Consider the following 54,134-nt stretch of genomic DNA (forward strand, 5'->3'; position numbering starts at 1 on the left):
CCGCGGCACAGGTGGCGCTGGCGCTGCGCACGCTCTGCGGGCTGGGCACCGAGGAGGTGGCCCGCGCGCTGCTGGTCGGCGAGGCGACGATGAGCAAGCGGATCACCCGGGCCAAGCAGAAGATCGCCCGCGCCGCGATCCCGTACCGGGTGCCCGACGCCCACGAGCTGCCCGACCGCCTGCTCGGCGTGGCCGCGACGGTGTACTTCCTGTTCAACGAGGGCTACTCGGCCACCTCCGGCGACGCCCCGCTGCGTGGCGAGCTCGCCGAGGAGGCGGTCCGGCTGGCCCGACTCGTCCACGACCTCCTGCCCGACGAGCCGACCGCGATGGGGCTCCTCGCCCTGCTGCTGCTCCAGCACTCCCGCCGCGACGCCCGCGTCGACGCCGGGGGACGGCCGGTGCTGCTCGCCGACCAGGACCGGACGCGCTGGGACCGTGCGCAGATCGTCGAGGCCGTCGCCCTGGTCGGCCGGGGACTGCGGCGCTGCCCCGACCGGCCCGACCCCTACCTGACGCAGGCGGCGATCGCGGCGTGCCACGCGCTCGCCCCGAACGCCGGCGCGACCGACTGGGACGCGATCGTGTCCTGGTACGACGTCCTGCTGACCGTCCGCGACGGGCCCGTCGAGCGGCTCAACCGGGCGGTCGCGATCGGCGAGCGCGACGGGCCCGGGGCCGGTCTCGAGGCCGTCGACGCCGTCGAGGGGCTGGACCACTACGCGCCCTGGCTCGCCTCGCGCGCCGTCCTGCTCGCCCGGCTCGGACGGGCCGACGACGCCGACGACGCCTTCGACCGGGCGATCAGCGCCGAGGCCAACGCGGCCCGCCGCGAGGACCTGCGCCGACGTCGCCGGCGGGCCAGGGACGTCGGCGACGTGGCCCCGACGTGAGCGGGTTCAGCGGATCCCCTGCTCGAGGCGGACGTACTCGAGGTGCCGCTCGTACTGGTCGAGGACGTCGTCGATGATCTGGCCGTGGGTGTAGCCCATGACGTCGTAGTCCTGGCCGCCGTCGAGCAGGTGCACCTCGAGGCGGGAGTAGGTGTCGGTGCCCTCCGGCACGGCCCGCCCGTAGACCGGGACCGGGACCTGCCGCGGCCGGACCTCGTAGGCGAACGGGTGCTCCTCGTCGGCGCCCACGGTCAACGCCACCAGGGTGGTGCCGTGCTCGTCGCGCTCCTGCCGCGCCTGCGCGTCCACGCCGCGTTCGCGGAGGTCGGCGGCCACCTCCTCGACCGCGGGCAGGGCCACCTCGTCGAGGAACTCGCGGGCCCGTTCGGGACCGGGGAAGGACAGGGCGCGGTCCAGCCGCTGACGCCAGCCGGGGAGGCCGTGGGGGTGTGCCCCGCCGGTGCCCCGGCCCGAGATCGACGAGCGCAGCGCGTACCGCTGGCTGTCCGCGAGCAGGGCCTCCGTCCGGAGCGCCTTCCAGAGCCCGTACATGACCAGGAGGATCACGAACGCGAAGGGCAGCCCCATGATGATGGTTGCGTTCTGGAGCGCGGGCACGCCGCCGACGGCGAGCATGCCCACCGTGAGCAGACCGGTCGCGACGGCCCAGAAGATGCGCAGCGATCGAGCCCCGTCCGACTGCGGCGTCGGCAGGTGGGAGGTCAGGTTGGCCATCACGAGGGCGGCCGAGTCGGCCGACGTGACGTAGAAGAGCAGGCCGACGAAGGTGGCGATCCCGGCGATCAGCGGAACGGCCGGGTACTGCGCGAGCAGCTGGTAGAAGCCCTGGGCGTTGTTCTCCATCGTGTTCGCGCCGAACGCCGCGTCACCGTTGCGGATGACCTCGATGGCGCTGTTCCCGAAGATCGAGATCCACATGACGATGTAGGTGAACGGGATGATCAGCGTGCCGGCCACGAACTGGCGGATGGTGCGGCCTCGGGAGATGCGGGCCAGGAACAGCCCGACGAACGACGCCCAGGCGATCCACCACGCCCAGAAGAACAGCGTCCACGCGCTGAGCCAGTCGACGGGCTGGTCGAACGCGAACGTCTCGAGCGTGAGGCCGGGGAAGGAGCTGACGAAGTCGCCGACGTTCTGCACGAGCGCGTTGAGCAGGAAGACCGTGTTGCCCGCGACGAGCAGGTAGAGGGCGAGCCCGATCGCGAGGAGGACGTTGAGCTGGCTCAGCAGCTTGATGCCCCGATCGACACCGCTGACCGCGGACACGGTGGCCATGACGACGGCGAGCGCCACCAGCCCGATCTGCGCCCCGGTGCCCTCCGGGATGCCGAAGAGGAAGGTGAGCCCGTAGTTGAGCAGCACCACGCCGATGCCGAGCGATGCGGCGACCCCGAAGATGGTGCCGAGGACGGCGGCCAGGTCGACCGCGGTGCCGATGCCGCCGTGGATCCGCTTGCCGAAGATCGGGTAGAGCGCGGAGCGGATGGCGAGCGGGAGGTTGCGGCGGTAGGCGAAGTACGCCAGCGCCATGCCCATCAGCGCGTAGAGGCCCCACCCGCTGATCCCGTAGTGGAACAGCGTCCACACCGTGGCGTCCTCGGCGGCCTGCAGGGTGCCGCCCTCGCCGCGCGGCGGGGTGAGGTACTGGGTGACCGGCTCGACGACCGCGAAGAACATCAGGTCGGTGCCGATCCCGGCGGCGAAGAGCATCGACGCCCAGGCGAACGTGCTGAACTCCGGCCGCGAGTGCTCGGGCCCGAGGCGGGTGCGTCCGAGGCGCGAGGCACCGACGACGATGACGAAGACCAGGACCAGCGTCGTCAGCAGGATGTAGAACCACCCGAACCACTGCGACGTCCAGGTCACCACCGCGCCGATGGTGTCGGCTGCGGACGTCGGGGCGAAGATCGCCCACAACGCGATCGCCAGGGTGATCGCCGCCGACCCGATGAACACGACCGGTTTGATGCGCGTGCCGGGCGCCGGCTCCGGCTCGGGCTCGGTCGGCGGTGCGTCGCTCCGGACCTCGGTCATCGTGTCCCCTCTCGTCGCGGCGTCGTGACGCCTGGAGCCAGACAGGAGGAGCTTGGCACGTCCCCGCGGCGACGCGAAGGGACGAACCGGACGCGGACCGGGCGCCGACGGTGCGACGGCCGGGCCGCGGCCCGCTTCCCCGTCCGGCCCGCGTTCGTTACGTTCGTCCCCGGTGTGCCGGGAAGTCTGGTCGGCGTGACTCTGTCCCCCGCGACGGAAGGCGCCCCATGCCGGCCACACCCTCGACGCCGGGCCCGCAGCCCGACGACTCCCGGCCGCTCTCCGAGCGCGAGGAGCGCGTGCTCTCGGAGCTCGAGGCCACCACCGTGGACGAGGACCCGGCCCTGGCGGCACGGATGCGGCGCGCGCAGACCGGGCGGGGCGACGGGATCCCGTCCCGCACCTACAACGCGCTGATCCAGATCGGCATCGTGTTCCTCCTCGCCGTCCTGGTCCTGCCGCACCCGTGGGGCGCCGGGCTGGTGGTCTTCGCGAGCATGGCGATCCCGTCGGCCATCGTCCTGGTCGCGCTCCGGCGCGGGGCGCGCTGAGGACGCTGGGCGCGCTGAGGACGCTGGGCGCGCTGCGGGAGGCCGGCGGGAGCACCTCGACGAGCAAGGGGGCGGCGCCGACCTCGGCCTGTCCGCGAGGACACGAGGGTCCTGCGGACGAGTGTCAGCGGATCGTCAGCCTGCGCATCTCCGCATCCGGCCACGGACGGGCAATCGTTGAGTACGCCGCACGGGAGCAGCGTCACCGACCTGCCGCGGCGCCCTCGACACCGTGGAGATGGAGGAGGGGACTCGATGACATCGCACACCGATGAGTCAGCCCGCGGCGGGAGGCTCCGAACGGCCGACAACCGGGGAGCGCTGGTGGGCGCCGCCATCACGGTCCTGGGACTGTGGTCGCTCCTCGTGCCGCTGGTCGGACCGTACTTCGGCTACGCCCTGAGCCCGGCCGGTCCGTGGACGAGGCCGTGGGCAGCGCTCTGGCTCCAGATCGTCCCCGGCGTGGTGATCCTGCTCGCCGGCATCGCGCTGGTCGTGACCCGGCGCCGCCTGGTCGGACTCGTCTCCGCGGCGCTCGCCGGCGCGGCGGGGCTCTGGCTGACGGCCGGGGTCGCCCTGTGGCCCTGGACCCCGAGCGGGGTCCTCGTCGGCGGGGTGACCGGCGACGGCATCAGCGCCGCCGAGCGGCTCGGCATGGCCAGCGGACTGGGCGCGGTCACGACGCTGCTGGCCGGGCTGGCGTTCGGCCGGTTCTCCGTGCGCAGCACCCGTGACGTCGGGGCGCAGCAGACCCCGACTCCGGGAACACGTGCGGCGGCCGGGCCCGAGCCGGCGACCCACACCGGTTCCGACCGGAGCGGGTGGGGCGGCCGTGCCGCGGTCCCGCGGCCGCGGCGCCCCGACGACCATCCGGCCCGCAAGCCCACCGAGGCCTGAGCCCGGGGACGGGCCCGCGCTGTCGCCCCGACCAGATCGCCGTGTCCGCCGCCCTTCGAGAGGAGCCGGATGTCCGAGCACCGGGACGCCGCGCGCTGTGGCGCCGTGGCGTTCGACGTCCTCGAGACGCTGCTCGACCTCGACCCGCTGGCCGACCGTCTCGAGGCGGTCGGGCAGCCCCGCGGGGTGCTGGGTCCCTGGTTCATGCGTTTCCAGCGTGACGCGATGGCTCTCACGCTCGCTGGGGATGTCGCGCCGTTCGACGCGGTGGCCCGCGATGCTCTGCGTGTCGAGAGCGGCCGGACGATGAACCGGACCGAGATCGACCACGTGCTGGACGGGTTCGCGGAGTTGCCGACGTTCCCGGACGCCGAACCGGCACTCCGCCGGCTGGCGGAGGCGGAGGTCCGGATCGGCTGCCTGACCGTGGGGGATCCGGAGAACACCCGACGCTTCCTGGAGGGCGCGGGGCTCGCCGTCTACGTCGACGAGGTCATCACGGCCGAGATGGCCGGGGTGTGGAAGCCGGCTCCGGGGATCTACCGCACTGCCGCGGAGAAGCTCGCGTCGCCGCTCGACCGGATGGCGTTGGTCGCCGTGCACGCCTGGGACTGCCACGGCGCCAAGCGCGCCGGCGCCCTGGCGGGCTGGTGTGCTCGCCTCGAGGGCGAGCACGCCGGTGACTTCCTCCCTGCGGACGTCCACGGTGCCGACCTGGTCGAGGTCGTCGACGGTCTCCTCGCGCTCTCCTGATCACGTCGTCCTCGGCCGATCCGGAGGTCAGCAGTCGAGGTCATCGAGCGCCTCGCGACGGCGCGAGGTGGCGCGGAGGTCGGCGACCAGCACCGGTACCGCGCAGGTCCGGCTTCCGGCACCCCGAGGTGGTGCACCCTCTCCAGAACCGAAGCAGGAGGACCGTCCGGGTATGCCCGGCGTTCGCCTCGGCCGCGGTGGCGGCCGCGAGCACGACCGATCCGCGGTAGGGAGGTCGCCGATCAGATCGTGCAGGTTGCCCAGCAGGCTCATGCCGCACCTCTCGTCTCGGGTTCGCGTCGTCACGAGCTGGTCGCGCCCGGACGCTCCAGGCCACCACGGACGGCCCCTGTGCTGGCTTGCGGCGGCCTGACGATCCCGCCGCTCGTCACTCCGTCCGGCGCGACCCGCCTTCGCAGGTTCCGTCCCCGGGAGGGCGTGCCCCGGTCATCGACCAGCACGAGCCGCCAGCGGGACACGTAGGCCGGCGCGGGCGTCAGGTTGACGCCGAGCAGGACCGCCACGACGAGCAGGCCCCACAGGGTCGAGAAGGCCCGCCGGCGCGGGGTGGGCGACACGATCAGGCACGCGCCGGGGCGGGGGGGGGGCGCCCCCCCCCCCCCCGCCCCCCCCCCCTCGACGGCCGCACACCGCCCCACCGCGATCAACGAGCCCGGGCACCGCCGTGTGAGCCGATGACGCCTTGCGATCACCTGACGTCCGGCGGTGTCGGTGGCGCGCCAGGGTCCGGCGACGGTGGACTCGAGCCGGGACACCGAGGAGGGGAACCGCATGCGCACCGCCGATCCGGCACGACGTCGGCTCTCGCGTGCCCTCGTCCGCGCGCCGATCCTGGTCTACCGGTGCGGCTTCGGCTGGATATTCGGGCGCCGCCTGGTGTTGCTGACCCACGTCGGGCGTCGGACGGGCCGGCCCCGCCACGTCGTGCTCGAGGTCGTCGGGCAGGGTCCGGTGACCGGCTCCTACGTCGTCGCGTCGGGCTACGGCAGCCGCGCCCAGTGGTTCCGCAACGTCGTCGCCCATCCCGAGGTCAGCTACCAGGTCGGCGCTCGACGCCGCGACGGCTGGGCGTACCCGCTGCCGTCGGCGGAGTCCGGCCGGCGCCTGGCCGACTACGCGCGGCGGCGGCCCCGGACGGCGGCCGCCCTGATGCGGATGCTCGACCGCGACGTCGACGGCTCGCCACCGGATCCCGAGGCCTACGAGCGCCTCGGCGCCGACCACGAGCACGGCGTGCCCCTCGTCCTCCTCGCCCCGACGCCCCCGTCGGAGCGCGAGCCCCGACCGCCCCGAGGAAGGACCCCCTCGTGATCCGCTATCTCCGGGAGCACACCAGCCCTCCGGTGTTCGTGTCATCGGCCGTGCTCGCGCTCGCGCTGGTGCTGTGGGGCGTGTTCTCGCCGGCGTCGCTGTCGACGGCGGCGAGCGTGGTGAACTCGTTCATCGTCACGAACTTCGGCTGGCTCTACATCTTCAGCGCCAGCGGCTTCCTGATCTTCGTCGTCATCCTGATGGCGTCGCGGTACGGACGCATCCGCCTCGGGCCGGCCGACTCGGCGCCCGAGTACGGCACGACGTCGTGGTTCGCGATGCTGTTCACCGCGGGCATGGGCATCGGGCTCGTCTACTACGCGGTGAGCGAGCCCGTCAGCTCCTTCCAGGAGCCGCCGGTCGGGCCGGGGGGTACGCCCGGGGCGGCGACGAACGCGATGTTCCTGACCTTCTTCCACTGGGGCCTGCACCCGTGGGCGATCTACATCGTGCTCGGGCTGGCGCTGGGCTACTTCGCCTTCCGCAAGGGGCTGCCGCTGCGCCCGGCCTCGGCGCTCTACCCGCTGCTCGGGGACCGCATCAACCGGTGGCCCGGCTTCCTCGTCGACGTCCTCGCGGTGTTCGGCACCCTGTTCGGCCTGGCCACCTCGCTCGGCCTCGGCGCCCAGCAGGTGGGGGCGGGCCTGGAGACGCTGTTCGGCATCAGCAACACCACGCCGCTGCAGATCGTGCTGATCCTCGGCATCACCGCCATCGCGGTGGTGTCGGTGATGCTCGGCATCGACAAGGGCATCCGGAACCTGTCGCTGATCAACTTGTGGCTGGCGTTCGCGCTCATGGTGTTCGTGTTCGCGTTCGGGCCGACGCGCGACCTGCTCAACACCACGGTCAGCAACGTCGGGAACTACCTGCAGAACCTGCCCGCGCAGAGCTTCCAGACCTACCCGGGGAACCCGGCGGCGCAGGAGTGGCAGGCCAGCTGGACGCTCTTCTACTGGGGCTGGTGGATCTCCTGGTCGCCGTTCGTCGGCATGTTCCTCGCGCGGATCTCCTACGGGCGCACGATCCGCTCGTTCGTCGCCGGCGCGCTGTTCGCCCCGGTGGGCGCGTCCATGGTGTGGCTGACCGTCTTCGGTGAATCGGCGCTGAACGCGCTGCAGCAGGACCCGGCCAACCCGCTGGCCACCGCGTCCACCGACACCGGCATGTTCGTGCTGCTCCAGCAGCTGCCGGTCGGGACGATCGCCGCCGTCCTCGCCTCCGTGGCCGCCATCGTCGTCGTGGTGCTCTTCTTCGCGACCTCGTCGGACTCCGGCTCCCTCGTGGTCGACATCCTCACCAACGGCGGCGACCCGAACCCGCGTTGGCAGCAGCGTCTGTTCTGGGCGTCGATGGAGGGCGTCATCGCGGCGGTGCTGCTCGGCGCCGGTGCGGTCAGCGGCGCCGACGCCCTCAGCGCCCTGCAGACCGCCTCCATCCTCGCCGGCCTGCCGTTCTGCCTCGTGCTCATCGCCATGACCGTGGGGCTGGTCAAGGCGCTGTCGACCGAGCGGTTCGTCGTGCGGTTCCCGCCCGAGGTGTCCCCGATGCCAGGGCTGCGGGAGGCCGCGCGTCTCCTCCCCGCGGGAGACGCGACCAGCGGCAACGGCACCGGCCGTCACGCCGCGGACGACGACTACTCGGACTTCGGCGAGCCCGCCGACGGCTCGGGTCTCGACGAGGACGAGGTCGACCCGTCGCTGGGGGAGACCACCGTCGCCGAGATGTCCCACGCCCCGGCGGGTCCGCCGTCGCGGCAGGGATGACAGCTGACGCCGACGCTCGAGGAGGAGCCATGGACGGTAGAGAACCGGTGCGCTGCCCAGCGCGCCCACGATGATGTCGAGCTGCGGCGACGGTCACCGACGCCGGCCGGACCTGCGTCGCGACAGGGCGTCCTGTCAGTACCGCCGCCCGCTGTCCCTGCTGCGGCGCCACCTTCCCAGGTGGCGCACGAGCGGTATCCCATCCCTTCCCCGACCAGGAGGTGAACCATGACCGAACCCGAGGCCCCCCGCGCCGCTCAGCGCGCCCACGAGAACGCCGAGACGCCCGAGGAGGAGTACGACGAGGAGCGCGCGCCGGCCGCAAAGCAGGCCCACGACAACCGTGAGAAGGCCGATCGGTCCTCGACGCCGCCCGATCAGTGATGGCCTGCTGATCGACGAGTAGCTGGTGCTCGGCGGCCCGGGTTGCGCCCGGGTGCGCCCCTCGGCGCGTGCCCGGGCGCGACCCCGAGGACCAGGAGGACCCTCACGAGCCACCTCACATGACCTTCTCGATGCCGTGACGGAGGAGCGGGCCGTCGGCCGGCCAGGCCATGGCGAAGCTGATGACCGTGCCGATCTGCATGAGGAACCAGGGAGACGGCGGTGTCGGGGTGCAGGGTCTGCGGCGACGAGACCGCAACCGGCCGTGCCGGTTGCTCGTGGCACTGCTCACGTGAGCGCGCGGGAGGCGGTCGCAAGGCCGACGCAAGATTGTGGGCACGGCGGCCCGGGGCAGCCGACGAGGGACCGGTTGATGGATCAGCCGACACCACCGAGACCCGTCTCGTGGAGGTACTCCCACATGACCACCTTTGATCAGCGTTCCGGCGGGACGGCGGCGCCGTCGCAGGACCGGACCGCCGTCGCCGAGCAGCCGACGCCCCGCTTCGAGGAGCGGACGACCCGCTGGGGGCCGGTGTGGGTCGGCGCCGTGGTCGCGCTGCCCGTCTACGTCGTGCTGCAGATGCTGTTCATCGCCCTCGGCTGGATCGCGTTCGGCGTCGACGGTGCCGGCGCGGGCGTGGCGGCCAGCATCGCCAGCGCCCTCCTCGCGATCATCGCCCTGTTCGTGGGCGGTCTCGCGGGCGGCACCGCGTCGTCGTGGCGAGGCGGCTCGCCCAGCGCTGCGCTCCAGGGGGCGATGACCTGGGCCCTCAGCGCCGTGGGCCTGCTCCTGCTCGGCCTGCTCGGCGGCGGTGCGCTCGCCGGCAGCCTCGGCGGGCTCGCGCAGCTCGTCGTCGCCACCGGCCCGCAGCAGTTCGCCGGGAACCCGGCGGTCGTCGCCCAGGCGATCCAGGCCGTCCAGAACGCGGCCGGCTGGTCCGCGCTCTGGCTCGGACTCGCGTTCGCCGCGGCCGTGATCGGCACCGGGACCGGGGCATCCCTCACCAAGGGCCCGCGGCCGGCCTCCGGCGGTCACGGCCACTGACGCCGGAGCGCCCGACGGGCACCCGGAACCGTCGGTAGAGCAGGGCCATCGGTCTCCCGGTCGCGTCGGTCACCACCGTGACCGCGTCCGGCGCACGGTCGAGGACGCCGGCAGTCGTGGCCCCGACCCCTGTGGCCGCCCGGGCGAGCAGCGTCCCCGCGCCGATGGCGACCGGCGCCAGCAGCGCGGCCGTGAGCAGGCCCGCGAGCGCGATCGCCACGGCGCCCCGCAACAGCAGGAGGAGGCGGTCGGGCCGGTCGTGGGGATCGGGGTCCTCGGCGGCGGGGCTGCCCATCTCTCCACGGGAGCACGTCGCCGGCCGCGGCACGGGCGCGACCGGCTGACGATCGCCTGACGAAGCCGATGACGGCGATGACGGCACCCGAGCACGCGGGCACGCTCAGGTGTGCGCCGCTACCTGATGCCCCTGGTCCTGCTGCTCGGACTCCTCTCCGGTTGCGCCTACGGCGTGGAGGCCGCACCCCCGCAGCCCCGGCCGTTCGGCCCGGAGAACCCGTCCGGCAACCCGACGCCCGAGACGTGGCTCGCGCAGGTGTGCACCGCCCTGACTCCGGCGGTGCGGTCACCGGGGCCGCCCGAGGTCCGCCTGGATGACCTCCTGGCATCCCGGCAGGAGATGCTCGCGTACCTCGACGAGCGCATCCGGGCGTTCGACACCGCCGCGGACGGGATCAACCGCGCCGGACCGCCGCCGATCGAGGCCGGTCAGATGGTGACCGAGCCCGTCGTCGGGCTGCTGCGCGACCGGATGGAGCAGCTGGCGATGCTGCGCGAGGACCTCGAGAAGGTCCCGCAGGTCGCCGACGGCACGCTGTTCGACACGCTGCAGAAGGTCCGGGGCCGGCTCGTCCTCGCGGGCCCGGCCGTGTCCCTGCCCGACCTCGCGCTGCCGCCGTCGCTCACCGCCCAGGCCGCGACCGTCCCGTCCTGCCGTGCGCTCGGGGTCGGCGCGTCGGGCTGAGCTCGCTCAGGACCCTGTGGCACCCGGTACCGGGAGCACCGGCGACGGACTCGGAGGCGGGCTCGGTGTGGCCGGGACCGGCTCCTGCGTGACCGACGGCGGGAGCACCACCGGGGTCGTCGGGGGCAGGGGCTCGGGGTCCCGCTCGGGGCTCACCCCGCACGCGGTGGTCGCGCCGAGGACGATCGCTCCGGCGGCCAGCAGCCGCCGCGCACGCCGGATCACGACGACACCTCCTCGAGTGCTACGACGAAGCGCGCCCCACCGCCCGGGCGGTCCTCGACCCACACGCGCCCGCCCAGGCCGTGGACGTGCTGGGCGACCAGCGCCAGCCCGAGACCGGTGCCCCCGCTGTAGGCCCCGTTGCGGCCGGACCGTGCGCCGCGCGTGAAGCGTTCGAAGACGCGGTCGCGGAGGTCCGCCGGCACGCCCGGACCGGCGTCGTCGACCTCGATCGCCGCCTGGCCGTCGCGGCGGACGACGCCGAGCCGGACTGCGCCGCCGCCGTGGTGCCGCGCGTTGTCGCACAGGTTCGCCACGACCTGGTCGAGGCGGCGGCGATCGGCCGTCACCAACGGCGCCGGCTCCGGGACGTCGATGACCGCGCCGGAGACCAGCGACGCGGGCACGTTCCGGACCACGACGCCGAGGTCCACCGGGGCGAGGTCGTGCCCGTGCGGGACCTGGATGCCGCGGGAGATCTCCAGCAGATCCTCGACCATGCGGTGGAACCGCTGCACGTCGGCGCCGAGCAGGTCCACCGCGCGCCCGGCGGTCTCGGGCAGGTCGGCGCGCCGTCGGCGGAGCACCTCGACCGCATTGATCATCGTGGTGAGCGGGGTGCGGAGCTCGTGGCTCACGTCGCCGGCGAAGCGGGCGTCGCGCTGCACGCGCTCCTCCAGCGCCTCGGCGGTAGCGTTGAACCGCGACGCGAGCGGGGCGAGGTCGGCCTCGCGGCGGACCGGGAGGCGGGCGGACAGGTCGCCCTCGGCCATGCGTCCCGCGGCGTCGGTGAGCTCGGTCAGTGGCGCGAGGGCTCGCCGCGCGGTCCACCAGCCGAGCAGCACCCCCAACAGCCCGGCCAGGACCGTGCCGGCGACCAGGACGATCGACAGGAACCGCAGCGTGCGGTCGAGCTCGGTCAGGGGGACGAGCCGGACGAACAGGTCGCCGTCGGCGGTCACGGGCAGCGCCACCGCGAGGACCGGCGACTCGTCGAGGACCAGACGCTGCCGGGCCGGTGTCCCCGAGGCCGCCAGGGCCAGCAGGAGCGTGGGGACGTTGCCCACGTCGACCTGCCGCCCCGCCGTGGTCCAGCGCCCGTCGGACAACAGCAGCGCGGCGGTCTCGGGCTCGCCGGTGAGCCCGACCAGCAGTGTCGGGAGATCGTCCGATCCTCGTCGGAGGCTGTCGGCGACGAGGCGCGCGTCGACCACGGCCTGGTTGGTCGCGCCGCGCTCCCGCTGGTCGAGCATGTAGCTCGAGGCGAGCTGCCAGGTGGTGATCGACAGGAGACCGGCGACGGCCGCCGTCACGAGACCGAAGGCGACCGCCACCCGCCAGCGCAGGGACACTGACTTCCAGCGGCCGCGCAGGCCGTTCATGGCCCGACGCGATACCCGGAGCCGCGCACGGTGAGTACGAGGGTCGGGTCGTCGGGGTCGGGTTCGATCTTGCGGCGGAGTCGACGGACGTGGACGTCGAGCAGCCGGGTGTCACCGAAGTAGTCGTAGCCCCAGACCCGCTGCAGCAGCTGCTCGCGGGTGACGACGTCGCCGCGGGCCGAGGCCAGCTCGACCAGCAACCGGAACTCGGTGTGGGTGAGGTGCAGCGGCTGCCCGGCTCGCTCGACCGCCTCGCGACCCGGGCTGATGAGCAGGTCGCCCAGCCGCAGCTCCGGCGAGCTCGGTGAATCCTCGGCCCCCGCGGGACGCCGCCGGCGCAGGAGCGCCTTGATCCGGGCGGCCAGCTCGCCGGCGACGAGCGGCTTGGTGACGTAGTCGTCGGCGCCGGCCTCGAGCCCGGCGATGACGTCGGCGGTGTCGGAGCGCGCGGTCGCGATGATGATCGGCAGGTCGCCCCGCGAGCGCAGCGTCGAGCACACCTCGATGCCGTCGATCCCGGGCAGCATGAGGTCGAGCAGGACGACGTCGAGGTCGGGGTCGACGACCTCGAGCGCCTCCTCGCCGGTGGCGGTCTCGACGACGTCGTAGCCCTCGTCGGCCAGGGCCAGCCCGAGGGCCTGGCGGATGCGCTCGTCGTCCTCGACGAGCAGGACACGCGTCCCCATCAGGTGACCCTCCCGCGGCGTCGGTGTGAGAACGCTACCCGTCTCCGGCGACCCGGAGAGAGCCCGCGGAGCAGCGCGGGCACCTCGTCAGGTGATCGTCAGGTGGGCGTGGTCGCGCGGCGCTCGGCGGGCGCCATCTCGAGCACCTCGCCCGAGCGGCGGGCCGCCCGGAAGGCGGCGACCTCCTCCTTGACCACGGGCGCGAGCAGGTACAGCCCGATGATGTTGAACAGCGCGAGCAGGAACAGGACCGCGTCGGCGAAGTCGAGGACGGCGCCGAGGGTGAGCACGGAGCCGATGACGACGAACAGGCAGAACACCGCCTGGTAGACCCGCTCCGAGAGCGTGCTGCGACCGAAGAGGTACGTCCAGGCCTTCTGGCCGTAATAGCCCCACGTGATCATGGTCGAGATCGCGAAGAGGGCGACGGCGAACGTGAGCACGTAGGGGAACCAGGGGAGCACGGTCTCGAACGCCGAGGAGGTGACGGTGACCCCGGCCGGGTCCTGCCCGGCGACGGCCGCGGCCTGGGCGTCGCGCCAGAAGGGGGTGTCGGCGACGACGATGGTCAGGGCGGTCATCGTGCAGATCACGACCGTGTCCACGAACGGCTCGAGCAGCGCCACGTAACCCTCGGTGACAGGGTGCCGGGTCTTGACCGCGGAGTGCGCGATGGGCGCCGACCCCAGCCCGGCCTCGTTGGAGAACGCGGCGCGCTGGAAGCCGACGATGAGGGCGCCGATGACCCCGCCCGCGACGCCGGCCCCGGTGAACGCCCCGGTGATGATCGCGCCGATGGCAGCGGGGACGAGCGGCAGGTTGACCAGGAGCACGGTCAGGCACGCGACGACGTAGACGAGTGCCATCGCCGGGACCAGCCGGCTGGTCACTCGGCCGACGGAACGGATACCGCCGAAGATCACCAGGCCCACCACGAGGGCCAGGACGACGCCGAAGACCAGGGCCGCGCCGTCGCCGCCGAGGACGCCGGCCTCGCCGCCGGTCACCTCGGTGAGCTGGGCGAACGTCTGGTTGGCCTGGAACATGTTCCCGCCTGCCACACCGAAGAACAGGATGAACACCGCGGCGAGGCCGGCGAGGAGCTTGCCCAGGTTGCGGCCGAACGCCGAGGGGAAGCGTTCGGCGATCCCGCGGCGCAGGTAGTGCATCGGCCCGCCCGAGACCGTGCCGTCGGGATGGTGCTCGCGGTAGCGGACACCGAGCGTGCACTCGACGAACTTGGTGCACATCCCCAGCAGCCCCGCCACGATCATCCAGAACGTCGCGCCGGCACCGCCGATCGTGACCGCGACGCCGACGCCGGCGATGTTGCCGAGGCCGACCGTGCCCGAGACCGCGGAGGTCAACGCGTGGAAGTGCGGGATCTCGCCGGGCTCGTCGTGACCGGTGTAGCGGCCTCGCGCGATGCGCACCGCGAGGCCGAAGTTGCGGAACTGCGGGGCCCGGAAGTACACCGTGAAGATCAGGGCCGCCAGGATCAGCCACCCGACGATCCAGGGGAACGACACCCCGAACAGCGGTATCTCGGCGAAGACGACGGCCGACAGCCCTTCGGCGACCGGCGTGAACACGGCGTCGATGGCGTCCTCGATGCCGGCGAGCGTTCCGCTGGAGGCGCCCCCCGCGGCGAGGACGTCGAGCTCGGCGGGCACGTCGGCTGAGGCGGCTGCGGCGGTCATGAGCCCCAGCTCAGGTGATGGCGGTCACGGCGCCAAGGCAGGTCGGGGGTTCGTCAGGAAATCGTCAGCGACCGCGGGCGGCGTCCGCTCCGCCGTCCGCCCCGCCCACCGAACGCCGAGCGACAGACGCTGTGCGGGGCCCGATCGGCCGTGGGCGGCGACGCCGGTGGACACGGGCGGGCGGCTCGGTGGTCTCACCCCGCGGACGACGCGTCCCGTCGCCACCGGGTGAGTCGTCAGGGAGTCGCAAGGTCGGACGGGGACCTGCGGCGCGTTTCCGCTGCGAGAGTGCGGCGGCGCCGGCACCGGCTGCCGAGCGCCGCGTCGGGCCGGACGAGGCGACCCCCTGCCCCGTCCGGTCCGGCGACGTCCGCGCGAGGAGACCCGCGCGACGCGACACCCGGTCCCGACCAGCTCCGGTCCGACATCGAGAGGTTCGGCGTGGATCAGCCGCGAGACCCGCAGGGACAGCCGGGCCCGCACGGGTCGGCGTCCCCGGGTCCTGGTCCGCCCCGGTCCCGACGGACGCAGCCTCCGGCGCGGCGCTCCGATCCTGCGATCCCGGGCCCGCCCGGCGCGGACGAGCAGACCATGCCGCTGCGGCCCGTCCTCGTCCCCGACCGGTCGCCCGTCCCGCCCGTCCCGCGCGACGTGCGGCTCGTGTCCCCGTCCCGCTCCCGGCGGCCGGCGCTGCGGTCGCGGTGGCGCGGGGTGGTGCTCGCCCTCGCGATCGGCGCCGTGCTCGTCATCGCGCTCGTCGCCGCGATCCGCTCGGCGACGTCCACCCCGACCGGTCGCACGGCGCCGCCGCTCCGGTCGGGGGTGGTCTACGAGGCCACCGGGGACGCCCTCCGAGCCCTCGTGACCTAAGGACGCAACGGGGCCGCGTCGCGGGAGAACGGCGTGGCCCTCCCGTGGAGCACGAGGACGGTGTCCGGCGACGGTCACGACACCTACACCCTCACCGTGCAGTCATCGAGCGCCGTCGCCGGGCTGATCACCTGCCGGATCCTGGTGGACGGCGAGGTGATCGCCGCCCGGACGTCGTCGGCCCGGTACTCGGCCGTGTCCTGCGTGGGGAGCCCGGACCGGCGGACGACCGAACCGTGAGGCGGGACCTTCGGCTCTGTCCGTCCCTGCTCGTCACCCGCTTCCCTCGCCGGGGGCCCGAGGGCTCGCCGTCCGAGTGCTCGGGAGACACGATGCGGCCAACCGGTAGGACCTGCGGGCCCGGGGCGGGACGATGACCACGGGCGGCCCGCCCGTCGTCGTGCTCGCCTGCTCCGCCGGCGGGCTCGACGCCCTGCACCGCGTCCTCGGCCCGCTACCGGCCGACTTCGGCGCCGCCGTCGTGGTCCTGCAGCACCAACGGCCGATCCGGCACAGTCGCCTGGCGCCCGTCCTGGCGCGGTGGACCCGGCTCCCGGTGCGCGATGCCGTCAGCGGCGACGCGCTGAAGCCCGGCGTCGTGCTCGTCGTCCCGCCCGGACAGCACGCGCTCGCCACCCCGGAGGGCACGCTCGCCCTCGTGACCACCGACGCCACGCCGCCGTACCGACCGTCGGCCGACCTCCTGCTCGCGACCCTCGCGATCACCGCGGGTCCGCGGGTGGTCGCGGTCATCCTCTCCGGTCTCGGGCACGACGGCGCCACCGGCGCGAACGTGGTCCACGACTTCGGGGGGACCGTCCTCGCCTCCGACCGCGCCACGTCGGCGCACTTCGCGATGCCCGAGGCCGCCATCAGCCGCGACGACGCGGTGAACCGGGTCCTCCCGGTCGACGACATCCCGGCGGCGCTGGTCGAGATCGTCGACGACCGGCCGGACCCGGTGACCGACGCGCCGCCCGAGGCCGTCCCCGAGGCCCCGTGACACCGGACTGGCGTCGACACGGGACCTCGGTCCCTACCGCGCGGTCCCGGGATCGGGTTGCCTCTCGGACCCGCGCGGCAGGAGGGACGAGCCATGGGCCACGACGACGTCACCATCACCCGCGAGACCGGCCGCCGCCTGGCCGCCGTTCACTACGAGGCCCGGACCGAGGACATCGGGGCCAAGGCCGGCGAGGCGTTCCGCAGGGTCGCCGGCCACCTCGCCCGTACCGGGGTGCCCATCACCGGACCGGCCGTCTCCGTCTTCGTGGCGGACGAGGACGCCTTCTCCGTCACCTCCGGCTTCGTCGTCGACAGCGACGTCGAGCCCGGCGAGGGGATCGAGCCGTTCCGGCTCCCGGAGGTGGAGGTCGCCACCACCACGCACCTCGGGCCGTACGACGAGCTGGACAAGGCCTACGACGCGCTCGGGCGGGGGGCCGCGGCCCACGGTCGCCGGGTCGACGACACGGGACCGATGTGGGAGGAGTACTGGAGCGGTCCGGACACGCCGCCGACCCAGACGCGCACCGTCGTCTCCCGACCCTTGGTCACGCCACGGTGAGCGGACCCGACGGCGGCGTCAGGGGTCGCCGGGATCGGGCTCGGTGGTCACCAGCAGGAACTCGGGCACGCCGGCGAGCATCCGTCGCCAGGACGGGGTGAAGCTGTCCCGCACCTGCTCGGCGGGCACGATGCGCGGCGAGGTGACGGTCCGGCGGACCCCGTCGGCGGTGACGACCCCGCCCCCGGCGGCGAGCAGGTTGCGGCACCAGTCGGTGTCGCGCCCGTAGGGCAGGGGGAGCGCGAAACCGTCGGGCACGGGACGTGCCGCGACCGGGGTGACGTGGGTCCGCCCGGACCGGCGCCCGACGTGCTCGATCCTCGCCGCGTACCAGTGCCGTCGCCCGGCCAGGTGCAGCATCAGCGGGTTGAGGACGTGCCTGTTGAACGTCCTGACGGCCTGGTTGGAGCGCGAGTGCCCGCCGCGCGCCGCCGTCGGCGTGCACCGGTACTCCTCGACCAGCGACCACGGGCCGCCGTCGACGCTCGCCTCGTTGCGCCAGAGCACCGCCCCGGGCCGGCGCTCCCACGTGAGACGGATGCGGACCGCCGGGTCACCGGTGGACTCGAAGACGAGCCGGTCGCCGTCGATGTGACCGGCCATCACCTCGGCGTGGCCGTAGCAGTCGGCCAGCACGGCGCGGTACTCGCGGCGGAACGGGTCCCATCCCGCGACCCAGTGGAGCTGCCAGCTCAGCACGTGGGTGCCGTCGAGCAGGTACTGCTCCTGGCGGTAGTCGCCGACGACCCACCGACCGTCCTGGATCGCGTGGTGGGTCCCGCTGCCGGTGGCCGTCATGGCCGGGGACCCGGGCCCCATGCCGCCCTCGGCGATCGTGCCTGTCCACGTGGTGTCGCGGTGGAAGCGGCGCAGCGCCTCCATCTCATCCCCGGCCGCGACGGGCTTCGGGACGCGGTCCAGCACGGTCGTCACGGCGATCTCCTCGGTCGGCGGCCCCGCCAGCCTGTGCGCCTCCCGGACGCGCGGGCAGCCGCCGAAGGTCCTGCTCCGTGGCACCGGCAGTCCCGACGGCGTGGTCGCGGGCGTAGGCCGCGAGCACGTCCCGCGTGGTGGCCCCGGCCGGGAGCCGGGAGCGGCAGGCGATGCCGGCGGCGAAGTCGTCGATCGCGCGCAGGAGCAGCCCGCCGTGGAAGTGGGCCTCGGCGGAGGTGGTCTGCCGGCGGGCCCGGTCGGCGACGTCCAGCAGGTGCTCCATGACGGCCGGCAGGGCGAAGCGGGCGTCGTCGTCGTGGAAGTAGTAGGTGATGGGGAAGGTGACCAGGTCGCGCTCGCAGGCCACCAGCCGCGAGGTCAGGTCGGCGTAGACGCTCGCGGGCAGCGGCGACGGCGGGCCGGGGTCGGCGGAGTCGGTCTCGACCTCCTCCAGGAGCCGGATCTCGTAGGCGAGGGCCCGCCGCCGGGACAGCACGGGGAAGATCGAGAGCAGCCAGGACACGCTCGCGGTCAGCAGGCCGAGCCCGAGCAGGGACTCCAGCGGAGCGGCCAGCCGGAGCAGCCCGTGGGCGGGGGAGACGTCGCCGTAGCCGAGCGTGCTGAGCGTGACCAGCGAGAAGTAGAGGGCGTCGAGCAGGTCCGTGCCGGCACCGCCGAGCTCCGCGGCGTGCAGGAACCCCTCAGGCATCCACGGCCAGTACACCAGCGCCCACCCGCACCCGAGGAACGCCGCCCAGCTCGCGACGACGACGAGGAACGAGAGGGGTCCGGCGAGGGTCAGCGCCCGGGCCCCCGGGAGGTGGTGGCACGCCGACCACGTCGCCCTGATCACGGTCCGGCTCGGCGAGTGGCGCCGCGGGTGCGAGAACAGGGTGGCGGCCACGTCGAACAGCGCGATCGCGATCAACGCCACGCCGACGGCCGAGCTGAGCACGGCCACCGCGGTGCTCACCGCACACCCGGCGCGAGGTGCGGAAGGGTCACGCCGATCATCGTCCGGCGCCGCGGGCCCCGCGGACACGGACCAACGGCCCCGGAACCACGGGTCGCCCGGTCCGCCCCGTGGTGGCGACTCCCGGCCTCGTGCGCACGGCCCCGCGGCGGGCCCCCACGGACGGGCCGGCCGGGTCCTCCGGCCCTCCCGGCCGTCGGCGCCCCGTCCCACCCTCGGCCCGCCGGGCGCCGCGTGCGGCCGGGTCGACGCCGCCCTGGGTGGAGAGGGGAGCAAGGGGATGGAGCAGCGGACGCGACGGCGGGCGCCGCACGCCGCCGTCGAGGGCGACGTCGCCCCGGGCTTCGAGCGCGTGCGCGACGCGTTCGTCGCGAACTTCACCGAGCGCGAGGAGCTCGGCGGCGCCGTGTGCGTGGTCGTCGACGGGGAGGTCGTCGTCGACCTGTGGGGCGGCGTGCGGGACCGGGCGAGCGGCGCGCCGTGGCGGGCCGACACGATGACGTTGGTCCACTCGACCACCAAGGGCCTGGCGGCCGCGGTGCTCGCGCTGCTGCACTCCCGGGGCCTGCTCGACCACGACGAGCGCGTCGCCACCTACTGGCCGGGGTTCGCGGGGGCGGGCAAGCAGGACATCACCGTCCGCACGCTCCTGGCCCACCAGGCCGGGCTCTTCGCCTTCGACGAGCCGGTCGACCGGGACGTCGTGGCCGACCTGGACCGTCTCGCGGGGGTGATGGAGCGCCAGCGGCCCGCCTGGCCGCCCGGGGAGCGTCAGGCGTACCACGCGATCACGCTCGGCTTCTACGAGAACGAGCTGGTGCGCCGCCTCGACCCCGCCCACCGCACGATCGGCCGGGTGCTCGCGGAGGACGTCGCCGGCCCCCTCGGGGTGGGGGACGAGGTCTACGTGGGGACGCCGTCGTCGGTGCCCGACGAGCGGCTCGCCGCCCTGGTCCCGCCACCGGCGTGGCGGCGGCTGACGGGCATGCCGGTGCGCCTGACGATCGACGCGCTGCGGCGGCGCTCGGTGCTGCACCGCTCGCTGGTGGCCAACCCGGGCACCGGCTTCTACGTCGACCCCGAGCACGTCGTGGTCCGCGAGCTCGAGGTGCCCTCCGGGGGCGCGGTCGCGACCGCCCGGGCCCTCGCCACGACCTACGGCGCCCTCGCGGTGCCGGGCGGTCCGCTCGGCCTGCGGGCCGAGACACTGGCGGCGCTCGCGGCCCCGCCCACCCCCGCGCGGCGGGGCTGGTACGACGAGTGCCTCCACGCGCCGGCGGGGTTCTCGCTGGGCTTCATGAAACCCGGCGGCACGTTCGACTTCGGGTCCGACGCCGCGTTCGGGGCGCCGGGCGCAGGCGGCTCGATGGGGTTCGCGGACCCCGCGCGGCGGCTGGGCTACGGCTACGTGACCGACCGGATGGGCACGCGGTTGCAGGGCGATCCCCGGGACCTGGCCCTGCGTGCCGCGCTGGGCACGGTGCTCGCCCGCGGGTAGCGACGATCCGCGGGGACCGGTGGTCCCGGCCGTGCCCCGTGGAGCGGGCCCACCGTCGGGGCCTTCGCCCCTCCCGCGGGGGAACCGCGGAGCGCCAGGGTCGGTGCCGCCGCACCCGTCGACCCACCCGGAGAGGCACGTCATGGACGATCCCCGCCCGCCCGCCGTCGATCACGCCCTCGCCGACGGCGTCGCGGCCGGTGTCGCGCTGCTGGCGACGCCCCGCGGCGATCGCCCCGAGGCGTCCGGGTGACCGGCCACACCGCGCCGGGGCCGTCGGGGAGCGCCTTCGGAGCCCGCCTCGAGCACCTCGTCGACCGGCACTCGGTCCGCCCGGGGGCGTGGCTGCTGCGCCGCACCCGCGGGCGGATCGTCCGCCTCTGGCGCCGGCGCGCGCTCGTCCTGACCACGCGGGGACGCCGCACCGGGCGGCCGCGCACCGTGGTGGTCCAGTACTTCCCCGACGGCACCGACATGGTCGTCGTGGCGGCGAACAGCGGGCTGCCCACCCACCCGGCCTGGTACGTCAACCTGCTCGCCGACCCCCGCGCCGTCGTCGAGGTCGAGGGCCGCACGGTGCCGGTCCGCGCCGTGCCCATGACCCGCGACGAGGCCACCGCGTGGTGGCCGCGCGTGCTGGCCGCGGCCCCGGACTACGCCCGCTACCCGCGGCGCACCGACCGCCCGATCCCGCTCGTCCGGTTGGTGCCGGCGGACGACGAGACCCGCGGCCCGGCCCCGACGAGCTGACGGAGGAGACCGTGGACCGCGAGGACAGGGTGCTGCTGGGGCGGTGGATCCCGGTGGTCGCGCTCGCCGAGCTGGTCGGCTTCGCGGTGCCGGCGGTGGTCGGGGTCGCCACCGTCGACGCCCCGGTGGCGGTCTCGTTCCCGGCGCTGCTCGTCGCGGGAGCCGTGGAGGGCGCCGTGCTCGGTGCGGGCCAGGCCCTCGTCCTGCGGCGTCGCCTGCCCGCCCTCGCGGTCCGGCGCTGGGTCGCCCTCACCGCCGCCGGTGCGACGGTGGCCTACGTGCTCGGGCTCCTGCCGTCGGCGACCGCGCCCGTCACCGCCACGTGGCCCGTCGTGCTGCTCGGTCTGCTGGGCGGGGTGGTGGCCGTCCTGCTCCTCGTGACCATCGGCGGGGCCCAGTGGCTGGAGCTCCGGCGTCACGTCGACCGCGCAGGTCGTTGGGTCGGCGTCACCGCGCTGGCCTGGCTGCTCGGGCTCGCGACCTTCCTCGCGGTGGCCACCCCGCTCTGGCGGCCGGGGCAGGCGGTGCCGGTCGCGGTCGTGGTGGGCGTCGGCGCCGGCGCGCTCATGGCCCTGGTGATGGCGACGGTCACCGGGTTCGGGCTGGTCCGGCTCCTGCGCGGCGGGACGATCGCCCCGCCCCCTCCGGGACCAGGGGCCCCTACCGCCCACGGCCGCGCGGGATGACCCTCACCCCACCTCGAGGTGGAAGGAGCACGATCATGGCGACCGTCATGGAACGACGCAGGACCGGCTGGGACGTGGTGCTCGGGCTCCTGCTGCTGCTGGCCGGGCTGGTCGTGCTCGCCAACGCGGTGGTCGCGACCTTCCTGTCCGTCCTGATCCTCGGGTGGATCGCGATCGGGTCGGGCGTGGTCGCCGTCGTCACCGCGTTCTTCCGCCGGGAGTCGGGCGTCTCGTGGTCGGCCGCGCTGGGCGGCGCCGTGCTCATCGTCCTCGGCGTGATCATGGTGCGGGACCCGCTGGCGGGCGCCGCGGGCATCACGCTGCTGGCCGGCGCGCTCTTCCTCGCCGTCGGGCTCACGCGGCTGTTCGCCGCGACGCAGGTGCCCGCGGCCCGCGTGGTGCTCGTCGTCAGCGGGATCCTGTCGATCGTCCTGGGGCTGATCGTGCTGTTCAACTTCTCGATCGCGGTGCCGTCGCTGCTGGGTCTCCTGCTCGGCGTCCAGGTCCTCATCGAGGGCGCGACGATCCTCGTCGCCGGCCGGGTGCGGCCCGCCGCCTTCACGGCCCGCTGAGGGCACGCACCGACCCCGGGGCAGGCCGTCGCCCAGGAAGGATGACCATGTCCGTGATGGACGGGACGGGGTGTCCGAGCCTCGTGGTCGGCCTCGCCGACGACGACGCGTCCTGGTCCGCCCTGCGCTGGGCGACGGCGAGCGCGGCCCGCGCCGGCGGGGCCGTGCACGTGGTCCGGGCGATCCGGGACGAGGTCGAGGGGAGCGTGGCCGGCTGCTCCGCCGGGACCGACCGCGCGCTGGCGGAGACCGAGCTGGCCGCGGTGCGCCGGCTCGCCGCCCGGGCGGCGGAGGCCGTCGGGGCTCCGGCACCGCCACCGGTGTCCCTGTCCCGGTCTCCCGGTCGGGCCTCCGACGTGCTGCTCGCCGCGGCGCGCGGGGGCGCCGCCCTCGTCGTGGGACGGCCCGCCCGTCGCGGGCGCACGGTCGCGACGCTGCTCGCGGGTGCGCCGGGGCCGGTCACGGTGGTGGCCCCGTCCGTGGGGGCCGCTGGCGCCCGGCACGTCGTCGTCGGCGTCGACCCGACGGCGGGCTCGACGGCCGCCTCGCTCCCGGAGATCGTGGCGACCACGGTGGGGCACGTGCTGCAGCGCAGCCGGGACGGGGACCGCGTGACGGTGGTCGCGGGCTTCCACCCGGTGCCCGTCCCCGGGGACTGGCCCCACGGTTACCGGCCCTCGCCCACGATCGGCGAGCAGGTGCGGGCCGTCCAGGAGTCGACCCTGGCCGTGGTGACGCCCACCGTGCAGCGCCTCCGCCGCGACGACGCCTGCCGGGGGGTCGCCGTCGAGGTCCTCGGGTGGCCCCAGGAGTCGCCGCGTGCGGTCCTCGAGGCCGTCCGCGACCTCGGCGCCGACGAGCTGGTCGTGCCGCAGGTCGGCGTCTGGTCGCCGTCGTCGCTGCTGCGCCTGGCCCGGGTCGCCCCCTGTCCCGTCACCGCGCTGCCCGGTCCGGTCACGCTCCGGACGACGATCCCCGGGCCGCGGGCGGCTCCTGCTCGCGGGGACCTCGCCGTCCCCGGCTGAGCGGGCGCCACCCGCGACCGCCGGCGATCGCTGGTCAGCGCCGGTGCCGCACGGGGATCTCGACGCGGCGGGACGAGGGCGACGGCTCGGGCAGGGGGACGCGGACGGTGAGCACCCCGTCGGCGTAGGTCGCGGTGATCGTCGTCGGGTCGGTGCCCGGCGGCAGCACGAGATCGCGGGCGAACGTGCCCGTCCGTCGTTCGCGGCGCTGCAGCCGGCCGGTCCCCGGCTCGATCTCGCGCTGCGCCCGCAGGAACAGCTCCCCGCCTTCCGCCGCGACGGTGATGGCGTCGGGGGCGAAGCCGGGCAGCTCCGCCTCGACGACGAGGGCGCCCTCCTCGACACGCTCGTCGGTCGTGATCCCGGTCGAGCGCGGGTGTCGGCCGAGCAGGCTGTCGGCGACCGGCGCGCCCAACGTCTCGACGACGGCGCGGGCACCGCGAGAGAGCACGCCGGTCACGCCGCTCGCCGGCCGCGAGGTGGCCTCGGCGTCCGTCGTGACGGTCGCCGGGGTCGGTTCCGAGCCCGCGGGCTCCTCGGGCTCGTTCCGTCGGGCTCGGGTGGTCGTCGCCATGGTGCTCCTCCCTGCGCGGCCCGGGGATCGGGGCCGGGGCTCCACCCCGCCACCGTCCGCGTCGGCGGGGCAGGGCCGGTGGGCCCGGCGGACGGCGCCCGACGGGACCGCGGTCGCCGACGGTGTCCCCGCCGGCGCCGGGCCCTTCGACCCTGACGCCCCCGTCCCGGTCCGGCCCACGGTGCGCGCGGGCCGCGGGGCCTCGATGCGCGCCGGGGCGGCCACGAGGAGGAGCTGATGGGACCGGGAGGCGACTGGCGCAACGAGCTCGGGGCGACGATGACCTTGGTCGCCGCGCCCGACGGGCTGCTCACCGGGGTCTACGAGTCGCACGTCGGACGGGCCGAGGGACGCTACCCGCTGGCCGGGCGCTTCGACCCGGCACCGCCCGCCGACGCCCACGCGGCGGTGGGGTGGACGGTGGTGTGGAACAACGAGCTCGGCAACGCCCACTCGGTCACGACGTGGTGCGGCCGCTACGACCCCGACGCCGACCTGCTCCACGCCACCTGGCTGCTGACCGCCGAGGGCGCGGAGCACACGGGATGGTGCTCGACGCGCGTGGGGCAGGACCTGTTCGTCCGCCTGGACGTCGCGGCGCGGCCGCGGGGGAGTGCTCAGGCCGACGCCGCGACGTCGCGGTGACGTGCCGCCGCGTCCGGGCAGGTCCGCCCCGCTCCGGAGGGACCAACGGCCCTCCTGCGCCGGGCGGCGGCGCCCGAGCATGGCCGACATGACCACAGCAGAGGAGTCCACGACCGCACCCGGGGCCGCCCCGTCCGAGATCACCCCGCCCGGGGACGTCCCGTCCGAGGACGCCCCGCTGGACGGGACCGATGTCCGCCCGGAGGCCCCGGCCGCCGAGGGCGCCGACCTCGGCGACGTCCTCGAGCGGGAGCTGCGTCGCGGCGCGGCGATGGTCGACCAGGTCCGCGACCGTCTGCCGGCCCCTGTCCCGGTCTACCTCGGCGTCGCCGCGCTCGCGGTCACCGGTCTCGTGAGCTGGCCCGTGGCCGTGGCGGTGGGCTGCGGCTACGCCGCCTTCCGGCACTGGGAACCCCGACCCAGCGGGGTGCCTGCGCCGATGCCCTCGGCGGGCCGGCGGTGAGCGGCGACGTCGTCTGCGGCGTCAACGGCTCGACGAGCTCGCGGCGCGCCCTCCTCGAGGCCGTGCGCCGGGCCTCCGCGACCGGGGACCGCGTGACCGTCGTGACCGCCTACGACGCCGTCGGCTACTTCTGGGGCGCGCTCGCCTCGCTGCCCGGAGGGAACCTGCTTCCCGTACCGCACCGGAGCGAGGTCCAGGCCGCGGAGGAGGCGACGCTGCGGGCGTTCGTCGGGGAGGTCCTCGGCGACCGGCCCCCTCCGGTCCCGGTCGCGGTCCGTGCGGTGGCCGGCCGTCCCGTCGACGTGCTCGTCCGCGAGTCCGCCGGTGCCGCGCAGCTGATCGTGGGACACGGCACGGACCGCGGGCGTCTGACCTCGGTCGCCGCCGGGTGCGCCCGCCGCGTCCGGTGCCCGGTGGTCGTCGTGGGCACCAGCCCGTCGGCACCGGAGCCCGTGCGGTGACCACCCTGCTCTGGGTCCCGGTGGCCCTGCCACCGGCCCTGATGGTCGTGCTGCTCCTGCTCGACGCCCTCGACCGGCGGCTCCCGCCCGGACACGGTGCCGCCGGCAGGTCCGCCCCACCACCGAGCGGTGATGTCCCCGTCCGGAGCACGGCACGGATCGAGCGGTTCGAGGACGCGCCGGCGACGTGACGGAGCGCTCGCGGTCGCGGTGACCCGGCGCCGGCATGTCCGGATCGGGACGTTCGGCCCTGCCCCGCGGGACCGGGAGCGCGCCACGGTCGACCGGACCGGTCCACGGGCGCCGGGGCGAGCCCGACCACGGACCCGACCACCGACCCCGCCCCCCGAACCGACCCCGCCCACCGACCCCGACACGAACAGGACCCGATGTCTGCTCGACCGCTGCTCCCCGCGTCCCTGCCCGGTGATGATGCCGGACCGACCGACACCCACGACGAGGACGACGCCGTCCCGCACACCATCACGCGGCTGGCCGCCGAGTTCTCCGGCCGGCCCGTCGCGGTGGTGTCGGCCACGGTGCTCCGGTGCCGCCGGGAGCTCGACGCGGTGCCGCCCGGTGCCCTGCCCGAACTCCTCGAGCGGCTCGCCCGCCAGCGGCTGCGGTCGTCGGCCTGAGCGTCGACACCGGGTCCCGCGCGACCGAGAGGACCGGGACCTGTGGGGCCGGGACCGGGGGACGTTCGGTCCTGTCCCGGCGCCGCCGGTGGGCGCAGGTTCTGTCCGGGCCCGCCGTGGAGCCACGGCCGGCGTGGAGGAGAAACGCCGGTCCCCTCGGCGGCGGGCCCACCCGGAGCCCGGGTACCCACGCGGAGCTCACGACCGCGGGAGGTCGGCCGCCGTGGGGTCTGCGGGCCCGTGCCGGCCGGCGGTGCGTGGCGCCGAGACCGCTCGACGGTGTCCTGCACGCCTGGTCGCCCGTGGCTCCGGGTTCGCCGGGCGTCGACCCCCGAGTCCCCCCGCGTGGGACGTGCGGGGGTCGGCGCCCGGTCCGTCGGGACGCCCCCGGGCCGCCGTCGGGGGACCTTCGGCCCCGGGAGCCCGGTCCGGCGGCCCCGTGTCCCCGAGGGTGCCCCGGACCAGGGTCGGACCCATGACGACCAGCACCTGGACGGTCACGGTGACCTTCGACGACGACGGCGCCGCGACCTTCGCGCGCGCCGCCCTCGACAGCGCTCCCGACGACGTGCTCGGCCCGGGCGACGTGCTCGCCTGCGAGGGCCGGGCGGTCCGGTGGCCCGACCACCCGTCGGTGGCGGTCATCGGCCGGCAGGTGGCCGCGGCGCGTGCCCTGGTCGAGCTCGGCCACCGGCTCGGTGACCACGCGATCGACGACGCCTTCGCCAACGCCTACGGCCGCCCGGCCCTCACCTCGCCGGCACCGCGCACCCCCGCGCCGTGACCTCGTCGCTGTTCGCCGCCGTCGTCGCGGTCCTCTGGGTGGCGAGCGGGGTGCTGGCCGCGCTGGTCCTGCTGGGCCGCCAGGGGTACCGCGACCTGCGCTGGTACCTCATCGGGGCCGTGCTCGGCCCCCTCTTCGTCCCGATCGCCGCGGAGCGCGCGGACCGGTCCGTGAGGGTGGTCGACCTCGCCCACGAGCACCCCCGCGCGGTGGGGGCGCCGGTCGTCGTCGGCGTCGACGGCTCGCCCGGGTCCGACCGGGCCGTCCGCCTGGCCGCCCGCCTGTTCGACCCGGCGCGGGTCCCGGTGGTGCTGGTGACGGTGCTGGACCCGGACGCCGCCGGCGACGCGGACGACGGGCGACGGCGGGAGGCCCGCGCGCTGCTGGCCGACCGGGCCGGCTGGTTCGGCGCCGGCGCGGAGCAGGTCGTGACCGAGGTGGTCTGCGGGCAGCCCGCCCGGGGCGTCGAGACGGTGGCCACGGCCCGGGGAGCCGCCCTCATCGTGCTGGGACGACACGGGGCCGGTGGCACTCCGCACCTGCTCGGGGACGTCGCGCACCGGGTGAGCCGGCACGCCGCGATCCCCGTGCTGCTCGCCGAGCGGCCGGACCGCCGGCCCGACGCCGGGAGCGGCGAGGTGGTGGGGGCGACCGACACGGCCGAGGGCGCGGCGACCTCCGGGGGAGGCCGGCGATGAGGGTCCTGGTCGGGTACGCCACGGCGCACGGCTCGACCCGCGAGATCGCCGAGCACGTCGGCGCCCGGTTGGAGCGGTACGGCCTCGAGGTCGACGTCCGGGAGCTCGCCCGCGTCGCCGCGCCGGCGGCCTTCGACGCCTTCGTCCTCGCCAGCGCCGTGCACGGTCAGCGCTGGCTGCCCGAGGCCCGGGCGTTCGTCGCCGAGCACGCCCCCGAGCTGGCCGCCAAGCCGGTCTGGCTCCTGAGCGTCGGGATGCCGGACGCGCTGCGCTGCCCGTGGCGCCTGCTCGCGAGCCTGCAGCCGCCGCTGCTCGTGGAGGAGCTGGCCGACCGGGTGTCCTTCCGCGACCACCTCGTCGTCAGCGGGGTGATCCGCGACGACCACCTGCCGCTCTTCGGGTGGCTGGCGTTGCTCGCCCTCACCCGAGGGGCCGGCGACTACCGCGACTGGGACCGCATCGACGCCTGGGCCGACGGGGTGGGCCGGGTGCTGACCACCCTGCCCGCCCCGACCGGGCGCCGGCGCCGGGCCTCGTCCGGGGCCCGCGCGTGACGGCGGCCCGACCCGTCGCCTTCGCCTCCGACGGGCTCACCTGCCGTGGCCGCCTCCACCGTCCCGCCGGCGGCGCGCCCGCGCCCTGCGTGGTGATGGCGCACGGGTTCTCCGGGACGATGGACGCGCTCCTCCCGTCCTACGCGGAGCGCTTCGTGGCCGGCGGTCTCGCCGTGCTCCTCTTCGACTACCGCCACTTCGGGGAGAGCGACGGCTCGCCGCGACAGCTCGTCGACAGCGCACGCCAACGGGCCGACCTCCGCCGCGCCGTCGAGTTCGCCCGCGGGATGCCCGAGGTCGACGGGGACGCCGTCGCGCTCTGGGGGTCGTCCCTGGGCGGCAGCCACGTCGTCGAGCTCGCCGCCGGTGACCCGTCGATCGCCGCCGTGGTCGCGAACGTCCCCGCTCTGGACGTGTGGCGGGGCCGGGGCGACCTTCGACAGGAGATGGCCCAGCGCGGGCTGGGGCGGCGGGAGGTCGCCCGCGCCACCGCGCGGCTGGTCGGCGCGGCAGTGGTCGACGAGGTGCGGGGGCTCCTGCACCGGCCGCCGCACTACATCGCCGTCTTCGGACCGATGGACCGGGCGGTGTTCAGCGATCCCGGGCTCGCCGGGTGGTTCCGCGATCTCGAGGCGTCCAGCGGCACGTGGGAGAACCGCGTGACCCCGCGCTTCCTCCTCCACGCCCCCCGGTACCGCGCGGGCACCATGGAGCGCATCCGCGCGCCGCTGCTGGTGACCCTCGCCCGCGACGACACGGAGATCTCGTGGCGGTTCGTCGCGGACAGGGCCGCCCGGGCGCCGCGGGGCGAGGTGACGATCCGCCCCGTCGGGCACTTCGACGTCTACCACGGGCGGACGTTCGACGAGGTCGCGTCCGAGCACCTCGCGTTCCTGCGGCGGCACCTCATCGAGGATCGGCGTGCCCCGGGGCGGCCCGTGGCCTCGTCCCGGTGACCCGCAGCCCCGCGACGAGCATGATCGCGGCGGCGACGACGAGGACCACCGGCTGGAGCACGAAGTACCGCTGCATGACCAGCAGCTGGACCGCGATCCACCCCACCTGCAGCACGCCGGCGAGGACGGACGCGGTCGGCGCGAGGTGGTGGCGGCGCAGCTCGAGGACGGCCGCGGCGAGCATCGGCGCCGCCACCACGAGGAGCAGGGCGATGCCGGGCACCAGCCAGCTGGTGAAGGGCGTGCCGGCGAGCCACGCGTCGCTCATGCCGAGCGTGCCCGTCAGCAGGCCGATGCCGCCGTACACCGCGCTCGCCCCGAGCAGGGCCTCGAGCAGCACGAGGACGCGGCGGGCCGCGTCCGCCTCGAGGCGGGGAACGGTGGTCATGGTCGGTCCTCTCCGATCACCCTCGGCCGCGCGAGCAGGCGCGCGACGAGGCCGGCGACGACGGCGCCCCCGACCGCGGCCGCGAAGCCGAGGGGGGTGGGCGTGGTGGCCCGCAGCAGGGCCATGAGGGGGGCGACGGTCACCGCCGCGACCTGGGCGAGCGCCGCGCCGCCGACCGCGATGAGCAGCCAGTCCGGGCCCGCCGGGGTGGTGCCACGGGGGCGCCGCGCCCGGAGCCCGACGGCCACGCCGAGCTGGGCCAGGCCGAGCGCGACGAACGCGGCGCTGCGCGGCTCCGGGTCGCCGACGAGGACGAGGGTGGCGACGGTCAGCGCGGCCACCACCGCGCCCACCACCAGCACCCCGATCCACAGACCGCCGGCGAGCACGGAGGCGCCCGGGCGACGCGGCCCCGTGGCCATCGCCCCCGGCTCCGAGGGCTCGGCGCCGAACGCGACCCCGGGCAGGCCGTGGGTCAGCAGGTTGATCCACAGGATCTGGCCGGGCAGCAGCGGCAGGGCCACCCCGATGAGCGGGCCGGTGAGCATGACGAGGACCTCGGCCAGGCCGCCGGCGAGGGCGTAGGCGAGGAAGCGGCGGACGTTGGTGTGGATGCGCCGTCCCTCGTCCACGGCGGCCACCACCGTGTTCAGGTCGTCGTCGGCGAGCACGAGGTCGGCGGCCTGGCGGGCGACCTCGGTGCCGCGCCGGCCCATCGCGACCCCGATGTCGGCCCGGCGCAGCGCCGGCCCGTCGTTCACGCCGTCGCCGGTCATGGCGACCACCTCGCCGCGCGACTGCCACCCCGCGACGACGTCGAGCTTGCGCTCCGGGCGGCAGCGCGCGACGACGTCGGCGTCGAGCAGCTCGCCGTCGTGGCCCGCGCCGTCGGGGACGGCCACCCGCGCGGGACGTCCCCCCGGCCCGGTGAGCCCCACCTGCGCGGCGACCGTGGCCGCGGTGCCGGGGTGGTCGCCGGTGAGGACCACCGTGCGGATGCCCGCGCGGTGGCAGCCGGCGAGGGCGTCGCGCGCGGCCTCCCGCGGCTGGTCCCGCAGGGCGAGGACGCCCAGGACGTCGAGGTCGTGCGGGACGTCCGCGTCGGCGTCCACCGGCACGGCGCTCCGGCGCCCGGTGGCGACGACGATGACCCGCAGCCCGCGGGTCGCGGCGTCCTCGGCCCACCGCCGCGCGCGGTCGGCGACCCCGGACAGCCCGGGAGGCGGCAGCACGGTCTCGGGAGCGCCCTTCTCGACGACGAGCACGCCGCCCGTCGTCGCGTCGGCCCCGCGGTCCGTCCCGCTGTCGGGCCCGTCGTCGGGCTCGCTGTCGTGCCACGTGGTCATGCGGCGGTGGACCGCGTCGAACGGCACCGCCGCCCGTCGCGGGTGGCGGCCCCGCACCGCGGCGACGTCGATCCCGCGGGAGCGCGCCCAGTCGACGAGCGCGGCCTCGAGGGGGTCGGTGCCCGGCCCGGCGTCGGCGTCGGGGGCGGCCGGGGCGTCGTTGCAGAGGACCGCCGCCCGGGCCAGCTCGTCGAGGTCCTGCTCGGTCCAGGTCTCGGCGACGCGGAGCCGACCCTCGGTGAGGGTGCCGGTCTTGTCGGTGGCGAGCAGGGTGACCGCGCCGAGGGTCTCGACGGCGGGCAGGCTCCGCGCGACGGCGTGCCGGTCGGCCATCCGCCGGGCACCGAGGGCGAGCCCGAGGGTCACCACGACGGGCAGCGACTCGGGCACCGCCGCCACCGCGAGGCTCAGTGCGGTGACCAGCATGAGCACCGGGGGTTCGCCGCGCAGGAGACCGAGCGCGAACACGACCGCGCAGGCGACGACGGCCGTGAGCGCGAGCCACCGCCCGAGGGCCGCGAGCTGCTGCTGCAGCGGGGTGCGCCGCGATCGGGTCCGCACGAGCCCCTCGGCGATGCGCCCCATGGCCGAGGACGGCCCGGTCGCCCCGACGAGGACCTCGCCCCGGCCCCGGGTGACGACGCTGCCCGAGAGGACCTCCGTGCCCGGTCGGTGGGCCTCGACGGGCAGCGACTCGCCGGTGATGGCCGCCTCGTCGAGCTGCAGGGACTCGCCCCACAGGACGGTGCCGTCGGCCGCGAGCACGTCACCGGCGGCCACGGCGAGCACGTCCCCGCCCACGACCTCGCGGGCGGGCACGGTGCGCACCGCCCCGTCCCGACGCACCCGGGCCCGGGCCGCGCCGAGCCGGTCGAGGGCCTCGACGGATCGGTCTGCGCGGATCTCCTGCACGACGCCCACCGTGGTGTTGCCGAGCACGACGAGCAGCACCACGGCGGTGTCGGCGTGGTCGCCGATGGCGGTGGTGACGGCCGCGACCACGAGGAGGACCAGCACCAGCGGGTCCGTCAGCTGCGCGAGCACCCGGCGCGCCGCCGAGCGGCGCGGGGGGCGGGGGAGCTCGTTGGGCCCGTCGCGGGCGAGGCGCAGGGCGGCCTCGGCGTCGGTGAGCCCCTCCCGCAGGGCGGTCGTCCTCACGACGCCCGACGGTGCGCGGGTGTCGCTCCGTGGACCAGGGCCGGAGGTCACGGGCGGGGAGAGCCGCGCAGACCGTCGCGCCGTCGGTCACCCGCGGCCGGGCTCGGGGCCCGGGCCTGGCGGTCCCGTGATCGTCGGGACGTTCGACCCTGTCCGCGCAGGCCCGCAACCTCGATGCTGGGCGGCGTGGACCTCGTCGCGCCGCTCGACCGGCCGGCACCGGTCCCGCCCCTGACCGACCACGGGGCCGTCGTCACGACTCCGGGTCCGTTCCCGCGAACCCGCAGAGCTGCAGTGGAGGAGTGTGCCGTGATCACGGTGTTCCTGGTGGACGACCACGAGGTGGTGCGGCGGGGTGTCGCCGACCTGCTGGACGCCCAGGACGACCTCGAGGTCGTGGGCGGCGCCGGGTCGGTGGCCGAGGCGTTGGCGCGGATCCCGGCGCTGCGCCCGCAGGTGGCCGTGCTGGACGTCCGGCTGCCCGACGGGACGGGGATCGAGCTGTGCCGGGAGCTGCGCTCCCGCATGCCGGAGCTGGCCTGCCTCATGCTCACGTCGTTCACCGACGAGCAGGCGATGTTCGACGCGGTGCTGGCGGGGGCCTCGGGCTACGTCATCAAGGACGTGCGGGGCAACGACATCGTCAACGCGGTGCGGGAGGTGGGCTCCGGGCGGTCGCTGCTGGACGGCCGCGCCGCGTCGGCGCTGATGAACCGCTTCCGCACGCGCACCGAGGCACCGGACCCGCTGGCGGAGCTGACCGCCAAGGAGCGGGAGGTGCTGGGCTACATCGGCGAGGGGCTGACCAACCGGGAGATCGGTCAGCGGATGTTCCTCGCGGAGAAGACGGTGAAGAACTACGTGTCGGCCCTGCTCGCCAAGCTGGGGATGCAGCGGCGGGTGCAGGCGGCGGTCCTGGCCAACAAGGTCAAGAGCGAGGAGACCGGGTGACGGCGGGCGCCGCGCCCGGGATCGTCGTCGGACTCGACGGGTCGGAGGGCTCGGACGCCGCCCTCGACCACGCCTGCGACGAGGCCGCGCTGCGCGGCCTCGCGCTGACCGGGGTGATCGCCTGGACGCCGCCGGATCTGTGGATCACGTCGCAGGGTGTGGTCCCGGACGCCCACCACCTGCACCAGGCCGCCGTGGAGGTCGCGCGGAGCCAGGTCGACCGTGTCCTCGCCGCGCGGGCGGCGCGCGGCGCGCCGACGCCGGAGGTCGTCGTGGAGGCGGCGTCCGGCCCCGCGGCCGTGGTGCTCGAGCGCTACGCCCACCGCGCCGCGATGCTCGTCGTCGGCCATCGCGGGCGCGGCGCCGTGGCGAGCCGTCTCATCGGCTCGGTCGGCCTGAGCTGCGTGGTGCACGCCCCTTGCACGGTGGTCGTCGTCCGCCCGCCCGCCGCCTGACGCCTCACGCGCCGTCGGCCGCGGCCGCGAGCAGGCGCAGCTCGTCCCCCGTCCGGACCCGCGGGACCAGTGACGCGCGCCGCCGGTGCGGCGGACAGGGCCCCACGCGCCCGATCGGCGGGACCGTCGGCCCGGGACCGGGTGCCGCTCGTTCCTGCCGCCGGCCCGTCCCGGACCCGAGGCTCGCGGCGACGCCGCGCGCGAGACCCGAGGAGCACCCATGACCTTCGACGACCGCGACGACGCCGGGCACCGCCTCGCGCGGCACCTGCGCCACCTGGCCGGGCAGGACGTGGTGGTCCTCGCGCTGCCGCGCAGCGGGGTCCCGGTCGCCGCCGTCGTCGCCCGCGCCCTGGACGCGCCCCTGGACGTCCTCGTCACCCGCACCCTCGGGGTGCCGTTCCAGCCCGGGGTCGCCATGGGCGCGATCGGCGAGGACGGAACTCGGGTGCTCGACGAGGACGTCGTCCGTGCGGTCGGTGCGGGCGAGGCGGAGCTGACCGAGGTCGAGCGCCGGGAACGTGTCCTGCTCGAGCAGGCGCTGCGCCGCTACCGCTCGGCGCGGACCCGTGAACCCCTCGCGGGCCGGGTCGCCCTGATCGTCGACGACGGCGCGGTCGCCCCCGCGACCGTGCAGGTCGCCTGCCGGATCGCCCGCGCGCGGACCGCGGCGCGGGTCGTCGTGGCCGTCCCGGTCTGCGCCGACGACGCCCTCGCCACCCTCCGCCGGGATGCCGACCAGCTCGTCGTCATCGATCGGCTCCGGCAGTTCCACGTCGTCGGCGAGGCCTACGCGGACTACCCGCTCGTGGACGACGACGAGGTCGTGGCGCTGCTGTCCGGGAGCGACGCGGTCCGGCGGGTCCGCCCGCTGGACGGGGAGCCGACGGCGACGATCGCGGTGGACGTGGACCGCCTCCGCGTCCCCGGGCACCTCACGGTCCCGGTGGACGCGCGCGGGCTGGTCGTGCTGGCCGCGGCGAGCGGCAGCAGCCGCTTCGACGCCCGGCAGCGCGCGACGGCCCGGGCCCTGCGGGCCGCCGGGCTCGCCACCCTGGTCGTCGACCTGCTCACCCCGCGTGAGGAGATCGTGCGAGACTGCGTGTTCGGCACCGACGTGCTCGCGACCCGCCTCGCCGGCGTGGTCGCCGACACCCGGCGGCGCGACGTGTGCCGGGACCTCCCGGTCGGCGTCCTCGCCGAAGGGGCGGCCGCGGCCGCCGCGCTCGTGGTGGCGGCGCGGCGCACCGACGTCGCCACGGTGGTGTCCTGCGACGGCCGGCCCGACCTCGTCGCGCGGTGGCTCCCACGCGTCACGGCACCCGTCCTGCTGGTGGTCGGCGACCGCGACCCCGCGCTCGCCGACCGCCATCGCGACGCGCGGGCGGCGCTGGGCGGGGACAGCCGGCTGCGCGTGGTCACGGGGTCGGGGCGCACGGAGACCACCGACCTCGCCGCGGACACGCCGTCGCCGCTCGACCTCCCGACCCGGCCCGTCGAGCTGGCCCGCGAGTGGTTCGTCCGGACCCTCTCCCGGTCCGCCGCCCCGTCCGCGCCACCCCTGGCGGTGGCGCCGTGACCGCCGGGCCGGACGGGACCCGGCGGCGCGCCACGAAGCGGTCCGCGAGGACGCCGGGCCGGTCGCCGCGCCCGCGCCGCACCGTGACGTTCGCCGACCGCGCCGACGCCGGACACCGGCTCGCCCGCCGGTTGACGCACCTGCGGGACGCCGACCCCGTCGTCCTCGCGCTCCCGCGGGGCGGGTTCCCGGTCGCCGCCGAGGTGGCCCGGGAGCTCGGGGCACCCCTCGACGTCGTCCTCGTGCGCAAGCTCGGCGTGCCGTTGCAGCCGGAGCTCGCGATGGGGGCGGTCGGCGAGGGCGATGTCCTCGTGCTCAACCCGGCGATCGTGGACCACGCCGGTGTCGGGGAGACCGAGCTCGCGGAGATCGTCGCGCGGGCACGGGACGAGATCGCCCGGCGCCGGCGGCGGTTCCGGCCGGACCGGGACCGCGTGCCGCTGGCGGGCCGCACGGCGCTGCTCGTCGACGACGGCATCGCGACCGGCGCCACGGCGCGGGCGGCGTGCCGGGTCGTGCGGGCGCAGGGGGCGACGCGGGTCGTGCTCGCGGCGCCCGTCTGCCTCGCGAGCACCGCGGACGACCTGCGCGCCGAGGTCGACGAGCTGGTGTGCCTGGAGACCCCGGAGGAGTTCTTCGGGGTGGGCATGTCCTACGCGGACTTCGCGCAGGTCACGGACGACGAGGCGGTGGAGATCCTGCGACGGGCGATGCCGCCGCCGCGCCGCGGGGCGTGAGCCGGCGCGGTCCTCACGGTGCGTCGGCGCCGCCCGACGCCTCGACCGACCCGGCGTCGGCGGTCGCCGAGCCCGCGACCGCCTCGGTGACCGCCCGGGTCACGCCGCTCGCGTCCCCGGCCCGGGTGCGCAGGGCCGCGGCCATCGCGCTGATCAGCTCCGTGACCGCCTCCCGCAGCTCGGGGTCGGCGACGAGGCGGGGGTCGGCGTGCTCGAGGGCGTGGCGCAGGTCGTCGGAGAACATCGAGAAGATGGAGGTGATCGCGGCCCGCCCGCGCGGCGTCAGCTCGACGAGGAGACGGCGCCGGTCCCGCGGGTGAGCACGCCGTGACACGAGGTCGGCCTGCTCCAGGCGGTCGAGCAGGGAGGTGGCGGCTGCGGGGGAGAACCCGGCGCGGGCGGCGACCACCGACGGCGACTGGGGTCCGTCGTGGAGGAGGTGCCCGAGCACCGCGGCCTCGGTGGTGCTGACACCGACCGCGGCCGCCATCGTCCGGCGGTAGCTGTCGGTCGCGACGATCAGTTCACGGACGCGGCGGGCCAGTTCGTGCATCCGGATCGACTCCGACGGTCGCGGACGGGGCTCGCACGACCGTAGCCGTTCCTCCCGCCGTGGCCCCATCCGTGTGGTCGACGGGGATCGGGACCAAGGTCTCTGGCGCCGCGCGCGGCGCGGGGCACACACTGCGCGTCCGTCGCGGACCGTCCGCCCGGATCGTTCGCGCGTCGGACGATCGCGCCGTCGGACTGCTCGGCGAAGATGCGACGGACGGTGTCTGCCCGTGGCGAGCGCCCGGTCCCTAGCGTCATCACCACCCCGGCGGGTCCACGACGTCCTGATCCCCCGGGGACCTGCCGCCGGTGGTCGAGCCCCCCGAGACCACCGGCGGCTCCCCCTCTCACGACGGGATCGTCGGATGTTCCTCGAGATGCACGGCATCGACTGCGCCCACTGCGCCCGGACGGCCTGGGCCTGGGTCGACGACCGTCTGTGGCCCTGCGGCTGCCCAGCGGCCGCCCTCGGTGCGGACGCCGAGGCGCCGGCCCTCCTCGTCCCGCGACGGGCCGTCCCCGCGAGGCCCCGGCCGGCCCCGGGCACGGCCGTGCCGGCATGAGCGCCTCGAGCGGCGGGTCCCCCCTGCCGACCCCGCCGCTGTGCGAGCGCTGCTGGTTCCCGGTCCGCCCGGGCGAGCCCGTGCGGCGGCGTCTCGTCCGGTCGCCGGACGGGGGCGTGGAGGCCGGCTGGGAGCACGCCGGCGCCGGCGTGCCGTGCACCCCGCAGCAGCCGGTCGTCGAGGACGCCGCCTGACCACCGTCAGGGCCGGTCACGGCCGGTCAGGGCCGGAGACGCCCCATCTCCTGCTGGATCCGCTCCTCGGTGACCGGGTCGGGGCGGTAGACGTCCCAGGCGTTCGCGGCGAGCCCGACGCCCCACCCCAGGATGGGGAAGATCGGCCAGAACAGCGCCGCTCCCGTGAACGCCCAGATGACGACGAGCATGCTGTTCACGAGCACGTAGACGAGCACGTGGGTGCGGAAGTCGGCGCGCTTGCGCAGCCGTGTGATGGCCCGCTCGCGCAGCTCGTCCGGTGACGGGTCCGACGTGCTCCCACCGTCGCCGTCGGTGCGCTGGTCGTGCGTGGTCATGGGGGTCTCCTCTCCTCCTGGCGGCAGGTTGCGGGCGTCCCGTGGAGCGGAGCAGGGTCGCAGGGTCCGGCCGTGCGCGCGGCTCGTCGTCGCGGCCCGGGACCAACGGCCCGCGCACGGTGCCCGCTCGGGCCGTTCGGCGGCGGATCTGGGCCGGAGAGCCCCTGGTCCGGGCCGCGGCGAGCGGTGGGCTGACCGTGAGGGCGTCCGCTCCGGGCGCCCGACCGGTCGAGGAGGAACCGTGCTCGAGAAGATGACCGACGTCCCGCCCGAGATCGTCGCCGTCCGCGCGGCCGGGGTGCTCACCCGCGGGGAGTACGACGCGGTCGTGCTGCCGATGCTGCAGGAGACCGAGGGCACGGAGCGCCGGATGCGCGTGCTCTGCCAGGTCGAGGACGACTACACCGGGCTCACCCCGCCCGCCCTGTGGGAGGACCTCCGTCTCGGCGTGCGCGCGATCGGGCGCTTCGCGGCGTGCGCGGTCGTCACCGACATCTCCTGGATCCGCACCGCGAGCCGTCTCGCCGCCTTCGCGGTGCCCTACCCGCTGCGGGTGTTCGGCCTCGCCGAGCGCGAGGACGCGGTGGCGTGGCTGCTCGCGCAGCCCGAGGCGGCGCACATCCGGACGCGGACCGACCCGGGGACCGGCGTGGTCGTGGTCGAGGTCGACCGCCCGCTGCGGACCGCCGACATCGAGGCCCTGGCCGCCGCCGTCGACGGCGAGCTGGCCTCCACGCCGGAGCTGCGCGGCCTGGTCCTGCACGCCCCCGGCGTGCCGGGCTGGGAGAACGTCGCCGCGCTGTGGCGCCACCTCGGCTTCGTGGCGGGCCACCAGCGCCGTCTGCGGCGCCTGGCGGTCGCCGTCGACGGCAGGGTGCCGTCCGTCGGCGCGACGATCGCCGACCGGGCGCTGCACCCGGTCGTCCGCCACTTCCCCTCCGCGGAGCTGGACGCGGCGATCGCCTGGGCCGCGGCCGAGGACGCGCGGCAGGACGGCGAGGTGTCGGCCGGCGCCGGCGGCTGACGGACCGGGACCGGAGGTCCCCGCGGGCGGGGACCCTCGGCCCGTCGTTCGGCCCTGCCGGTGCCCGCCCGCCCGCCGGACCGTGGTCGCGAGCGGGGCGCCGACGGGGCCGCGGCCCCCCCGAGGACGGGAGACGGACATGTTGCGCAGGATCCCGGGGCTCCCGGACCGGATCGCGGCGTTCGACGCCGTGGGCCGGATCTCGGCGGACGACTACGCCGCCACGGTGGAGCCGCTCCTGACCGAGGCCGAGGGGGAGGGGCGCCGGCTGCGGATCCTGGTGCGGATGGGGCCGGAGTACGAGGGCTTCACCGCGGGTGCCGTGTGGGGCAAGGCCGAGGCGTGGATGCGCCACCCGCGGCTGTGGCGCTCCATCGAGGGCTACGCGCTCGTCAGCGACATCGGGTGGGTCGACGAGTTCGCCCACCTCGCGAGCTTCCTCGTCTCCTTCCCGATGCGGGTCTTCGGCCTGGACGGCTTCGACGAGGCCGTCACCTGGCTCGCGGAGCTGCCGCACACCGCCGGCGCGACCCACGACGAGGGCCCCGCCCCGGCCGCCGCACCGTGAGGCGCGGCTGACTGCACGGCGCCGCCGACGACCCCGGGAGGACGACGTTGAGCACCACCGCCGAGCGACCGGCGACCGGGGTCGTGCGGCCCCTGGGGGACCTGCGCGCCACCGACGCCGAGGAGGTCGGGGGCAAGGCCGCCCACCTCGGCGAGCTGATCGCCGCGGGCCTCCCGGTGCCCGACGGGTTCGTGCTCCCGGCCGACGGCTACCGGTCCGCGATGGAGGCCGCCGGCGTGCGCGCCGCCCTGGCCGACGGCCACGCGGAGGCGCTCACGGCGCCGCCCGACCGCCTGCCCGACCTCTGCGCGGCGCTCGCCGACCGCGTCCACGCGGCGGGGATGCCGCCGGCGCTCGCCGAGCACGTCCACGCGGCGTGGAAGGCTCTCGGCGAGCCCGTGGTCGCGGTGCGCTCGTCGGCGGTCGGCGAGGACGGCGCGCAGGCGTCGTTCGCCGGCATGAACGCCTCCTTCACCAACGTCCGGGACGGCGACGAGCTGGCCCGGCGGATCGTGGACTGCTGGGCGTCGCTGTTCGGCGCGCGGGTCGTCGCCTACCGCGCGGCCCGCGGGTTCCGCAGCGAGCCGGCCATCGCGGTCGTCGTGCAGGCGATGGTGCCGGCCGACCGCGCCGGCGTCGCCTTCACCGCCGACCCCCGCACCGGCGAGCGCGGACGCGTGCTGATCGAGGCCGCGCTCGGCCAGGGCGAGGTGGTGGTCGGCGGCACGGTCGAGCCGGACACCTACGAGGTCGACGCGGAGGGCCGGCTGCGCGCGATGCGGGTCGGCACCCAGACCCACGAGGTCGTGCGGGGACCCGACGGCGCCGACGTCACCGTGCCCCTCGACCCGGCTCGCGGCACCGCACCCGTCCTGCACCCCGACGAGATCGTCGCGGTCGCGGCCCTCGCCCGGCGGGTGGAGGCGCACTACGGGCGGCCGCAGGACGTGGAGTGGGCGTTCGCCGGGGAGCGCCTGTGGCTCGTCCAGGCCCGCCCGGTCACGACCGGCCTCGACGTCGGCGCGGGCGACCGTGCCCCGGTCCTGCTGCGCGGCCTCCCGGCGGCGCCGGGTCGCGGCAGCGGGCCGGTCCGGGTCCTGCGCACCGCCGAGGAGGGCGCCGCGCTGGCGCCGGGAGAGGTGCTGGTCGCCCCGCTGACCAACCCCGACTGGTTGCCGACCCTGCGGCGCGCGGCGGCGATCGTCACCGACACCGGGGGCGCGACGTGCCACGCCGCGATCGCCGCGCGCGAGCTCGGGGTGCCGTGCGTCGTCGGCACCCGTGACGGGACGACCGTGCTGACCGACGGCCGGGTCGTCACCGTCGAGGGCAGCACGGGCGAGGTCCTGGCCGGCGTGGTCGCCGGGGAGGGCACCGCGGACGGCCTCGGGGCGGGCGTCGTCGCCACCCGGCCCGGAGGCGTGGTGGCGCGCACGGGGACGGACGTCGCCGAGGTGCCCCCGGCGGCGCCGGCCGGCGAGGCCCCGGCCCTCGGCACGGAGGTCCACGTCAACCTGGCCCTGCCCGAGGCCGCGGAGCGCGTGGCGGCCCGACCGGGCGTCGACGGCGTCGGGCTGCTCCGGGCCGAGTTCCTCCTGACCGCCGCGCTCGGCGGCGTGCACCCGCGGGAGGTGGTGGCCCGCGGGGAGCAGGAGGCGTTCGTCGACCGGGTGGCCGCGTCGGTCGGGACCATCGCCCGGGCCTTCGCCCCGCGCCCGGTGCTCTACCGGACCACCGACCTGCGCAGCAACGAGTTCCGGGGCCTGGTCGGGGGCGACCGCCACGAGCCGGTGGAGAGCAACCCGATGATCGGCTTCCGCGGGGCCTACCGCTACCTGCGCGAGCCGGAGGTGTTCGCCCTCGAACTGCGCGCCCTCGCCCGCGTCCGGGAGCAGTCGCCGAACGTGCACGTCATGCTGCCCTTCGTCCGGACCCGCTGGGAGCTCGAGGCGTGCCTCGAGCTCGTCGACGCCGGACCGCTCGGCCGGGAGCGGGGCCTGCAACGGTGGCTGACCGCCGAGGTGCCCTCGGTCGTCCACCGGCTGCCGGAGTACATCGCCGCCGGCATCGACGGGGTCTCGATCGGCAGCAACGACCTCACCCAGCTGATGCTCGGCGTCGACCGGGACAGCGAGCGCTGCGCCGAGGTGTACGACGAGGGCGACGCCGCGGTGGTCGACGCCATCGAACGGATCATCCGCACCGCGCGCGATCGCGGGGTGCCGACGTCGCTGTGCGGCCAGGCGCCGACGCGCCGGCCGGAGTACGCCGAGGTGCTGGTCCGGGCCGGGATCGACGCGGTGTCGGTCGACCCGCACGCCGTCGACGCGGTGCGGGTCGCCATCGGCCGCGCCGAGCGGCGCGTGCTGCTCGACGCCGCGCGGGGCCGGGGCTGACCCCGGGCCCTCCGACCCGCTCCCGACCCGTCCGCCCGGGGCGGTCGACCGGGTCCGAGGACCCTGCCGCGCGCCGGCCGGTCGGGACACCGTCGCCGCATGACTCCCCACGCCACGGACCACCGCGTCCCGCACGGCGGACCCGCCGCCCGCGTCGCCCCGTGCGTCGTGAGCGACCTGGAGACCGACCTGGAGGCGGGCGGGTCCCGCCCGGGGCCATGAGACGCCGCGACGTCGCCGCCGGCCTCCTCGTGCTCGCGGCGGTGCTGGTGTGGCTGCTGGGCACCACGACGGTGCTCGCGCCGTTCGACGGGGTGCGCGGGTCGGCGCTGCTGGTCACGGCGCTCGGCGTGGCGGCCGAGGTCGTCGGTGGGGCGTGGCGCGGCCGGATCTCGCCGGCAGCGATGCGGGGCCCGGCCGCGCTCGGCCTGGTGACGGCGATCGTCGCCGTGGTCACGGTGGTGTCCGGCAGTCCTGCGGGCCTGTTCGTGCTCGTGCTGCTGACGGTGGTGCTGTGGATGCTGGCGACGCTGCGCCACCTGACGGGTCCGCGGTAGCGCCGCGCTTCAGGAGTCGGTGTCCGCGCCGTCCGTCCGGGCGGTCGCTGTGGGCTCGGTGGGCTCGGTGGGCTCGGTCTCGGTCGGCTCGGTCGGCTCGGTCGGCTCGGTCTCGGTCTCGCTCGGCTCCGTCGGTGCGGTCGGTGTCGGTGCAGTCGGTGTCGGTGCGGTCGGTGCGCTCGGGGTGGGGCGCTCCGTGGTGGACGGGGCCGACGGGGTCGATGGGGTCGCGGACGGGCGGGTCGCGCGCGGCTCGCCGGGTTCCCCGGTGGTCGTATCGGCGTCGGCCGGCGCCGGCTCGACCGCCCCACCGGGGGCCGACGATCGGGTCGCGGCGACGGGGGAGACGTCCGCGGTCCGGGGGGTCGCCCGGACACTCGTCCGTGGGTCCGGCGCGCTCGGCCGGTGCGCCGTGGTGCTGCTCGGCGCGGCGACGGCGGGGCGACCGGGCGGGGCCACGAGGGCGGACCCGCCCGGGGCCGGGTGCCCGAGGAGGGCCCCGGCCGTCGACGCGCCCAGCACGAGCCCGCCGAGCACCGCGACCGCACCGATCGCGCGGGCGAGGCGGCGCCGTGCCCGCAGGCTCGTCGCGGCGACGTCGGGGCCGCCCCGGGACGCGGCCGTGATCGCGGCCAGCGTCGAGGCCACCTCGACGGCGTCGGGACGCTGCTCCGGCGCGACCGCCGTCATGCGCCGGCCCAGCGCCCGCAGGGCGCGTGCGCCGGGCGAAAGGGGCCGGCGCACGGGGGCGTCGAGGAGCACGCGGCCCAGCGCGTGGACGTCGGCGGCGGGACCGGTGTGCCCGGTGGCCTGCTCCGGTGCGCGGAAGGGGGTGGCGTCGGCGAGCCCGGACCACTGCTCGACCAGGCCGGCGACGCCGCACTCGGCGACGACCGGGTGGCCCCCGCCGAGCAGGACCCGGGCCGGGGTGAGCGCCCCGTGGACCGCACCGCGACGGTGCACCTCGGCGAGGATGCCGGCCACGGCCCGGACGAGGTCGGCGAGCTCGGGCACCGTGCAGCGCGTCGCCAACCGCTGCTCGAGCGTCGGCCCCGGGACGCGCTGACAGACCAGGAAGAGCTCGCCCGCGTGCACCCCGCCGTCGTAGAGCTCGGCCAGCCCGGGCCGGTGCAGGTGCAGCCGGGCCGTCGGCGCCGCGGGCAGCATGGGCTCGCGGTCGGTGCCGGGCGCGGGCGCGACGAGGACGAGGGCGACCGCGCGTTGCAGGCGCGTGTCCCACCCCTCGTGCACGCGCCGCCGAGGGTCGGCGGTCAGCAGATGCCCGAGCCGGTAGCGGTCGCCGACGAGGGAGGCGTCGGCGGTCGCCGACTCCGTCGCGGCCGGCTGCTCGACCAGGTGCACGACGAGCCCCCTCACGATCGGTGCCGGCGAGCGTGGCCGGGCGTCGGAGGGGGCGACACGGTCGCCGGCACCCTCCCGGGCGGGACGGGATACCGGGCCAGGGCAGGCCGTTCGTCCCTGGAGGCACACCCCGGCCCGCCAGAGCATCGGCCCCGGAGGTGGAGATCATGGCAATCACCCGACGAGCGCCCATGACCTCGGGCGACGTGTTCCGGCAGTTCGACCGCATGTTCGAGGACTGGATGCGGGCGTTCCCCGCCCGTGCGTGGGACCGGCCGGCGCTGCAGGCTCCCGAGGAGATCATCAAGGTCGACGAGTACCGCGAGGACGGCGACCTCGTGATCAAGGCGGAGATCCCCGGCATCGACCCGGAGAAGGACCTGCGCCTGACGATCGACAACGGGATCCTCGACCTGCGGGCCGAGCGCAGGATCACCGAGGACACCGAGGACAAGGGCTACCACCGGCACGAGCTGCGCTACGGGACGTTCGCCCGCCGGCTGCCCCTGCCGGAGGGGGTGGATCCGGCGGGCGTGACCGCGTCCTACACCGACGGCATGCTCTCGGTCCGGATCCCGATGCCGGCGCTGGAGAAGGGCCCCGAGCCCACGACCATCCCCATCGAGAAGGGCTGACAGGCCGCGCTGCTCCGGGGTCGGGTCGCCGATCGGCGGCCCGACCCCGGCGTGCGCCGGCCCCGCACACCTGTCAGGTCGCCCCCGCCCGGCCCGGGGCGTCGCGGGGGAGGTCGCCGGACAGATCGCGGCGGGCGGCGTCGAGGACCACGTCTCCGGTGCGGTCGTCGACGAGCGGGCCGGCGTCGACGAGCGGGCCGGCGGGGAGCCCGCCCCCCGGTCGGACGGCGAGGCGGTGCGGCCGCCTGACCTCGTCGTCGCCGATCCCGACCCGCTCCGCGGTCCGGTGTTCGAGGTGTTCGAGGTGCTCGAGGCGCGCCTCCACCCGCCGCACGAGCTCGACCAGGTCGTCGAGGCGGCTCAGCACCGCGTCCACCGCCGCTGCCGCGTCCTTGTCCATCTCCGACCACCGCTCTCCGCCGACTACAGGTAGGGCGCCGACGCCGGCCGGGCCTCGCGCTGCTGGTTCGCCTCCTGCCGCAGCCGCTCGAGCTGCGAGCGCTGGGCCACCTGCTCGGCGGCGAACGCCATCTGGGCACCCTGGAACAGGCCCTCCAGCCACCCGACGAGCTGGGCCTGGGCGATCCGCAGCTCCAGGTCGCTCGGCACCTCGTCGGCGGGCAGGCCGACGTCGAGGGCCCGGAGCTCCGCCCGCAGCTCGGGCCCGAGGTGGGCGACGAGCTCGTCGACGGCGTGGGTGCGCAGGTCCCGGACCCGCTGCCGGGCACCGTCGTCGAGCGGGGTGTCCCGGACCTCCTCGAGCACCTTGCGGATCATGGTGCCGATCCGCAGGAGCGGTCCGGCGTCGATGACCTCCCGCTCGGGTCCCGCGGCGGGCTCGGGCCCGGCCCGCACCGCACGCGGCACGGACGGGGCCGCGGCGGCCGGCGGGGCGCCGTCCCGGGACCAGCGCCGGGTGTCGTGGACGACGGGACCCGCGACCGGCGCGCCCGTGGCGGCACCCGCGGCCTCGCCGTGGGCGTCCGTGCCCTGGTCCTCGCTCCGGCTCGTGACCACGTCTCCTCCAGGCGTTCGTCGACCGCTGCGAGCCTCCGCCCCGCCGCGGGCCCGGGACCAGGGGCGGACGGCCCCTCCTGCCGGGACGTCCCGGCGTCACACCGCGACCGGGCGCCACGGCCCGGGCGGCCGCGCCGGGCGGGGGCCCCGGCCCGTCATGCGCCCGGCTCCCGGCGAGGCCGCCGCGGGCCCCCGTGCCACCACCAGTCCGGTGGTGGCGGCGCGTCGGGCGCCGGGACCCGTCGTGGCGTCGTGTCCGAGGGGGTGGCGGGCGGGCCGGGGGAGGACGTCGCCGCGTGGCGGAGGAGGTCCTCCACCTCGGTGCGGGAGACCGTGCCGATCACCGTGCCGTCGTCCACGACGACGAGCCGGCCCTGCGGGACCGCGAGATCGCCGAGGAACCGGGCGAGCGCGTCGCCCGGACGCACCGTCGTCAACCGGGACGCCGGTACGGGCGCGGGCCGACGGGCGCGCCGGTCGTCACGGCCGCCTCCGAGGAGCCGGAGCCTCGCCGGCGGCACGTAGCCCGCCGGCTCGCCGGCCGGATCGGTCAGCAGGACACCCGCGATCGCGGCGCGCGGTGTGCCCGCCGCCGCGACGAGCGCCGCGGGGGAGCCGTCCGCGGCGACGACCACCGGCGCGGCCGTGGCGGCCTCGCCGACGGTGATGCCGTCGAGGGCGCGCCCCTGCCGGGCACGGCGCTCCTCCTCGACGGCGGCCACGCCGACGAACCAGCCGATGAGGGCGAGCCACAGCCCGCCCGGGCCCGCCCCGAGGGCGAGGACGACGCCGCCCGCCACGAGGAGGGCGGCGAGCACCCGGCCGGCGTGCGCCGCGGTGATCGCGGCCGCCCACCGGTCGCCGCGCCGCGCCCAGAGCGCCGCCCGCAGCACGCGCCCGCCGTCGAGGGGTGCGGCCGGCAGGAGGTTGAACACCGCCAGCACGATGTTCACGAGGGCCAGCTCGGCGAGGACCGCGTGCACGAGGTCGGCCACCACCGGCCGCGTGAGCACGGCGACCAAGCCGAACAGCCCGGCCAGCGCCGCGCTGACCACGGGCCCCACCGCCGCGATCCGCAGCTCCGGCCCCGGTCGCTCGGGCTCGCCGCGCATGCGGGTCGTGCCGCCGAGCAGCCACAGCGTGATGCCCTCGATCCCCACGCCCGAGGCTCGCGCGACCAGCGCATGGGCCACCTCGTGCGCGAGGAGCGACGCCATCAGCAGGAGCGCGACCGACACCCCGGCGAGCGCGTACGCGAGCGAACCCTGCCCGGGCGCGAGCAGCGGGAGCTCCGAGCGCGCCATGACGATCGCGAGCAGCGCGACGATGCCCAGCACGCTCCAGTGCGCGGCGACGGGCACGCCGGCCACGCGGCCGAGCGGGACCATCCCCGGGCCGGGCCGTGGGTGCCGGCGGGCGTGCCCGGCCGTCACCGCACTCACGGACGCGGCCAGGGCATCGGGCCGTCCGCCGCCGGGGCGCGGTCGCCGGAGCACAGCACGTCCGCCGGGGCGACGGCCGTCACGGCGTCTCCTCCGGGGCGAGCCGGAGCAGGCCGATGGGGTTGCCGTCCGGGTCGGCGAACATGGCGACCTCGCCCCGCTCGCCGATCGACGCCGGACCCATGATCCGGCTCCCGCCGAGCTCCTCGGCGCGGGCGAGCGACTTCTCGAGGTCGTCGACGCGGACGTACACCGTCACCCACGGCGGCACGCCCTCGGGGGTCTGCATGATGCCGCCCCCGATGCCGGCGGCCGTGCCGGTGGAGACCAGGCTGTAGCCGTGCTCCTCGGGCGTCACCGACCAGCCGAAGAGCTCGCCGTAGAAGCGGCGGGAGCGCGCGCCGTCGGCGCCGCCGATCTCGAAGTGCAGGACCGGGCTGCTCATGGCGTCTCCTCGTGCGTGGTCGTGGGTCGTCGCCGGCTCGTCACCGGCTCGTCGCCCTCCACGGTCGCGCCGGGCCCGGGGGCGGACAGGGGCCGCGGGTCCCGCCGCGGCCGAGTCGGAGGTCCCTGGACCGGTGCCCGCCCGGCGGGACGCTCGGGCGACGGCACCGTCGACGAGGAGGTCCGGGATGCAGGCGCGGGTCGGGAACTGGTTGATCGTGGAGGGGCTGACCGACGAGTCGCCGCGGCGGCAGGGGGAGATCGTGGCCGTCGACCACGCGGACGGCAGCCCGCCGTTCTGGGTGCGGTGGCTCGACGACGACCACCGCAGCCTCGTCTTCCCCGGGCCGGATGCGCGGGTCGAGGAGCACCCCCACCACCCGGCGGTGCGTGGCGTCACGTGACCGGCGGCGACGCCGGCCCGGACCGCGCTCGCGCGCCGGGCCGGGCGGTGTTGCCGAGAACGACCCGGCGCGTCACCCGCGCTCGTGGTCGACCAGGCCGAACCGTCGGCGACCGGTGCGCCGTCAGCCACCGCTCAGGACACGGCGACGCTCGGCGTACTCGTCGGCGTCGATCTCGCCCTGCGCGAACCGCCGGTCGAGGATCTCGCGGGCCTCGGCGCGCGGCCCCGGGCCGGCGGGCGTCGCCCCGCCCGGCGCGACGCGCAACCAGCGCACGACGCCGACGACGATCGCCACGACCAGCACCCACCACAGCACGGCGCTGACGCCCATCAGCGGGATCATCCACCCGCCGCCCCAGCCGTAGCCCCACATCACGGTGTCCTCCTCGCCCCATCCGGTGTCGAGCGACGGTTCCGCGCGGGCGTGGCGCGCGGCAGCGGCGGAGGACCCGGCGGGGAGCGACCATCGACACGTCCGCACGGGCCCGCCGGCCCTGTCCGCTGGCGCCGGGGCCCGAGGACCGTGCCGACGACCGAGCGGGGGAGGAGAGCGCATGCGCGCGTTCCGCGTGACGCGCCCGGGCCCGGCCGCCGGGGGGCCGCTCGAGCCGGTGGACGAGCCGGTGCCCGAGCCCGGGCCCGACGAGCTGCTCGTCGCCGTCCTGGCGTGCGGGGTGTGCCGCACGGACCTGCACGTGGCCGAGGGGGACCTGCCCGTGCACCGACCGGGGGTCGTCCCGGGGCACGAGATCGTCGGGCAGGTCGAGCGGGTCGGCCGGGACGTCACGGGCTTCGCCCCCGGCGACCGCGTCGGCATCGCGTGGCTGCGCCGCACCTGCGGAACCTGCCGGTACTGCCGGCGCGGCGACGAGAACCTCTGCCCCGCCTCGCTCTACACCGGGTGGGACGCCGACGGCGGCTACGCCGAGTACGCGACCGTGCCGGCCGACTACGCCCACCGCCTGCCCGGCGGCTACACCGACGTCGAGCTGGCCCCGCTGCTGTGCGCCGGCATCATCGGCTTCCACGCCCTGCGCCGTGCCGAGCTGCCCGAGGGCGGGCGGCTGGGGGTCTACGGGTTCGGCGGCAGCGCCCACCTCGCCAGCCAGGTCGCCCTGGCCCAGGGGGCGACGGTGCACGTCATGACCCGCAGCCCCGACGCCCGGGCGCTCGCGCTGCGGCTGGGCGCGGCCTCCGCGCAGGGCGCCGCCGACCCGCCCCCGGAGCCCCTCGACGCGGCGATCCTCTTCGCGCCGGCCGGCGAGCTGGTGCCGCCCGCCCTCGAGGCCCTCGACCGGGGCGGCACGCTCGCCCTCGCCGGCATCCACCTCACCGACGTCCCGGTGCTCGACTACCAGCGCCACCTGTTCCAGGAGCGCTCGCTGCGCAGCGTCACGTCGAACACCCGGGCCGACGCGCGGGAGTTCCTGCGCATCGCCGGCGAGCACCACCTCGAGGTCACGACCGTGCCCTACCCCCTCGACGCGGCCGCGGCGGCGCTCGCCGACCTCGCGGCCGACCGGGTCACCGGCGCGGCGGTCCTCGTGCCCTGATCAACGCGGGCCGTCGGGGCCGGGCCGCCGGGACCGTGGGCCCTGCCGCGGGCCACGCCCCCGCCGGCACCGTGTGGGGGAGACCGGGCGGGTGGAGGGGACGTGGTGGCCATGGCGGGTGGGGACGCGGGACGTGTGGTGGTGGGGCTCGACGACTCGGTCGGGGCCCGGGCCGCCCTCCGGTACGCGCTCGAGGAGGCCCGCCGGCGCGACGGGACGCTCGAGGTCGTCACCGCCTTCGTCTCGCCCGAGCGCCTGGCGGTGCTGGCGCGCATCCCGGTGGTCGCCGAGCGGGCCGAGGTCGCGGCCGCCACCGAGGCCGCGGCGCGGGCCGTCGTCGACGAGGTGCTCGCGGCCGAGCGCGCCGAGCACCCCGACCGGGCGCTCCCGTCCGTCGAGGTGCGGGCGGTGGCCGGCGACCCCGGCCCGGTGCTCGCGGACGCGGCCGACGGGGCCGCGCTGCTCGTGCTCGGCCACCGCGGACGGGGCCGGGCGGCCACCGCGCTGCTCGGCTCGGTCGGGTGGTGGTGCCTGCGCCACGCGGACTGCCCGCTGACCGTATTGCCGGAGGTCCCGCTCGTCCCGGCCGCGGCACCGACCCCGTGAGCGGGGCCCCGAGGCGTTCCTCACCGCGCTGCGGCCGGCCCTCGGCGACGTCGAGGTGCGCACGGTGGAGGGCACCCACAGCGGGCTGATCGACCCCTGACCACGGCGCGTCCCGCGGTCACGAGACCGCCACGATCCCGGCCGTGACCGCGGCGACCCGGGCGGCGAGCAGCCCGGCGAGGCGCGCGGCGAACCGCCGGCCGCCGGCCGCGAGCGCCAGGGCGAGCTTCGTCGCGGCGTCGCGGTGACGGCGACGGAGGTCCCGGGCCGGGCGGACCGTCGTCCCTTCCGGCCCCGCGGCACCGCCGCGAGCGTCGGGTGCCGACGACCCCGAGGAGGAGCCATGGCGCCGACCGGCACCCGTCCCGCGTGGGCGACCACCCCGATCCGCCGGCTGGCGACGCGCGAGCTCGCGACCGTCCCGCCCGACGCGACGCTGCAGGAGGTGGCCGAGGAGCTCGCGATGGACGAGATCGGCGTCGTGGTCGTGGCGCAGGGGCACGAGCCGGTCGGCGTCGTCTCCGAGCGCGACCTCGTCGCCGTGATCGCGGGCGGGGGCGACCTCGGCACCCAGGCCACGGACCTCATGACCGTCGACCTGGTGTCCACCCGCGAGGACGCCACGGTGCTCGACGTCGCCCGTCTCATGATCGACGCCGAGGTCCGCCACGTCCTGGTCCGCGGCGGCGAGGGGGACGACCCGACGGCCGGCCCGATCACCGGGATCGTGTCGATGCGCGACGTCCTCGGCTTCCTGCTCGAGGACTCCTGAGCGGGCCCGCCCGGGACCTTCGACCCCTCGCGACGGGACGGACCGCGGACCGTCCGGCTCTGCTCCCCCCGGTGCCGCCCGCGCGACGGTGTACCCGCGGCACGAGGCCGCACCGAGGGAGGGAAGACATGACCGACAACGGTCAGGCCGGCGTCATCGTCTGCGGGATCGACGGGTCGCACGGGTCGCGGCTCGCGCTGCAGGAGGCCATCCGGACCGCGGCGCGCCGGGGCGGACGAGTGCGCGCCGTCGCCGTCTACGAGCCGCCGGAGATGTGGGCGGCCTGGGGCTACGGCTCCGCGTCCGCGATCCCGATGCCCGACCCCGACACGTTGCACGACGACGAGCTGGCCGCCGCCCGCGCGATGGTCGACGACGTCCTGGAGCAGACGGAGTGGGACGCGGCGCTGCCCGAGGTGACGGTCGAGGTCGCGCCGGGCCGGCCGGCGGAGGTCCTGGTCGACCTCGCCCGCGGCGCCGACGAGCTCGTCGTCGGCCACCGCGGCCGGGGCGCGTTCGGCAGCATGATGCTGGGCTCGGTCGGGCTGGGCTGCGTGCTCCACGCGAGCTGCCCGGTCACCGTCGTCCCCGAGCCGGTCGCGGCCTGAGGGGCCCGGCGTGTCCACCTCGACCCTCGACGACGCGGTGCCGGTCGACCTCGACGGTCCGGTGGACCCGATCGCCCGCCCGGCCACGCTGATCAGCGAGTCGACGCCCTTGTCGCAGGCCTGGGCGCGGCTCCACCACGACCCCGACGGCTGCGGCGTCGTCGTGCGCGACGGACACCCGGTCGCCGTCGTCACCGCCGGCGGTCTCGCCGAGCGCTGGCCGGCCGGCGGGCCGCTCGTCCAGCACCGGGCCACCCTGCGCGACGTCCTCGAGCGCCCGTGCGGGGTCGAGACCCTGGACGCGGAGGTCTCGGTGCGGAACGCCGGCCGGCGCCTCCTGGCGACGGGTCTGCCCGCCCTGCCCGTCCGCCCGCGCCCCGAGACGACGTGGCAGGTGGTGACCACCAGCGGGCTGCTGGCCGCCCTGCTCGGCGAGGGGCGGCGACCGTGACGCCGACCCCGGGCATCGTGGTGGGTCTCGACGGCTCGCCCGCGGCGGCCGCCGCCCTCGCGGAAGCCCTCGCGGAGGGCCGGCGACGGGACGAGCCCGTCACCGCCGTGACCGCCTTCCCGGCGGCCGGTTCCTGGGCGGACGGCGAGGACGTCGCCGACCTCCCGGAGCCGGACCGGATGGCCGCGGCGGTCCACGAGCAGGCGCAGCGCTTCGCCGACGAAGCCCGGGTGCCGCTGTCCGCCGAGCTGCGGGATGTCCCGCTCGCGGTCCGCGCGCTGCCGGGCTCGCCCGCGCCGGTGCTCGCCGAGGCCGCCCGCGAGGCCCCGCTGCTCGTGGTCGGTCATCGCGGGCGCGGCCCGCTGGGCAGCGCCGTCCTCGGGTCCACCGGCCTGCGGGTGCTCGCGCTCGCCCCGTGCCCGGTGCTCGTGGTGCGGCCCCGCGCGCCGGGGCCCGACGGACCCGTCGTCGTCGGCGTGGACCGGTCACCGGGCTCCGCGGCCGCATTGCGCTTCGCGCTCGACGAGGGCGTGCGCCGGGAGACCCGAGTCCTCGCGGTCACCGGCGTCGCGCCGCCCCCGACGACCGTGGGCTTCCGCCCGCTGGCGGGTCCCACCCTGGCCGGGGTGCGCGACGCGCTGCGCCCCCGGGTCGAACGGTTCGTGCACGAGATCGTGAAGGAGCAGGTCCGGAGCCGTCCCGTCCCGCACGTCGACACGATCGTGCGGGCCGAGGACCCGACCACGGCGGTGATCGACGTCGCCGAGCAGCTGGGCGCGGCCGTCGTGGTGGTCGGGCGGACCGGCCACGGCGCCCTCGCGCGTTGGCTCCTCGGGTCGGTCGCGCACGGCGCCGTACTCCGCGCCCCGTGCCCGGTGGCGGTCGTGCCGCCGCACGACGTACCCGACACCGAGCCCGGCACCGACACCGAGCCCGACGCCCCGGGCTCGACCGGCCCGACGGCCGCGGCCATCCCCGACACCGACGGAGGACACGACGATGGATGACGACACGACGGCCCCGCTGATCGTCGTCGGCGTGGACGGGTCGCCCGACGCCGACGCGGCGCTGCACCACGCGGTGGCGGAGGCCCGCCGGCGGCGCGGCCGGGTCCTCGCGGTCGCCGCGTGCGACGTCCCGCCGCTCACCGCGATCGACGTGGAGTCGCTGCCGCTCGACCCCGAGGCGGTGCGGGAGAGCACCGAGCGTCGCGCCCGCGAGCACGCGCGCGACGTCCTCGCCGACGACCGGGACGTGCCCGTCGAGGTCGTCGCCCGGCTCGGCCGCCCGACGCCCGTCCTGGCCGCCGCCGCGCGCGGGGCCGACCTGCTCGTGGTCGGACACCGGGGGCGGGGGGCGTTCCGCTCCGCCCTGCTCGGGTCCGTCGGGCTGGGCTGCGTCCTGCACGCCCCGTGCCCGGTCACGGTCGTGCGGGCGGCCCTCACCGGCGGCGGCGCCGAGCGTGCCCGCAGCACCGCGGCGGCCGGCTCGTGACGGTGGCGGAGGACCACGCCGTCGTCGTCGGCGTCGACGGCTCCGACGGGTCCCGCGCCGCCCTGCACCACGCCCTGGGCGAGGCGGCGCGGCGCGGCGCCGGGGTGCGGGTCGTGGTCTCCTACCTGCCGGTGGACTACTGGGCCGACCTGTTCGCCCTCGACCACCGCCCGCCCACGCCCGACCCGGGCAGCGGGGCGACGACCCGGACCCGCGCGCTGGTGGACGAGGTCGTCGCCGAGCGGGCGGCAACCGGCGAGCCACCGCCGGCCGGTGGGATCGAGGTCGTGGGCGTGGCGGGTCCGCCCGCGGACGTCCTCGTCGACGTCGCGGCCGACGCGGACCTCCTGGTCGTCGGACACCGGGGTCGGGGGGCGCGCCACGGCCGGCTCACCGGTCCCGTCGCCCTCGGCTGCGTGCTGCGCGCCCGCTGCCCGGTGACGGTGGTCCCGGCGCCCGGCTGACCCGTTCCGGTCGCCCCGGCTCAGGAGCGCCGGACCTCGCGGCGCACGCAGCGCCCGGTCGTCCGGGCGCCGAGCGTTCACGGCGTCCTCCTCTCGTCCGGGGACGGTGTCCCGGTGGTGCGCCGGCGGCGGCGCCACCGGTCGACCTCGTCGACGCCCCAGACGATCGGGGCGCAGGCGAGCAGCAGGGCGACCGTCGGGGCGTCGAGCGGCGCGGTGCCGACGACGTCGCGCGCGACGGGCAGGTAGACGAAGGCGGCGGTGACGACGACCTCGAAGGCGATGCCCCACCACAGGAGCGGGTTGGTCCCGAGGCCCACCGAGCGCAGCGACGCGTGCTCGGTGCGCGCGGCGAACGCGGTCCCGATCTGGCAGGCGACGATGCCGACGAAGGTGGCGGTGGTGGCCTCGAGGTAGACCGGGTGCAGGGCGGTGCCGGGGCCGGTCGGCGCGCCCGGGGTCCACCCGCCGCGCAGCAGCACGAGCAGGAACGCCCCGGTGGTCAGCAGGGCCGAGGTGACGCCGAGCAGGCCCCAGGCCCGCCAGAGCATCCGCGGGCGGATGACGCCCTCGGAGCGCGGTCGCGGCGGTCGGTCCATGACGCCGGGCTCGGCGGGCTCGCGACCGAGGGCCAGCGCGGGGAGGGTCTCCGTGCCGAGGTCGATCGCGAGGATCTGCAGCACCGTCAGCCCGAGGGGGATCGCGCCCCCGGAGAGGGCGAACAGCAGGAACGGCACGACCTCGGGCACGGCGTGGGCGAAGATGTAGACCAC

At 76.4% G+C, this 54,134-nt stretch carries 64 protein-coding genes and 1 pseudogene (2 of these 65 cut by a window edge); 46 read left to right on the forward strand and 19 right to left on the reverse strand.

The features are described from left to right. On the forward strand, positions 1-893 hold the 3' portion of the coding sequence (locus PH190_RS11790; protein WP_420791639.1) for an RNA polymerase sigma factor. 355 nt of this gene lie to the left of the window's left edge; only the last 893 of its 1,248 coding nucleotides appear in the window; its start codon lies off the left edge, out of view; it ends in the stop codon at positions 891-893. 6 nt (positions 894-899) lie between these two features. Here PH190_RS11790 and betT read toward each other — a convergent pair whose 3' ends face one another. Further along, a complete protein-coding gene (gene betT, locus PH190_RS11795; protein WP_274231703.1) occupies positions 900-2,951 on the reverse strand; it encodes a choline BCCT transporter BetT in 2,052 nt (683 codons plus the stop codon). A gap of 227 nt (positions 2,952-3,178) precedes the next feature. Here betT and PH190_RS11800 point away from each other — a divergent pair, with 227 nt between their 5' ends. From PH190_RS11800 to PH190_RS11830, 7 genes are all read left to right on the forward strand, one after another. Then, the gene (locus PH190_RS11800) at positions 3,179-3,502 is read left to right on the forward strand and encodes a DUF3040 domain-containing protein (RefSeq protein ID WP_274231704.1); all 324 of its coding nucleotides are present in this window, start codon (positions 3,179-3,181) and stop codon (positions 3,500-3,502) included. 324 nt (positions 3,503-3,826) lie between these two features. Further along, positions 3,827-4,399, forward strand: coding sequence for a hypothetical protein (locus tag PH190_RS11805; RefSeq protein ID WP_274231705.1), 573 nt, complete (start codon positions 3,827-3,829; stop codon positions 4,397-4,399). Between the two features lie 69 nt (positions 4,400-4,468). Then, positions 4,469-5,152, forward strand: coding sequence for a haloacid dehalogenase type II (locus PH190_RS11810; protein ID WP_274231706.1), 684 nt, complete (start codon positions 4,469-4,471; stop codon positions 5,150-5,152). 792 nt (positions 5,153-5,944) lie between these two features. Further along, positions 5,945-6,484 (forward strand): nitroreductase family deazaflavin-dependent oxidoreductase, encoded by a 540-nt coding sequence (locus PH190_RS11815; protein ID WP_274231707.1) that lies wholly within the window; start codon positions 5,945-5,947, stop codon positions 6,482-6,484. Continuing rightward, positions 6,481-8,250, forward strand: coding sequence for a BCCT family transporter (locus tag PH190_RS11820; RefSeq protein ID WP_274231708.1), 1,770 nt, complete (start codon positions 6,481-6,483; stop codon positions 8,248-8,250). Before PH190_RS11815 ends, PH190_RS11820 begins: the two co-directional genes overlap by 4 nt. Positions 8,251-8,478: 228 nt before the next feature. After that, positions 8,479-8,634 (forward strand): hypothetical protein, encoded by a 156-nt coding sequence (locus tag PH190_RS11825; RefSeq protein WP_274231709.1) that lies wholly within the window; start codon positions 8,479-8,481, stop codon positions 8,632-8,634. Between the two features lie 421 nt (positions 8,635-9,055). After that, positions 9,056-9,682 (forward strand): hypothetical protein, encoded by a 627-nt coding sequence (locus PH190_RS11830; RefSeq protein ID WP_274231710.1) that lies wholly within the window; start codon positions 9,056-9,058, stop codon positions 9,680-9,682. On the opposite strand, the gene PH190_RS11835 is transcribed toward PH190_RS11830, so the two are convergent. Next, positions 9,639-9,977 (reverse strand): hypothetical protein, encoded by a 339-nt coding sequence (locus tag PH190_RS11835; RefSeq protein ID WP_274231711.1) that lies wholly within the window; start codon positions 9,975-9,977, stop codon positions 9,639-9,641. The genes PH190_RS11830 and PH190_RS11835 overlap by 44 nt on opposite strands. 111 nt (positions 9,978-10,088) lie before the next feature. Between PH190_RS11835 and PH190_RS11840 the strand changes: the two genes are divergently transcribed. Then, complete coding sequence (locus tag PH190_RS11840) at positions 10,089-10,664, forward strand: hypothetical protein (RefSeq protein ID WP_274231712.1); 576 nt, start codon at positions 10,089-10,091, stop codon at positions 10,662-10,664. A gap of 221 nt (positions 10,665-10,885) precedes the next feature. Here the strand turns inward: PH190_RS11840 and PH190_RS11845 are convergent, their stop codons facing one another. The 3 genes from PH190_RS11845 to PH190_RS11855 form a co-directional block, all read right to left on the reverse strand. Further along, the gene (locus PH190_RS11845) at positions 10,886-12,268 is read right to left on the reverse strand and encodes a HAMP domain-containing sensor histidine kinase (RefSeq protein WP_274231713.1); all 1,383 of its coding nucleotides are present in this window, start codon (positions 12,266-12,268) and stop codon (positions 10,886-10,888) included. Next, the gene (locus tag PH190_RS11850; RefSeq protein ID WP_274231714.1) at positions 12,265-12,954 is read right to left on the reverse strand and encodes a response regulator transcription factor; all 690 of its coding nucleotides are present in this window, start codon (positions 12,952-12,954) and stop codon (positions 12,265-12,267) included. Before PH190_RS11850 ends, PH190_RS11845 begins: the two co-directional genes overlap by 4 nt. Positions 12,955-13,052: 98 nt before the next feature. After that, positions 13,053-14,654, reverse strand: a complete 1,602-nt coding sequence (locus tag PH190_RS11855; RefSeq protein ID WP_274231715.1) for an alanine/glycine:cation symporter family protein — start codon at positions 14,652-14,654, stop codon at positions 13,053-13,055. Positions 14,655-15,245: 591 nt separating this feature from the next. Between PH190_RS11855 and PH190_RS11860 the strand changes: the two genes are divergently transcribed. The 4 genes and pseudogenes from PH190_RS11860 (at position 15,246) to PH190_RS11875 (ending at position 17,091) form a co-directional block, all read left to right on the forward strand. Continuing rightward, entirely contained in the window at positions 15,246-15,524 is a 279-nt protein-coding gene (locus PH190_RS11860; protein ID WP_274231716.1) for a hypothetical protein, read from the forward strand. 18 nt (positions 15,525-15,542) lie between these two features. Beyond that, positions 15,543-15,764: pseudogene (locus PH190_RS11865) on the forward strand (MmpS family transport accessory protein); the annotation flags it as partial. Positions 15,765-15,897: 133 nt separating this feature from the next. Next, positions 15,898-16,527, forward strand: coding sequence for a chemotaxis protein CheB (locus PH190_RS11870; protein ID WP_274231717.1), 630 nt, complete (start codon positions 15,898-15,900; stop codon positions 16,525-16,527). A 93-nt stretch (positions 16,528-16,620) separates the two neighbouring features. Further along, complete coding sequence (locus PH190_RS11875; RefSeq protein ID WP_274231718.1) at positions 16,621-17,091, forward strand: GyrI-like domain-containing protein; 471 nt, start codon at positions 16,621-16,623, stop codon at positions 17,089-17,091. An 18-nt stretch (positions 17,092-17,109) separates the two neighbouring features. On the opposite strand, the gene PH190_RS11880 is transcribed toward PH190_RS11875, so the two are convergent. Next, positions 17,110-18,024, reverse strand: a complete 915-nt coding sequence (locus PH190_RS11880) for a nitroreductase family deazaflavin-dependent oxidoreductase (RefSeq protein ID WP_274231719.1) — start codon at positions 18,022-18,024, stop codon at positions 17,110-17,112. After that, on the reverse strand, positions 17,975-18,997 hold the full coding sequence (locus PH190_RS11885; protein WP_274231720.1) for a potassium channel family protein: 1,023 nt from the start codon (positions 18,995-18,997) through the stop codon (positions 17,975-17,977). Before PH190_RS11885 ends, PH190_RS11880 begins: the two co-directional genes overlap by 50 nt. Positions 18,998-19,277: 280 nt before the next feature. Between PH190_RS11885 and PH190_RS11890 the strand changes: the two genes are divergently transcribed. The 5 genes from PH190_RS11890 (at position 19,278) to PH190_RS11910 (ending at position 23,528) form a co-directional block, all read left to right on the forward strand. Further along, positions 19,278-20,495 (forward strand): serine hydrolase domain-containing protein, encoded by a 1,218-nt coding sequence (locus PH190_RS11890; protein WP_274231721.1) that lies wholly within the window; start codon positions 19,278-19,280, stop codon positions 20,493-20,495. A 249-nt stretch (positions 20,496-20,744) separates the two neighbouring features. Next, entirely contained in the window at positions 20,745-21,245 is a 501-nt protein-coding gene (locus PH190_RS11895; protein ID WP_274231722.1) for a nitroreductase/quinone reductase family protein, read from the forward strand. A gap of 11 nt (positions 21,246-21,256) precedes the next feature. After that, positions 21,257-21,931: a hypothetical protein gene (locus PH190_RS11900; protein ID WP_274231723.1), complete on the forward strand. Its 675-nt coding sequence runs from the start codon at positions 21,257-21,259 to the stop codon at positions 21,929-21,931. 35 nt (positions 21,932-21,966) lie between these two features. After that, entirely contained in the window at positions 21,967-22,503 is a 537-nt protein-coding gene (locus tag PH190_RS11905; RefSeq protein ID WP_274231724.1) for an HdeD family acid-resistance protein, read from the forward strand. Between the two features lie 47 nt (positions 22,504-22,550). Further along, positions 22,551-23,528 (forward strand): universal stress protein, encoded by a 978-nt coding sequence (locus PH190_RS11910; RefSeq protein WP_274231725.1) that lies wholly within the window; start codon positions 22,551-22,553, stop codon positions 23,526-23,528. 34 nt (positions 23,529-23,562) lie between these two features. Here PH190_RS11910 and PH190_RS11915 read toward each other — a convergent pair whose 3' ends face one another. Next, positions 23,563-24,102, reverse strand: a complete 540-nt coding sequence (locus PH190_RS11915) for an Hsp20/alpha crystallin family protein (RefSeq protein WP_274231726.1) — start codon at positions 24,100-24,102, stop codon at positions 23,563-23,565. 237 nt (positions 24,103-24,339) lie between these two features. Here PH190_RS11915 and PH190_RS11920 point away from each other — a divergent pair, with 237 nt between their 5' ends. From PH190_RS11920 to PH190_RS11960, 9 genes are all read left to right on the forward strand, one after another. Beyond that, positions 24,340-24,747: an avidin/streptavidin family protein gene (locus PH190_RS11920; RefSeq protein WP_274231727.1), complete on the forward strand. Its 408-nt coding sequence runs from the start codon at positions 24,340-24,342 to the stop codon at positions 24,745-24,747. Positions 24,748-24,835: 88 nt separating this feature from the next. After that, positions 24,836-25,210, forward strand: coding sequence for a hypothetical protein (locus tag PH190_RS11925; protein ID WP_274231728.1), 375 nt, complete (start codon positions 24,836-24,838; stop codon positions 25,208-25,210). Next, on the forward strand, positions 25,207-25,671 hold the full coding sequence (locus PH190_RS11930; RefSeq protein ID WP_274231729.1) for a universal stress protein: 465 nt from the start codon (positions 25,207-25,209) through the stop codon (positions 25,669-25,671). The genes PH190_RS11925 and PH190_RS11930 overlap by 4 nt, the downstream gene beginning before the upstream one ends. Beyond that, entirely contained in the window at positions 25,668-25,862 is a 195-nt protein-coding gene (locus PH190_RS11935) for a hypothetical protein (protein WP_274231730.1), read from the forward strand. The genes PH190_RS11930 and PH190_RS11935 overlap by 4 nt, the downstream gene beginning before the upstream one ends. Positions 25,863-26,060: 198 nt before the next feature. Then, positions 26,061-26,309: a hypothetical protein gene (locus PH190_RS11940; RefSeq protein ID WP_274231731.1), complete on the forward strand. Its 249-nt coding sequence runs from the start codon at positions 26,061-26,063 to the stop codon at positions 26,307-26,309. Positions 26,310-26,784: 475 nt separating this feature from the next. After that, positions 26,785-27,093, forward strand: a complete 309-nt coding sequence (locus tag PH190_RS11945) for a dsRBD fold-containing protein (RefSeq protein ID WP_274231732.1) — start codon at positions 26,785-26,787, stop codon at positions 27,091-27,093. Next, positions 27,090-27,791 carry a universal stress protein gene (locus PH190_RS11950; protein WP_274231733.1) on the forward strand — a complete coding sequence of 234 codons (702 nt, stop codon included), beginning with the start codon at positions 27,090-27,092 and terminating at the stop codon, positions 27,789-27,791. The genes PH190_RS11945 and PH190_RS11950 overlap by 4 nt, the downstream gene beginning before the upstream one ends. Next, complete coding sequence (locus PH190_RS11955; RefSeq protein WP_274231734.1) at positions 27,788-28,345, forward strand: flavodoxin domain-containing protein; 558 nt, start codon at positions 27,788-27,790, stop codon at positions 28,343-28,345. Before PH190_RS11950 ends, PH190_RS11955 begins: the two co-directional genes overlap by 4 nt. Next, positions 28,342-29,301 (forward strand): alpha/beta hydrolase, encoded by a 960-nt coding sequence (locus PH190_RS11960; protein WP_274231735.1) that lies wholly within the window; start codon positions 28,342-28,344, stop codon positions 29,299-29,301. The genes PH190_RS11955 and PH190_RS11960 overlap by 4 nt, the downstream gene beginning before the upstream one ends. On the opposite strand, the gene PH190_RS11965 is transcribed toward PH190_RS11960, so the two are convergent. Both PH190_RS11965 and PH190_RS11970 read right to left on the reverse strand, forming a co-directional pair. Continuing rightward, positions 29,252-29,689 (reverse strand): hypothetical protein, encoded by a 438-nt coding sequence (locus PH190_RS11965; RefSeq protein ID WP_274231736.1) that lies wholly within the window; start codon positions 29,687-29,689, stop codon positions 29,252-29,254. The two genes, PH190_RS11960 and PH190_RS11965, sit on opposite strands and share 50 nt — an antisense overlap. Next, positions 29,686-32,193, reverse strand: a complete 2,508-nt coding sequence (locus tag PH190_RS11970; protein WP_274231737.1) for a cation-translocating P-type ATPase — start codon at positions 32,191-32,193, stop codon at positions 29,686-29,688. Before PH190_RS11970 ends, PH190_RS11965 begins: the two co-directional genes overlap by 4 nt. Positions 32,194-32,502: 309 nt before the next feature. On the opposite strand from PH190_RS11970, the gene PH190_RS11975 reads away from it, so the two are divergent. The 4 genes from PH190_RS11975 to PH190_RS11990 all read left to right on the forward strand — a co-directional run bounded on the left by PH190_RS11975 (position 32,503) and on the right by PH190_RS11990 (position 35,915). Beyond that, positions 32,503-33,144: a response regulator transcription factor gene (locus tag PH190_RS11975; RefSeq protein WP_274231738.1), complete on the forward strand. Its 642-nt coding sequence runs from the start codon at positions 32,503-32,505 to the stop codon at positions 33,142-33,144. Then, positions 33,141-33,599, forward strand: coding sequence for a universal stress protein (locus PH190_RS11980; protein ID WP_274231739.1), 459 nt, complete (start codon positions 33,141-33,143; stop codon positions 33,597-33,599). Before PH190_RS11975 ends, PH190_RS11980 begins: the two co-directional genes overlap by 4 nt. A 220-nt stretch (positions 33,600-33,819) precedes the next feature. Next, a complete protein-coding gene (locus tag PH190_RS11985; RefSeq protein WP_274231740.1) occupies positions 33,820-35,178 on the forward strand; it encodes a phosphoribosyltransferase family protein in 1,359 nt (452 codons plus the stop codon). Further along, entirely contained in the window at positions 35,175-35,915 is a 741-nt protein-coding gene (locus tag PH190_RS11990) for a phosphoribosyltransferase (RefSeq protein ID WP_274231741.1), read from the forward strand. Before PH190_RS11985 ends, PH190_RS11990 begins: the two co-directional genes overlap by 4 nt. 13 nt (positions 35,916-35,928) lie before the next feature. Here PH190_RS11990 and PH190_RS11995 read toward each other — a convergent pair whose 3' ends face one another. Beyond that, positions 35,929-36,468, reverse strand: coding sequence for a MarR family winged helix-turn-helix transcriptional regulator (locus PH190_RS11995; protein ID WP_274231742.1), 540 nt, complete (start codon positions 36,466-36,468; stop codon positions 35,929-35,931). 558 nt (positions 36,469-37,026) lie between these two features. On the opposite strand from PH190_RS11995, the gene PH190_RS12000 reads away from it, so the two are divergent. After that, entirely contained in the window at positions 37,027-37,224 is a 198-nt protein-coding gene (locus PH190_RS12000) for a hypothetical protein (RefSeq protein WP_274231743.1), read from the forward strand. 26 nt (positions 37,225-37,250) lie between these two features. On the opposite strand, the gene PH190_RS12005 is transcribed toward PH190_RS12000, so the two are convergent. Next, on the reverse strand, positions 37,251-37,562 hold the full coding sequence (locus tag PH190_RS12005; protein WP_274231744.1) for a 2TM domain-containing protein: 312 nt from the start codon (positions 37,560-37,562) through the stop codon (positions 37,251-37,253). A gap of 241 nt (positions 37,563-37,803) precedes the next feature. Between PH190_RS12005 and PH190_RS12010 the strand changes: the two genes are divergently transcribed. From PH190_RS12010 to PH190_RS12025, 4 genes are all read left to right on the forward strand, one after another. Next, positions 37,804-38,586, forward strand: a complete 783-nt coding sequence (locus tag PH190_RS12010; RefSeq protein WP_274231745.1) for a SpoIIAA family protein — start codon at positions 37,804-37,806, stop codon at positions 38,584-38,586. Positions 38,587-38,725: 139 nt separating this feature from the next. After that, positions 38,726-39,154, forward strand: a complete 429-nt coding sequence (locus tag PH190_RS12015; RefSeq protein WP_274231746.1) for a SpoIIAA family protein — start codon at positions 38,726-38,728, stop codon at positions 39,152-39,154. Positions 39,155-39,201: 47 nt separating this feature from the next. Next, positions 39,202-41,550, forward strand: coding sequence for a phosphoenolpyruvate synthase (gene ppsA / locus PH190_RS12020; RefSeq protein WP_420791634.1), 2,349 nt, complete (start codon positions 39,202-39,204; stop codon positions 41,548-41,550). A gap of 218 nt (positions 41,551-41,768) precedes the next feature. Next, a complete protein-coding gene (locus tag PH190_RS12025; RefSeq protein ID WP_274231747.1) occupies positions 41,769-42,107 on the forward strand; it encodes a hypothetical protein in 339 nt (112 codons plus the stop codon). Between the two features lie 9 nt (positions 42,108-42,116). On the opposite strand, the gene PH190_RS12030 is transcribed toward PH190_RS12025, so the two are convergent. Continuing rightward, a complete protein-coding gene (locus tag PH190_RS12030; protein WP_274231748.1) occupies positions 42,117-43,484 on the reverse strand; it encodes a serine/threonine-protein kinase in 1,368 nt (455 codons plus the stop codon). A 176-nt stretch (positions 43,485-43,660) separates the two neighbouring features. On the opposite strand from PH190_RS12030, the gene PH190_RS12035 reads away from it, so the two are divergent. Further along, positions 43,661-44,104, forward strand: coding sequence for an Hsp20/alpha crystallin family protein (locus PH190_RS12035; protein WP_274231749.1), 444 nt, complete (start codon positions 43,661-43,663; stop codon positions 44,102-44,104). A gap of 73 nt (positions 44,105-44,177) precedes the next feature. Here the strand turns inward: PH190_RS12035 and PH190_RS12040 are convergent, their stop codons facing one another. From PH190_RS12040 to PH190_RS12055, 4 genes are all read right to left on the reverse strand, one after another. Continuing rightward, positions 44,178-44,504 carry a hypothetical protein gene (locus tag PH190_RS12040; protein ID WP_274231750.1) on the reverse strand — a complete coding sequence of 109 codons (327 nt, stop codon included), beginning with the start codon at positions 44,502-44,504 and terminating at the stop codon, positions 44,178-44,180. 23 nt (positions 44,505-44,527) lie between these two features. After that, complete coding sequence (locus PH190_RS12045) at positions 44,528-45,121, reverse strand: proteasome activator (protein ID WP_274231751.1); 594 nt, start codon at positions 45,119-45,121, stop codon at positions 44,528-44,530. Positions 45,122-45,276: 155 nt separating this feature from the next. Further along, a complete protein-coding gene (locus PH190_RS12050; RefSeq protein WP_274231752.1) occupies positions 45,277-46,563 on the reverse strand; it encodes a site-2 protease family protein in 1,287 nt (428 codons plus the stop codon). A 79-nt stretch (positions 46,564-46,642) separates the two neighbouring features. Continuing rightward, on the reverse strand, positions 46,643-47,008 hold the full coding sequence (locus PH190_RS12055) for a VOC family protein (RefSeq protein ID WP_274231753.1): 366 nt from the start codon (positions 47,006-47,008) through the stop codon (positions 46,643-46,645). A 187-nt stretch (positions 47,009-47,195) separates the two neighbouring features. Between PH190_RS12055 and PH190_RS12060 the strand changes: the two genes are divergently transcribed. Next, positions 47,196-47,411 carry a DUF1918 domain-containing protein gene (locus PH190_RS12060; protein WP_274231754.1) on the forward strand — a complete coding sequence of 72 codons (216 nt, stop codon included), beginning with the start codon at positions 47,196-47,198 and terminating at the stop codon, positions 47,409-47,411. 123 nt (positions 47,412-47,534) lie between these two features. Here the strand turns inward: PH190_RS12060 and PH190_RS12065 are convergent, their stop codons facing one another. Further along, complete coding sequence (locus PH190_RS12065) at positions 47,535-47,789, reverse strand: SHOCT domain-containing protein (RefSeq protein ID WP_274231755.1); 255 nt, start codon at positions 47,787-47,789, stop codon at positions 47,535-47,537. A gap of 178 nt (positions 47,790-47,967) precedes the next feature. Between PH190_RS12065 and PH190_RS12070 the strand changes: the two genes are divergently transcribed. The 8 genes from PH190_RS12070 (at position 47,968) to PH190_RS12105 (ending at position 53,361) form a co-directional block, all read left to right on the forward strand. Continuing rightward, positions 47,968-48,966 carry a zinc-binding alcohol dehydrogenase family protein gene (locus PH190_RS12070; protein ID WP_274231756.1) on the forward strand — a complete coding sequence of 333 codons (999 nt, stop codon included), beginning with the start codon at positions 47,968-47,970 and terminating at the stop codon, positions 48,964-48,966. A gap of 111 nt (positions 48,967-49,077) precedes the next feature. After that, positions 49,078-49,572, forward strand: coding sequence for a universal stress protein (locus PH190_RS12075; RefSeq protein WP_274231757.1), 495 nt, complete (start codon positions 49,078-49,080; stop codon positions 49,570-49,572). 343 nt (positions 49,573-49,915) lie between these two features. Beyond that, on the forward strand, positions 49,916-50,344 hold the full coding sequence (locus PH190_RS12080; protein WP_274231758.1) for a CBS domain-containing protein: 429 nt from the start codon (positions 49,916-49,918) through the stop codon (positions 50,342-50,344). A gap of 128 nt (positions 50,345-50,472) precedes the next feature. After that, positions 50,473-50,952, forward strand: coding sequence for a universal stress protein (locus PH190_RS12085; RefSeq protein WP_274231759.1), 480 nt, complete (start codon positions 50,473-50,475; stop codon positions 50,950-50,952). Positions 50,953-50,962: 10 nt separating this feature from the next. Further along, on the forward strand, positions 50,963-51,403 hold the full coding sequence (locus PH190_RS12090; protein WP_274231760.1) for a hypothetical protein: 441 nt from the start codon (positions 50,963-50,965) through the stop codon (positions 51,401-51,403). Further along, complete coding sequence (locus PH190_RS12095; protein WP_274231761.1) at positions 51,400-52,410, forward strand: universal stress protein; 1,011 nt, start codon at positions 51,400-51,402, stop codon at positions 52,408-52,410. Before PH190_RS12090 ends, PH190_RS12095 begins: the two co-directional genes overlap by 4 nt. Beyond that, a complete protein-coding gene (locus PH190_RS12100; protein WP_274231762.1) occupies positions 52,403-52,897 on the forward strand; it encodes a universal stress protein in 495 nt (164 codons plus the stop codon). The genes PH190_RS12095 and PH190_RS12100 overlap by 8 nt, the downstream gene beginning before the upstream one ends. A gap of 2 nt (positions 52,898-52,899) precedes the next feature. Next, positions 52,900-53,361, forward strand: a complete 462-nt coding sequence (locus PH190_RS12105; RefSeq protein ID WP_274231763.1) for a universal stress protein — start codon at positions 52,900-52,902, stop codon at positions 53,359-53,361. Positions 53,362-53,438: 77 nt separating this feature from the next. On the opposite strand, the gene PH190_RS12110 is transcribed toward PH190_RS12105, so the two are convergent. Beyond that, a protein-coding gene (locus PH190_RS12110) for a cation-translocating P-type ATPase (protein WP_274231764.1) crosses the window boundary here: on the reverse strand, positions 53,439-54,134 show its final stretch. It continues 2,067 nt past the right edge of the window; only the last 696 of its 2,763 coding nucleotides appear in the window; its start codon lies off the right edge, out of view; the stop codon is at positions 53,439-53,441.

It is taken from the genome of Actinomycetospora straminea (assembly GCF_028737255.1).
GTDB classification, from domain to species: Bacteria; Actinomycetota; Actinomycetes; order Mycobacteriales; family Pseudonocardiaceae; genus Actinomycetospora; species Actinomycetospora straminea.

Coding starts and splice junctions, on each gene's coding strand:
- PH190_RS11810 (WP_274231706.1), top strand. CDS start 4,469: ATGTCCGAGCACCGGGACGCCGCGCGCTGTGGCGCCGTGGCGTTCGAC.
- PH190_RS11825 (WP_274231709.1), top strand. CDS start 8,479: ATGACCGAACCCGAGGCCCCCCGCGCCGCTCAGCGCGCCCACGAGAAC.
- PH190_RS11860 (WP_274231716.1), top strand. CDS start 15,246: ATGCCGCTGCGGCCCGTCCTCGTCCCCGACCGGTCGCCCGTCCCGCCC.
- PH190_RS12085 (WP_274231759.1), top strand. CDS start 50,473: ATGACCGACAACGGTCAGGCCGGCGTCATCGTCTGCGGGATCGACGGG.
- PH190_RS11965 (WP_274231736.1), bottom strand. CDS start 29,689: ATGACCACCGTTCCCCGCCTCGAGGCGGACGCGGCCCGCCGCGTCCTC.
- PH190_RS11910 (WP_274231725.1), top strand. CDS start 22,551: ATGTCCGTGATGGACGGGACGGGGTGTCCGAGCCTCGTGGTCGGCCTC.
- PH190_RS11850 (WP_274231714.1), bottom strand. CDS start 12,954: ATGGGGACGCGTGTCCTGCTCGTCGAGGACGACGAGCGCATCCGCCAG.
- PH190_RS11815 (WP_274231707.1), top strand. CDS start 5,945: ATGCGCACCGCCGATCCGGCACGACGTCGGCTCTCGCGTGCCCTCGTC.
- PH190_RS11870 (WP_274231717.1), top strand. CDS start 15,898: ATGACCACGGGCGGCCCGCCCGTCGTCGTGCTCGCCTGCTCCGCCGGC.
- PH190_RS12040 (WP_274231750.1), bottom strand. CDS start 44,504: ATGGACAAGGACGCGGCAGCGGCGGTGGACGCGGTGCTGAGCCGCCTC.
- PH190_RS11800 (WP_274231704.1), top strand. CDS start 3,179: ATGCCGGCCACACCCTCGACGCCGGGCCCGCAGCCCGACGACTCCCGG.
- PH190_RS11905 (WP_274231724.1), top strand. CDS start 21,967: ATGGCGACCGTCATGGAACGACGCAGGACCGGCTGGGACGTGGTGCTC.
- PH190_RS11875 (WP_274231718.1), top strand. CDS start 16,621: ATGGGCCACGACGACGTCACCATCACCCGCGAGACCGGCCGCCGCCTG.
- betT (WP_274231703.1), bottom strand. CDS start 2,951: ATGACCGAGGTCCGGAGCGACGCACCGCCGACCGAGCCCGAGCCGGAG.
- PH190_RS11955 (WP_274231734.1), top strand. CDS start 27,788: ATGAGGGTCCTGGTCGGGTACGCCACGGCGCACGGCTCGACCCGCGAG.
- PH190_RS11915 (WP_274231726.1), bottom strand. CDS start 24,102: ATGGCGACGACCACCCGAGCCCGACGGAACGAGCCCGAGGAGCCCGCG.
- PH190_RS11920 (WP_274231727.1), top strand. CDS start 24,340: ATGGGACCGGGAGGCGACTGGCGCAACGAGCTCGGGGCGACGATGACC.
- PH190_RS12100 (WP_274231762.1), top strand. CDS start 52,403: ATGGATGACGACACGACGGCCCCGCTGATCGTCGTCGGCGTGGACGGG.
- PH190_RS12080 (WP_274231758.1), top strand. CDS start 49,916: ATGGCGCCGACCGGCACCCGTCCCGCGTGGGCGACCACCCCGATCCGC.
- PH190_RS11845 (WP_274231713.1), bottom strand. CDS start 12,268: ATGAACGGCCTGCGCGGCCGCTGGAAGTCAGTGTCCCTGCGCTGGCGG.
- PH190_RS11855 (WP_274231715.1), bottom strand. CDS start 14,654: ATGACCGCCGCAGCCGCCTCAGCCGACGTGCCCGCCGAGCTCGACGTC.
- PH190_RS12015 (WP_274231746.1), top strand. CDS start 38,726: ATGTTGCGCAGGATCCCGGGGCTCCCGGACCGGATCGCGGCGTTCGAC.
- PH190_RS12070 (WP_274231756.1), top strand. CDS start 47,968: ATGCGCGCGTTCCGCGTGACGCGCCCGGGCCCGGCCGCCGGGGGGCCG.
- PH190_RS11925 (WP_274231728.1), top strand. CDS start 24,836: ATGACCACAGCAGAGGAGTCCACGACCGCACCCGGGGCCGCCCCGTCC.
- PH190_RS12035 (WP_274231749.1), top strand. CDS start 43,661: ATGACCTCGGGCGACGTGTTCCGGCAGTTCGACCGCATGTTCGAGGAC.
- PH190_RS12060 (WP_274231754.1), top strand. CDS start 47,196: ATGCAGGCGCGGGTCGGGAACTGGTTGATCGTGGAGGGGCTGACCGAC.
- PH190_RS11830 (WP_274231710.1), top strand. CDS start 9,056: ATGACCACCTTTGATCAGCGTTCCGGCGGGACGGCGGCGCCGTCGCAG.
- PH190_RS12000 (WP_274231743.1), top strand. CDS start 37,027: ATGAGCGCCTCGAGCGGCGGGTCCCCCCTGCCGACCCCGCCGCTGTGC.
- PH190_RS11940 (WP_274231731.1), top strand. CDS start 26,061: ATGTCTGCTCGACCGCTGCTCCCCGCGTCCCTGCCCGGTGATGATGCC.
- PH190_RS12005 (WP_274231744.1), bottom strand. CDS start 37,562: ATGACCACGCACGACCAGCGCACCGACGGCGACGGTGGGAGCACGTCG.
- PH190_RS11890 (WP_274231721.1), top strand. CDS start 19,278: ATGGAGCAGCGGACGCGACGGCGGGCGCCGCACGCCGCCGTCGAGGGC.
- PH190_RS11985 (WP_274231740.1), top strand. CDS start 33,820: ATGACCTTCGACGACCGCGACGACGCCGGGCACCGCCTCGCGCGGCAC.
- PH190_RS12075 (WP_274231757.1), top strand. CDS start 49,078: ATGGCGGGTGGGGACGCGGGACGTGTGGTGGTGGGGCTCGACGACTCG.
- PH190_RS11995 (WP_274231742.1), bottom strand. CDS start 36,468: ATGCACGAACTGGCCCGCCGCGTCCGTGAACTGATCGTCGCGACCGAC.
- PH190_RS12055 (WP_274231753.1), bottom strand. CDS start 47,008: ATGAGCAGCCCGGTCCTGCACTTCGAGATCGGCGGCGCCGACGGCGCG.
- PH190_RS11835 (WP_274231711.1), bottom strand. CDS start 9,977: ATGGGCAGCCCCGCCGCCGAGGACCCCGATCCCCACGACCGGCCCGAC.
- PH190_RS11945 (WP_274231732.1), top strand. CDS start 26,785: ATGACGACCAGCACCTGGACGGTCACGGTGACCTTCGACGACGACGGC.
- PH190_RS12025 (WP_274231747.1), top strand. CDS start 41,769: ATGAGACGCCGCGACGTCGCCGCCGGCCTCCTCGTGCTCGCGGCGGTG.